This window comes from Virgisporangium aurantiacum, from assembly GCF_016863635.1.
Classification (GTDB): domain Bacteria; phylum Actinomycetota; class Actinomycetes; order Mycobacteriales; family Micromonosporaceae; genus Virgisporangium; species Virgisporangium aurantiacum.
Map to the genome: position 1 here is coordinate 343,132 of NZ_BOPG01000033.1, position 54,998 is coordinate 398,129.

The window sequence follows — 54,998 nt, forward strand, 5'->3', positions numbered from 1 at the left end:
CGTCACCGGTGACGACGCGGCGTGGCGGCAGGTCCTCGCCACCCGGCTGGGCGAGCACCGGTCGGCGGTCAAGGACCTGTTCGCCGACGACCTCGACGCGTTGGTCGAGCGGTGCGGCGCCGACCCGCTGCGGCTGCCCGAGGCGCTCGACACCGAACTGCACGCGTTGTCGCTGCGCGCGTCCGCCTGCCTCGACATGGCCGCCCGCGACCTCGTGGCCGCCGTGTTCTCGGCGGTGGTCGAGGGCCGGCTGCGCGAGTCCGACCTGGTGCGCGTCACCACGGCGCTGTGGCGCCGGGTCGAACCCGACGACCGCACGCTGCTGGTCACGGCGACGGCGGGAGTGGCGGCGGTGTCCGGCGCGGCCGACGCGGTCTCGGCCACCGGGCTGTTCTCGCCCAGCCTGCTCCCGCCCGTCAACCTGGCCGTCTCCGGCAACTGCCACCTCATGTGGCACTACCGCGGCGTGCCCGACCAGGTGGCCGCGCGGGAGTGGCTGCACCACGCGGCGGAGTCCGTGCACCGCGCGGTCGACACGGCGCTCGACGCCCGGTTCGCCGAGTTGGCCGAGGCCGTGGGCGCCCTGGCCGGCGACGCGGTCGACCACGGGGTGCTGCTCGCCTGAGCGGTCCGGGATTACAGTGGAGGTCATGGCCGCGCCGATGACCAGTCCGGTCGAAACTCCCGACATCGACGAGGTGGCCGACGCCGACCGGCCGTGGATGACGATCGTGCACAACGACCCGGTGAACCTGATGAACTACGTCACCTGGGTGTTCCAGAAGCTCTTCGGCTACAGCAAGGAGAAGGCCGAACAGCTCATGCTCGACGTGCACCACAAGGGCCGGGCCATCGTGTCGAGCGGTGCCCGCGAGCGGATGGAGCACGACGCGTCACGGCTGCACGCGTACGGGCTGTGGGCGACGGTGTCGCAATCTTGACGGGCTTCCACCGGCGCAGGTCGGCCTGCGTGGCGAGCTTCGACGCCATCGAGTCCGAGGTGCTGCGCGACGTGCTCAGCCAGGTCATGGAGCTGGTCACCGACGACCTCGACCGGGCCGACCCGGTGGTCGCCCGCCTGTTCCCGGACTTCTACCCCGACGACGCGGAAGCCTCGACCGACCTGCACCGCTACACCGACGACGACCTGAAGGCGGCCAAGCTCGACCAGGCCGGCACGGTGCTCGACCTGCTCCCGCGCGGCGGCGGCACGGTGCGGCTCGACGAGGAGCAGGCGGCCACCTGGCTGCGGGCGCTCACCGACGCCCGGCTCGCGCTCGGCCTGCGGATCGATGTGCGCGACGACACAGATCTCGAAGCGGAGATCGACGACGCGGTGCTCGCCGATCCCACTTCCCCGCGTGTGCAGCAGTTATCCGTGTACGCGTTCCTGACCCTGCTGCAGGCGTCACTGGTCGAAGCGCTGGCCGGTTACTAGATCCGCCGCCGGCGCAAGGTAATCTGAATGACGTGCTGACCATCGACGCCGAGATTCTCGAGGCGATCGTCGCGCACGCCCGCCGGGACCACCCCGACGAGGCGTGCGGTGTCGTGGCCGGCAAGATCGGTAGCGACCGCCCGGAGCGGCTGGTCGAAATGGACAACGTCGAGCGTTCCAGCACGTTCTACCGGTTCGACTCGATGGAGCAGTTGCGCGTATGGCGCGAGATGGACGACCGTGACGAGGAGCCGGTGGTGATCTACCACTCGCACACGGCCACCGAGGCCTACCCGTCGCGTACCGACATCTCCTACGCCGGCGAGCCGGGTGCCCACTACCTGCTCGTGTCGACGCGCGACCCCGAGGTCGTCGAGGTGCGGTCGTACTCGATCGTCGACGGAACGGTCACCGAGGAGCCCGTGAAGGTCCTCAACGCCGCGGTCGATCCGCACGCTGTGCAGAAGTACCTATTCGGGCAGAGCCCGACAACTGTTGACTACGAGTGTCCGGCCTAGCTGTCGAACACGTCCGGTTGTCAATTGCTTCGTTCCGAAAGGCTTGAGAGAAATGTCTGTCGACGTCCGCGTCCCCACCATCCTGCGCTCCTTCACGGGCGGCCAGAAGGCCGTCAAGGGCACCGGCGACACCCTCGCCGACCTGCTCACCGACCTCGACGCCCAGTACCCCGGCATCAAGGGCCGGCTGCTGACCGACGACGGCTCGCTGCACCGGTTCGTCAACATCTACATCAACGACGAAGACGTGCGGTTCCAGGGTGGGCTCGACGCCAAGCTGAACAGCGGTGACGAGGTCACCATCCTGCCGGCGGTCGCCGGTGGCGCGTTCGCGTTCGCGGCCGCGCATGCCCTCCGGGGGTAGTAGATGACCCGCTACGACTCGCTGCTCGACGCCTGCGGCAACACGCCGCTGGTGGGGTTGCCCCGCCTGTCGCCCTCGCCCGACGTGCGGCTGTGGGCGAAGCTGGAGGACCGCAACCCCACCGGCAGCGTGAAGGACCGGGTGGCCCTGCACATGGTGCGGGCCGCCGAGGAGGAGGGCCGGCTCAAGTCGGGCGACACCATCCTCGAGCCCACGAGCGGCAACACCGGCATCGGCCTCGCGATGGTGGCCAAGCTGCGCGGGTATCGCGTCGTGTGCGTCATGCCGGAGAACGTGTCGTCCGAGCGGGTGCAGTTGCTGCGCATGTACGGTGCCGAGATCATCTTCTCGCCGGCCGAGGGCGGGTCGAACCGCGCGGTGGCGGTGGCGAAGGAGATCGCGGCCGAGCACCCGGACTGGGTGATGATGTACCAGTACGGCAACCCGGCGAACGCGCGTGCGCACTACGAGGGAACCGGCCCGGAGATCCTGCGTGATCTGCCCACGATCACGCACTTCGTGGCCGGCCTCGGCACCACCGGCACGCTCATGGGCGTCGGGCGGTACCTGCGCGAGAAGGTCGAGGGGGTGCAGATCGTCGCCGCCGAGCCCCGCTACGGCGAACTGGTCTACGGTCTGCGCAACCTCGACGAGGGCTACGTACCCGAGTTGTACGACGGCTCGGTGCTCACCCGGCGGTTCTCGGTCGGCACCCGCGACGCGGTGCTGCGAACGCGGCAGATGATCGAGGTCGAGGGCCTGTTCGCCGGGTTCTCGACCGGCGCCGTGCTGCACGCGGCGCTGGCCGTGGCCCACGAGGCGGTCAAGGCGGGCAAGCCGGCGGATGTCGCGTTCGTGGTGGCCGACGGCGGGTGGAAGTACCTGTCGACGGGCGCCTACGGCAGCACCCTGTCCGACGCCGAGCAGGCCCTGGAGGGCCAGCTCTGGGCGTAGTTCGTCAGCGGCTGGCCGTCAACACGATGGCCAGCGCCAGCGCCAGCGTGCCGATCGAGAGGCCGATCCACGGGGCGCGGCGGCGGTGGATGCTCGCGAACGCGCCGGCCGTGGCGCCCACGCCGACGAGACCGATCAGCATCATCGTCAGCGTGTACGAGCTCGCGCCCGGGCGGAACAGGCTGGCCAGCACCGGCAGCAGCACGAGCACGCCGGCCATGCCGAGCGCGCCGGCCCAGGCCGCCACCAGGGCCAGCCGGCGTGGTTCGGGCGCCGGGTCGCCGTCCAGTGGAAGCCGGAACCGCACGCGGACCGCATGTTTGGTGCGGCCGTGGAACTCGCTGTCCCGGTACTGCTGGACGAGCATGCCGGGCCGGGTCTGCCGCCACGACCGGTTCGCGGCCGACAGGCTGCGACCGGCCGCGCGCAGCCGCTGCTGGATCCGGGCGTGCGCCTCCGCCCGTAGCCGCTCGGTGTCCGTCCGCATGGCGATCTCCTCATTGGTGCCTACACACCGCAACGACGGAGTCGACCATGAGTGACTGATACACCCCTGACCATGTCGATTTGGCGACTTACCTGCGCAGATGGACCCCGCGAAAAGGAGTTGACGGCGTAGGCTCCGCGTCGTGATGGACGCGCCGATCGGGATCTTCGACTCCGGGGTCGGCGGGCTGACCGTGGCGCGGGCCATCCTCGACCAGTTGCCCGGCGAGCAGGTGATCTACGTCGGCGACACGGCACACGTCCCCTACGGTCCGAAGCCGATCGCCGACGTGCGCCGCTACGCCCTCGACTGCCTCGACCACCTGGCCGAGGAGGGCGTCAAGCTGATCGTGATCGCGTGCAACAGCGCCGCCGCGGCGTGCCTGCACGACGCCCGTGAGCGCTATCCGGTGCCGGTGGTCGAGGTGATCCGGCCGGCCGTGCGGCGGGCGGTCGCCGCCACCCGCAACGGGCGCATCGGCGTCATCGGCACCAGCGCGACGATCAACAGCCGGGCGTACGAGGACGCGTTCGCGGCCGCGCCGCACGTCCGGGTGACGAGCGCCGCGTGTCCGCAGTTCGTGGAGTTCGTGGAGCGGGGCATCACGTCCGGGCGGGCACTGCTCGGGCTGGCCCAGTCGTACCTGGAACCGTTGCAGCGGGCCGAGGTCGACACGTTGGTGCTGGGCTGCACCCACTACCCGTTGCTGGCCGGCATGCTCGGCCTGGCGATGGGCGACGAGGTGACCCTGGTGTCCAGCGCCGACGAGACGGCGCGCGACGTGTACCGGGTCCTGGTCGAGCGCGACATGTTGCGCCCCGACGGGGCGGAAGTACAGCACCGCTTCCTGGCCACCGGCGACGTGGAGCCGTTCGCGCGGCTCGCCTCCCGGTTCCTCGGGCCGGTGGCGGCTAACGTGGGCTCCCTGGCGAGATCCGCCGGGGTTGGGGCGAATTAGGGGTGTCTGTGAGCGCGAGGGGCGGGATGTCGTGAGGCTCACCGTGCTGGGCTGCGCGGGCAGTTTCCCGGGGCCGGACTCCGGGTGTTCGTGTTATCTGGTCGACGCCGACGGCTTCCGGATGCTGATCGACTTCGGAACCGGGTCGATGACGGCGGTGCAGCGGTTCTGCGGGTTGTACTCGATCGACGCGATCGTGCTGACACACCTGCATCCCGACCACATATTCGACGCGTGCTCCTACGTGGTGGCCCGGCGGTACTCGCCGGACGGCCCGCTGCCGCGGATCCCGATGTTCGCACCGGTCGGCGCGGAGCAGCGGCTCGCCCTGGCCTACGCCGGCAACGACAGCGAGAAGCTCGACGACGTGTACGAGTTCCACGAGCTGTCCGCCGGCACCACCCAGATCGGGCCGTTCAGCGTGTTCGCCGAGCGGGTCAACCACCCGGTGGAGACGTACGGGCTGCGCATCGAGCACGAGGGCCGGACGCTCGCGTACTCGTCCGACTCGGCGCCGTGCGACGCGCTGATCCGGCTCGCGTTGAACGCCGACGTGTTCCTCTGCGAGGCGAGCTACCTCGACGACATGGACAACCCGCCCGACCTGCACCTCACCGGCCGGGAGGCGGGCGAGCACGCCAGCAAGGCCGGTGTCGGCCGGTTGCTGCTGACCCACCTGGTCGCGGCCTGGGGGAGCGAGTTCATGACGCAGGACGCGGCGGCGAGCGCCTACGGCGGTCCGATCGACATCGTGCGGCCGGGAACGCGGTACATGATTTAGCCTCCGGCGTTTGGCTGGGCGTCGATCCCTGGTTCACCTGCGACCCCGATGGTGAACCCATGCGCGTCGCGATCGTCACCGAGTCGTTCCCGCCGGACGTGAACGGGGTTGCGAACTCCGTCGTCCGGGTGGCCGACCACCTGCGTGCCCGCGGCCACGAGCCGCTCGTCGTCGCTCCCGCCCCCGCCGCCGGCTGCCGGTCCGTCGCCGGACCGCTGCCGTACCCGGTGGTGCGGGTGCCGTCGGTACCCATGCCGGGTTACCCGGCCTTCCGGCTCGGCCTGCCCAGCCGTCGCATCGCCGCGGCGCTCCGGGCCCACCACACCGACGTGGTGCACCTGGCGAGTCCGTTCTTCCTCGGCGGCACCGGGTCCCGGGTCACCACCCGGCTGGGCCTGCCGTCGGTGGCCGTCTACCAGACCGACGTGGCGGCCTACGCCCGCCTGTACCGGTTCGGCTGGGGCGAGCGCACCGCGTGGCGTTGGCTGCGCCAGATCCACAACAGCGCCGGACGCACGCTGGCGCCGTCGACGGCGGCGGCCACCGCCCTGCTGGCCAACGGGATCCGGCGGGTGTGGCTGTGGCGGCGCGGCGTCGACGCGGTCCGCTTCGACGCTTCCCACCGGAGCGCGGCCCTGCGCCGGGCGCTGGCCCCGAACGGCGAGGTGATCGTCGGGTACGTCGGGCGGGTCGCGGCGGAGAAGCGGCTCGACCTGCTGGCTCCGATCGCGCGACAGAAGGGCGTGCGGCTGGTGATCGTCGGTGCGGGCCCGGCGGAGGAGCAGGCGCGCGCGGCGCTGCCCGGCGCGGTGTTCCTCGGCGCCCGGCACGGCGGCCAACTCGCCCGGCTCTACGCCAGTTTCGACGTCTTCGCCCACGCCGGGCCGTTCGAGACGTTCGGCCAGACCATCCAGGAGGCGATGGCGAGCGGGCTTCCGGTGGTCGCGCCGGCGGCGGGCGGTCCGGTGGATCTGGTGACGCACGACCGCACCGGCTTCCTGGTACCCGCGTTCGACGCGGCCGCGCTGGGTGCGGCGGTGGCCAAACTGGTCGAGGACCCGGAGCTGCGGGCTTCGTTCGGCGCCGCCGCCCGGGCCGAGGTAGCCGCGCGCACGTGGGCCGCGATCGGCGACGAACTGATCGACCACTACGTGGCCGTCCACAGTGGAGGCTTGCCGGCGGCGCCCCGTGTCTCGCTGCTCGGGGGCGGCGCTTAGGGTGGGACGTATGTCACGTCCCGATGACCGCGCAGCCGATCAGCTCCGCCCGGTGACCCTCACCCGCAACTGGACCGTCCACGCGGAAGGATCGGTGCTGGTCGAGTTCGGCCAGACCCGGGTGCTGTGCACCGCCAGCGTCAACGAAGGCGTGCCGCGCTGGCGCAAGGGTTCGGGGCTGGGGTGGCTCACGGCCGAGTACGCGATGCTGCCCCGGGCCACCACCACCCGCAACGACCGGGAGAGCGTCCGGGGGAAGGTGGGCGGCCGTACCCACGAGATCTCACGGCTCATCGGACGCGCGCTGCGGGCGTCCTGTGACCTGAAGTACCTCGGCGAGAACTCCATCATGATCGACTGCGATGTGCTGCAGGCCGACGGCGGCACCCGCACGGCGGCGATCACGGGTGCGTACGTCGCCCTGCACGACGCCGTCCACTGGCTGGCCGGCCGCCGCAAGCTCGGCGGCTCGCCCGACGACGTGCTCAAGCGCTCGGTGTCGGCGGTGAGCGTCGGCATCATCGGCGGCGAGCCGCGCCTCGACCTCTGCTACGAGGAGGACGTGGTCGCCGACGTCGACATGAACATCGTCTGCACCGGCGCCGGCGACTTCGTCGAGGTGCAGGGCACCGGCGAGCAGGGCGTGTTCAGCCGCGACCAGTTGACCGCGCTGCTCGACCTCGGCGTGGCCGGTTGCCTGGAACTCACCGAGCTGCAGAAGAAGGCCGTGGCGTGAAGTACCTGTTGGCCACCCGCAACAAGAAGAAACTCGAGGAGCTGCGCCGGATCCTCGTCGGCCTGGACGTCGACATCGTCGATCTCGACGACGTACCGTCCTATGTGGAGGTTCCCGAGACGGGCCTGACGTTCGCCGACAACGCGTTGCTGAAGGCCCGCGAGGGCGTCAAGCACACCGGCCTGCCGACGATCGCCGACGACTCCGGCATCGCCGTCGACGCCCTGAACGGCATGCCCGGCGTGTTCAGCGCCCGGTGGGCCGGCAAACACGGCGACGACCGCGCCAACCTGGAACTGCTGCTCGCCCAGGTGGGCGACGTCCCCGACGAGCACCGCGGCGCCGCGTTCGTGTGCGCGGCAGCATTGGTGATGCCCGACGGCCGCGAGACCGTGATCCACGGCGAGCACCGCGGCCGCCTGGTGCGGGCACCCCGCGGCACCAACGGTTTCGGCTACGACCCGATCTTCCAGTCCGACGGCGAAGGCCGCACCAACGCCGAGATGACCCCGGCGGAGAAGGACGCCGTCTCCCACCGCGGCAAGGCCTTCCGCGAACTCGCCGCCCACCTCGCCGCCATCTAGATGTCGGTGCTAGCTCAGGGCGCCGGCGGCGTCTTCGACGGCGGTGCGTAGGTCGGGGCCGGCCACCAGGTCGCGGCAGGCTTCGACGACCGGGGCGAGGAAGACGTCGGGGCCGGGTTCGCCGGCGACCTTGCCCACCACGGCCATTGCCGCCTGGCCGGCGGGTGACGGGCGCATCGGGCGGCGCAACTGCAGGCCCCGCACGGCGGCCAGCAGTTCGACCGCGAGCAGGCTCTGGAGGTTGTCGAGCACTCGGCGCAGCTTCACCGTGGCCGCCCAGCCCATCGACACGTGGTCCTCCTGCATGCCCGATGTCGGCAGGGAGTCCACCGACGCGGGTGCGGCAAGGCGACGGTTCTCGGCGACGATGCCGGCGGCCGTGTACTGGGCGATCATCAGGCCGGAGTTGACGCCCGGGTCGGGGGAGAGGAACGCGGGCAGGTTGCGGTTGCGGGTGACGTCGAGGAGGCGGTCGACGCGGCGCTCGGAGATCGAGCCGACCTCGGCGGCGGCGATCGCGAGGAAGTCGGCGGCGAAGCCGAGCGGGGCGCCGTGGAAGTTGCCGGTGCTCTCGACCCGCCCGTCCAGCAGGACCACCGGGTTGTCCACAATGGACATCAGTTCGCGGGCGGCCACGTCGTCGACGAACGAGAGCGTGTCGCGGGCGGCGCCGGCGACCTGGGGTGCGCAGCGCATCGCGTACGCGTCCTGCACGGCGTGCTCGAAGTCGTCGCGGTGCGAGGCCATCACCTCGGAATTCTGCAGCAGGCGGTGGATGTTCGCCGCCGACGCGGCCTGGCCGGGATGCGGCCGGATCTCGTGCAGTTCCGGCTGGAACGGCCGGTCGGAGCCCAGCATCGCCTCGATCGCCAGCGCGCACGTCACGTCGGCCATCGTGAACAGGTGACGCGCGTCGGCGGCGGCGAGCAGCAGCATCCCGAGCATGCCGTCGGTGCCGTTGATGAGCGCGAGCCCCTCCTTGGCGGCGAGGGTCAGCGGCATCAGTCCCGCCGCGCGCAACGCGTCCGGCGCCGGCACCCGGGCGCCCGACAGGTCGAGCACCCAGCCCTCGCCGGTCAGCACGAGCGCGCAGTGCGCCAGCGGCGCCAGGTCGCCGGACGCGCCGAGCGACCCGTGTTCGGGGACCCACGGCACGATGCCGGCGTTCAACAGCTCGACCAACGACGATGCCACAACGGGACGCACACCGGAGCGGCCCATCGCCAGCGACCGCACGCGCAGCAGCATCATCGCCCGCACCACCTCGGCGGGCATCGGCGCGCCCAGCCCGGCGGCGTGCGAGCGGATCAGCGCGTGCTGCAGTTCCACCCGCCGCGCCGGTTCGATCGAGGTCTGCGCCAGCGCGCCGAAGCCGGTCGACACGCCGTAGACCGGCCGGCCGGCCCGCTCGATGTCGTCGACGATCGCCCGGCTGCGTTCCATGGCGGCCATGGCGTCCGCGCCCAGTTCCACCCGGGTCGAGGTGCGCGCGACCGCGATCACGTCGGCCGCCGTGACCCCGTCCGCGGTGACCGTCACCGTTGCCATTGCAGTTCTCCGTTCCGTACGACCGCCCGCACGAGCGGGACTCCGGGGCGGTAGGCCAGGTACACCGCGGACGGCGCGTCGAGCACCACGAGATCGGCCCGCGCGCCGACGCCGAGGTGGCCGATGTCCGTCCGCCGCAGGGCTTTGGCGCCGCCGGCCGTCGCCGCCCACAGCGCCTCGGCCGGGGTCATCCGCATCTCGCGGACGGCGAGCGCCACGCAGAACGGCATCGACGACGTGTACGACGAGCCGGGGTTGCAGTCGGTGGCCAGCGCGACCGTCGCGCCGGCGTCGAGCAGCGCACGCGCGTCGGGGTACGGCGAGCGGGTGGCGAACTCGGCGCCGGGCAGCAGCGTCGCGACGGTGTCCGACGTGGACAGTGCCGCGACGTCCGCCGTCGACAGGTGGGTGCAGTGGTCGGCGCTCGCCGCGCCCAGCGCGACCGCGAGTCGCACGCCCGGCCCGGGGCCGAGCTGGTTGGCGTGGATCCGGGCGCCCAGCCCGGCGGCGATACCGGCCCGCAGCACGGCCTCCGACTGTTCGGGGGAGAAGGCGCCGCTCTCGCAGAACACGTCGACCCACCGGGCGTGCGGCGCGGCCGCCCGGAGCATCTCGCCGCACACGAGCGCGGTGTATTCGTCGGGGTCGGCGCCGGCCGGCACCACGTGCGCGCCGAGGAACGTGGTCTCGCCGGTGAACTCGCGGGCGACCCGCAGCGAGCGCTCCTCGTCGGCCACCGACAACCCGTACCCGGACTTGATCTCGATGGTCGTGGTGCCCTGCCGCAGCGCCTCGGTGACCAGCCGCCCGACGTTGGCGCGCAGGTCGTCGTCGGTGGCCGCCCGGGTGGCCGCGACCGTGGTGCGGATGCCGCCGCCGGTGTACGGTTCGCCGGCCATCCGCGCGGCGAACTCGGCCGACCGGTCACCGGCGAACACCAGGTGCGCGTGCGAGTCGACGAACCCGGGGATGACCGCCGCGCCGTCCACGTCGACGGCCCGGTCGGCGGCGGGCGCCGCGGACGACGGCCCGACCCACGCGACCCGGCCGCCGTCGAGCACCAGAGCGGCGTCGGCCAGGGTGCCGAGCGACTGATCGAGCGTCGTCAGTTCGCCGACGCCGGTCACCAGAAGAGACGTCATGGGAGCACCGCCGCGATCGCGTCGCCCAGCGCGCGGGCCACGTCGGGAACCAGTTGATGCACGCCGTCGCGGACCACGGGACGACCGTCGACCAGCACGTGCCGCACGTCGGCCGCCGTCGCCGCGAACACCGCCTCCGGCGGCCGGCAGCCCGTGGTGCGCACCGAGTCCAGGGCCACAGTGACCAGGTCGGCGCGGGCACCCGGCGCGATCGTGCCGGCGTCGGACCAGCCGAGCGCGGCGTGCCCGCCGATCGTGGCCGCACGCACCAGCGCCGCCGCCGGGAACAGCCCGCGATGTCCGGTCCGCAGCCGCTCGTGCAGTTCCATCCCGCGGGCCTCCTCGAACAGGTCGATCACCGCGTGCGAGTCGGAGCCGAGGCACAGCGGGCTGCCGGCGTCGGCGAGCGCGGCGGCCGGCCCCAGCCCGTCGGCGAGGTCGCGTTCGGTGGTGGGGCACAGGCACACGGCGGTGCCGGAGTCGCCGAGCGCGGCCCGGTCGGCGTCGGTCAGGTGGGTGGCGTGTACCGCAGTGGTGGTCGGGCCGAGCACGCCGGCGTCGGCCAGCACCGCGGTCGGGGTCCGTCCATAGTGGACGAGGGACGCCTTGTTCTCGGCCGGCTGCTCGGACACGTGCACGTGCACCGGCTTACCCGCGGCCCACTCCATGACCACCGGCAGCTCGGCGTCCGGCACCGCCCGCACGCTGTGGACGGCCGCACCGATCAGTGCCCCCGGCCCGGCGGGCCGCACCGCGGAGACCCGTTCCGCCCAGCCGGCCGCCGACCCGTCGCCGAACCGGCGCTGCGGGCCCCGCAACGGCTGACCGTCCACAGTGGACGTCAGGTAGCACGTGTCGAGCAGCGTGATCCGGATACCGGCCTCGGCGGCCGCCGACATCAGCGCGGCGCCCATGGCGTTCGGGTCGTCGTACGGCGTCCCGCCGGGGCCGTGGTGCAGGTAGTGGAACTCGCCCACGCACGTCACCCCGGCCAGTGCCATCTCCGCGTAGACCGCGCGCGCCAGCGCGAAGTACGTGTCGGGGTCCAGCGAATCGGCGACGCCGTACATCGCGTCCCGCCATGTCCAGAACGAACCGGATTCGTGACCCGGCTCGACGCGCCCGCGCAGCGCGCGGTGGAACGCGTGCGAGTGCGCGTTCGCCAGGCCGGGCAGGGTCAGCCCGTAGAGCCGGATCCCGTCGGGTGCCGCGTCGAGCGTCACCTCGGTGAACCGGCCGCCGTCGACGGTCAGCCACACGTCGGCCCGGACCTGGCCGTCGATCCAGGCGAACTCGCACCAGTAGCGCTGACTCACGGGTATGCGAGTTCCGCGAGGACGTCGGCGAGCGCCCGGACGCCGGCCGCGCAGTCCGCGTCGGACGCCCACTCGGCGGGCGCGTGTGACACCCCGGTGGGGTTGCGCACGAACAGCATCGCGGTGGGCACGTGCGCGGCCAGCACCCCGGCGTCGTGGCCGGCACCGGTCGGCAGCACGGGCGCGTCGCCGAGCAGGGCGGCGAGCCGGTCGCGCAGGCCGCCGTCGAAGTCGACCACCGGCGACAGCGATTCGGCCGTCCACTCGACGCTCGTGCCGTCGCGGGCCGCACGCTCCGCGACGCGCCGCACCACGGCGTCGACCAGAGCGTCCACTATGGACTGGTCCGGTGCCCGGGCGTCGAGCCAGGCCGTCACGGACGCGGCGATCGCGTTGGTGGCGCCCGGTTTCACCGCGACCCGCCCCACGGTGGCCAGTGCGTCGGCGAGCCGCGCCTCCTTGTTCGCCGCGAGCACCAGGTAGGCGAACGTGAGCATCGGGTCATGGCGGTCGGCCATCGCGGTGGTGCCGGCGTGGTTGCCCTCGCCGGTGAGCGTGAAGCGCCACCGGCCGTGCGGCCAGATCGCGCTGGCGACGCCCACCGGCCGGTCGAGGTCGGCGAGCGCGCGCCCCTGCTCGACGTGCAGTTCCACGAAGGTGCCGATCCGCGCCAAGCGGGACGGGTCGGCGCCCAGGTTGTCGGAGGACGCGCCGGCGGCCTCCATCGCTTCGGCCAACGAGACGCCGTCGCGGTCGCGCAGCCGCCGGGCCTTGGCCGGATCGAGCGCGCCGGTGAGGAGCCGGGAACCGAGGCAGGGGACGCCGAACCGGCCGCCCTCCTCCTCGGTGAACACGGCGACGGCGATCGGGCGAAGCGGCTCGCCGTGCCCGCGCTCGCGCAGCAGGTCGATCGCGAGCAGGCCGCTCACCACGCCGAGCGGTCCGTCGTACCCGCCGCCGTGCGGGACCGAGTCGAGGTGGCTGCCGGTCACCACGGCGTCGCCGGCGTCCGACGAACCCCACCAGGCCCACAGGTTTCCGTTGCCGTCGGTCTCCACGTCGAGGTCGCGGTCGAGCGCCTCCTCGACGAACCACTCGCGCGTGGCGAGGTCGGCCCGCGACCACGAGTAGCGCACGTAACCGCCGGTGCCCGGCTCACGCCCGATGGGTTCCAGCGACCGCCACAGGGCCGAAAACCGGTCAGGCGTCACGACTCTCCTCCATGGGAACCCGCACACCGTGGTCGTGGGCCACGTCGGAGGCCAGGTCGTACCCGGCGTCGACGTGCCGGATCACGCCCATCTCCGGGTCGTTCGTGAGCACCCGCTCGATCTTCTGCGCCGCGAGCGGCGTGCCGTCGGCGACCGTCACCTGCCCGGCGTGGATCGACCGGCCGATGCCCACCCCACCGCCGTGGTGGATCGACACCCACGAGGCGCCGGACGCCGTGTTCACCAGGGCGTTCAGCAACGGCCAGTCGGCGATCGCGTCGGATCCGTCGCGCATGCTCTCAGTTTCCCGGTACGGCGACGCCACCGAGCCGCAATCGAGGTGATCGCGTCCGATCACGATCGGCGCCTGCACCGCGCCGCTGGCAACGAGTTCGTTGAACGCCAACCCCGCCTTGTCGCGCTCGCCGTGCCCGAGCCAGCAGATGCGCGCCGGCAACCCCTGGAACGCGACGCGTTCACCGGCCATCCGGATCCACCGGGCCAGCGGCTCGTTGTCGCCGAACAGGTCGAGCACCGCGCGGTCGGTGGCCGCGATGTCGGCCGGATCGCCGCTCAGCGCCACCCACCGGAACGGGCCCTTGCCCTCGCAGAACAGCGGCCGGATGTACGCCGGCACGAACCCGGGGAACGCGAACGCGCGCTCGTAGCCGCCGAGCTTCGCCTCGCCGCGGATGGAGTTGCCGTAGTCGAAAACCTCGGCACCCGCGTCCAGGAAACCGACCATCGCCTCGACGTGGCGCGCCATCGCGACGCGGGCCCGGTCGGTGAACTCCTCGGGCTTCTTCGCGGCGTAGTCGGGCGCGTCGGCCGGGTCGATGCCGTCGGGGACGTACGACAGCGGGTCGTGCGCGCTCGTCTGGTCGGTGACGATGTCGGCCGGCACCCCGCGCGCCAGCAGGTCGGGCAGCACGGTGGCGGCGTTGCCGACCACGCCCACCGACAGCGCCCGCCGTTCGCGCTTCGCTTCGAGGACGAGGTGCAGCGCCTCGTCCAGGCTTTCCGCCACCCTGTCGAGGTACCGGGTGTCGACTCGCCGTTGCAGGCGCGCCGGGTCGACGTCGATGATCAGGCACACGCCGCCGTTCATCGTCACCGCCAGCGGCTGCGCGCCGCCCATGCCGCCGCACCCGGCCGTGATCGTGAGCGTGCCGGCGAGGCTGCCGCCGAAGCGCTTCTCGGCCACCGCGGCGAACGTCTCGTAGGTGCCCTGGAGGATGCCCTGGGTGCCGATGTAGATCCACGAGCCGGCGGTCATCTGCCCGTACATGGTGAGGCCGAGCGCTTCGAGGCGGCGGAACTCCGGCCAGGTGGCCCAGTCGCCGACCAGGTTGGAGTTGGCGATCAGCACCCGCGGCGCCCACTCGTGCGTGCGCATCACCCCGACCGGCCGGCCCGACGCGACCAGCATCGTCTCGTCGTCCCGGAGCGTTTCGAGCGTTCGGATGAGCGCGTGGAACGACGGCCAGTCGCGGGCCGCCTTACCCGTTCCGCCGTAGACGACGAGGTCATCGGGGCGCTCGGCGACCTCGGGGTCGAGGTTGTTCCGCAGCATCCGCAGCGCGGCCTCCTGCGGCCAGCCTCGGGTGGTGAGCGTGCTGCCTCTCGGCGCGCGGATGATCGGCACGGCGGCTCCTCGAACGTCGTTGTTCTCCGTCCGACCGTAGTTGACGTCGGGACCCCTCCGCGCGGCCTCCCTGTGGCGTTATAGAGGGGCGAGGAGGTCGTGTGAGCCGTTACGAGGGGTTTGCCGAGTTTGTTCACGCGCGCAGCGGTGTGCTTGCCCGCGTGGCGTACCTGCTGACCGGCGACCACCAGCATGCCGAGGACCTGGTGCAGACCGCCCTGGCCAGGACGGCCGTGCACTGGCCCTCGGTGCGGGCGGGCGATCCCGTCGCCTACGTGCGGCGGGTGCTCTACCACGAGCACATCTCGCGGTGGCGCCGCCGCCGGCTGCGCGAGACGTTGTTCCCCCGGATGCCGGATGTGAGTCAGGCGGATCCCGCAGACGCCACCATCGACCAGATCGTGGTGCGCCGCGCCCTGGCTCGGCTGTCCCGCCGCCAACGCGCGGTGCTCGTCCTGCGCTACTTCGAGGACATGACCGAGGCCGAGACCGCCGAGCTGCTCGGGATCGGGGTGGGCACGGTGAAGAGCCACACCCGCGACGCGCTGGCGCGGCTACGTCAGGTCGAACCGGATCTGGTGGCGTTGTACGACCGTTCGGCCCGTCCGGCCGTGAGAGGGGTTGCCCGGTGAACGAGACGATCGTTCGGACGGCGCTGCATCAGGCGGCCGAAGGCATCGAGCCGTTTCCGGTGCTCGACGCGGCGATGCGGCAGGCGCGGCGGCGCCGGTTCGGGCGGCTGGTGGCGGTTCCCGCCGCGGTCGCCCTTCTCGCCGCGGTCGCCGTCGCCGGCTGGACAGGGGTGTCCCGGGAGCGGGCAGAGCGGCCGGCGGGGCCCACGCAGCCCCTGCCCGGGTTGCCCGTCCGCCTGCACGATCCCCGAACCGGCGTACCGACGGTGCACGACCAGCCACCGGGTGCCATGGCGGTCGCCTACACCGGTACGAACTTTGGCGCCTTGGCAGAGAGCCTCTACGTGGTCCTGTCCGGGCCGGCCGGGTATCGCGTGACCGACCGTTGGCCGAGCGACGAGGTGCACGTGGGCGAGGAGGTACTGCTGTCACCGGCCGGCGACCGGCTCGCGTCGCACGAGTCGGCGGACGGAACGACTGCCGTGCTCGATCTGCGTACCGGCCGGCAGCGGCTCCTGCGCCGGCCCTGGGGCGGCGACATGGAGCCGTTGGCGTGGGCACCCGACAACCGGACGATGGCGGTCGTGGTGAGTCCCAAAAACCGCGGCGGCTGGTCCGATATCTGGAACGAACTCGGCCTGTTCGACACCGAGACCGGTACGTACCGGCGCATCGGCCGGCCGGGCGGCAAATATTCGCCGGGGTTCGCGGTCGCGTTCAGCCGGGACGGGCAGCGGCTGGCGTACCAGTCCGATGACCGGATAGACGTCGTCGACCTCAACGGGTCTGCGGTGGCCGACTTCCTGGTGTCGCCGAACAGCCGGCTCGCCGGCAAGGGCGCCTTCACCCCCGACGGAGCGGCCATCGCGGTCAGCGTCACGGAGGGCTGCTGCACCCACCGCTTCGCGTTCCATGACATCGCCACCGGCGTCGAGCAACCCGAGCGGCGCTCCGTCGCGGTTCCCGACACCGGTGCGCTGCGGCTGCTGGGCTGGTCGCCGCGGGGGGAGGCGGTGGCCGTCGCCTTCCGGCACGACCCGGGAGCGGAGCCGGCCTCGGATGCCGGCCGCACGTGGTTCGAGGTGGTTCGTCGGGTCGAGGTGGTGACCGTCGGCTCCGGAGCCGTCATCATCAACGCGTCGTCCAATGTGCAAGCGGTGGACCTGGCCGACCAGGCGATTGCCACCGGGCAGATGGTGACCGCACCGCCGAAGCCGACCGGTTTCGATCCGCCGTTCCCGTTGGCCTTCGAGGATCTCCCGGTTGTCGCGATCCTGCTGCTGCCCGTGAGCGTCCCGGTCGTTGCGGTCATTTCCCTGGTGTGGCTGGTTCGGTGGCGGCGTCGTGCCCGCAGACGGGCGTAGCGGTGGTCATCCAACAGCGCGGAGCGGCGGCAGCACCTCCTTCGCGAGGTGTTCGATCCGGTCGGCCCGGTCGGGTCCGGCGGCCACCTTGAAGTTCAGCGTGGTGAAGCCCTGGCCGATGAGGTCCGGGAGCATGTTGCCGGCGACGTCGTCGAGGTCCACGTTCAGGGCGGTGGTGATGGTGGACGGGTCGCGCCCGGCCCGCTCGGCCGCGTCGAGAACGGCGCGGCGCATCAGCGGCAGCCGCTCCGCCGGCGCGTACCCGAGCGACGGGATCCACCCGTCGGCGATCCGGCCGGTCAGTTCCAGGGCGCGGGGGCCGAACGTGCCGAACCAGATGGGGATGTGGCGCGCCGGCTTCGGTTCGAGGTCGGCGTCCTCCGTGCGGTACAGCGTCCCCTCGAAACTGAACGACGGCCGCGACCACAGCCCCCGGATGACCTCGACCGCCTCGCGGAGGCCGGCGACCTTCTCGGCCGGCGCGGGGACGCGCAGGCCGAACTGGCGGAATTCGCTGTCGGAGGCGCCGCCGCCGAGGCCGAGGATCAGCCGGCCGCCGGACAGCCGGTCGAGCGTCTCGGCCATCTTGGCGACCATCGCCGGCGGCCGGTAGGGGACGCCGAGCACCCGCGTGGCGATCCCGATGCGGCCGGTGCCGGCGGCGACGAACGCCAGCATCGTCCAGGTTTCGTAGGACGGATCGGTGCCGGCCGGGTGGTCGGACGCCGAGACGAAGTCGAAGCCGAGGTCCTCGGCCGTGCGGGCCAGCGCCACCGGCCCCTCGGGGGTCAGGCCGGCGGGCAGGTCGAGGCCGAACGAGATAGGTGACATGTCATCTAAGTTAGGTGGCGCATTGGTGACGTGTCAACTAAATTGATCGGGTGACCCGCTGGCTGACCCCCACCGAAGACCGCGCCTGGCGCGGCTACCGCCGCATGCGCGGCCTGCTCGACCTGCGGCTCGCCCGCGATCTGGCCGGTGACAGCGGCCTGTCCGAACCCGACTACGACGTGCTGTCGACGCTGGGCGAGACCGCGGGCAACCGGATGCGGCTGACCGAACTGGCCGCGCACATGCTCTGGTCGAACAGCCGGCTCTCGCACCACATCGCGCGGATGGAGCAACGCGGCCTGGTGTCGAAGGACCCGTGCGCCGACGACGGCCGCGGTTCGCTGGTGACGCTGACGCCGGCCGGCCTGGCCGCCATCGGTGCGGCCGCGCCCCGGCACGTCGCCTCGGTGCGCGAACACTTCATCGACCTGCTGAGCGAGGACGACCTGGCCACCCTCGCCGCCATCACCGAACGCGTGGTGGCGAAGCTCCGGGCGCCCTAGGCCGACTTCTCGGTGGCGCCCAGCCGCGGGAACGGCGCGAGCGAGAACAGCACCTCCACCGGCACCTCGAAGTGCTGCGCGATGCGCAACGCCAGGTGCAGGCTCGGGCTGTACTCGCCGCGCTCCAGGTAGCCGACCGTCTGGTAGTGGACACCGAGCGCGTCGGCCAGTTGCCGGCGGGAGATGCCCCGCTCCGCGCGCAGCATCGCGATCCGGTTGTAGACCTGGTCGTTCATGCCGTCAGTAGCCCCGCGACATGATCCGCTGCTTGCTGGCCTGCATCGACGAGCCGGACTCGCGCCGCGCCATCCGTCGCAGCACCGCCGGTGCCACCAGCAGGCCCAGCACCGCCCAGACACCGATCACCCCGGCAGCCTCCCACAACCGCCACTCGCCACCGGGTTCGGCCGCCGCCGCCGCGTCGGGCAGCAGCGCCGCCCGCGTGCCGTGGCCCAGCCAGTACATCGGGAACACCTGCGCCACACCCTGCAGCCAGCCCGGCATGGCGGTGACCGGGTAGAAGATCCCGGAGATGCCCACCAGCCCGCCGAGGATGAGGAACGTGAGCCCGGTGCTCGACGCCGACGATTTGGTGCGCGCTCCGATGATCGCGCCCCACGGCAGCACGGACGCCAGCCCCAGCGGGATCAGCCAGGCGAGGGTGAGCCAGTCGGGCGAGAGCTCGTCGACGATGATCCGGCCGGCCACCAGCATGATCACCAGCGTGATCAACGCGGTGGCGGCGGTGTAGACGATCCGCGACACCAGGTACCCGACGATGCCGTTCGGGGTGGCCTTCGCCCGCAGCAGCGTGCCGTCCTCCCGGTCGTAGGCCAGCGCGCTGGACATGGCCAGGAACCCGCCGTACGCGATCATCATCCCGGCGAGGCTGGGCAGCGTGAGCGCGGCCAGGGGCAGCGTGGTGCCGTCGACCGTGGTGTTCCGCTGGAAGAACAGCACCAGTACCAGCACGGCGATCACCAGGATGTTGAACGCCCACTCCTGGAAGTCGGCCAGGCCGTGCCGCAGCTCGATGAAGCCACGGGAGAGGCCGGCCCGCAGCGCGGCCTTCACGCGGCTTCCTGTTCCCGCACCATCTTCATGTACGTGTCCTCCAGGCTCGCGCGGCGTACCTCCAGGTCGCCGATGCGGTCGCCGTGCTGGGCGAAGAGTTCCCGCACGAAGCGGGTGGCGTCGTCGGTGGGGTGCACGAACCGTTCACCGGCGCGCGTCCAGCGGACCTCGGCCCGCGTCGACACCTTCCGGGCCAGTTCGTCGGCGCTGCCGTCGGCCACGATGCGGCCGCCGGCCAGGATCATGATGCGGTCGGCCAGCTTCTCGGCCTCGTCGAGGTCGTGCGTGGTGAGCAGGACGGTGGTGCCGTTCATGTCGGAGAGCCGGTGGACGAGGTCGTGGAAGTCGCGGCGCGCCTGCGGGTCGAGGCCCGCCGTCGGTTCGTCGAGGAAGAGCAGTTCGGGACGACCGACGATGCCGATCGCGACGTCGACCCGGCGCCGCTGCCCGCCCGACAGCGTGCCGATCTTCCGATCCTTCAGGTCGGTGAGGCCGACGGTCGCGATCAGCTCGTCGACGTCGTACGGCTCCGCGAACGGGACGTAGTAGCGGGCCAGGTGGCTCAGCAACTGGCCGACCCGCCAGCGCCGGTGGTCGCGCCACGACTGGAGCACGATCCCGAGGCCGGCGCGCCAGCGCTCGTCACCCCGGGCCGGATCGACCCCGGTCACCGTGACCGAACCCGCGGACCGCAACCGGAAGCCCTCCAGGATCTCGATCGTGGTGGTCTTGCCGGCGCCGTTGGGCCCGAGCAGCGTGACCACCTCGCCCTTGGCCACCGTGAAGTCGACTCCCGCCAGGACGTCGACCTCCCCGTAGCGCATCCGCAGATCGCGCACCTCGATCACGCTCATGCTCACTTTTGTAGCACACCTACTATAAAATGCAAGAGACCTCTGAGGATGCGAGACTGATCTCTGTGAGCAAGCCGGTCTCGGCGTGGGCGCCGCTGAAGGTGGCCGCGTTCCGCAGCCTGTGGATCGCCCTGCTCGCGAGCAACATCGGCACCTGGATGCAACTGGTCGGCGCCCAGTGGTTGCTGATCGACGAGCCGAACGCGTCGACGCTCGTCGCCGTGGTACAGACGTCGCTGATGCTGCCCGCGCTGCTGCTGGCGCTGCCGGCCGGCGCGGTCGCCGACTCGTTCGACCGCCGCCAACTGCTCATCGTGGTGCAGGCGTACCTGCTGCTCGTCGCCGTCCTCATGACGGTGCTCACCGCGGCCGGCCAGATGCCGCCGGCGCTGCTGCTGACGCTCACGTTCGGCCTCGGCGTCGGGCAGGCGCTCACGCTGCCGGCGTGGCAGGCGCTGGTGCCCGAACTGGTCCCGCGCGACACGCTGCCGGCCGCCTCGGCGCTCGGCGGGATCAGCGTCAACGCCGCCCGCGCGATCGGCCCGGCCATCGCCGGCCTGCTGATCTCGCACGTCGGCGTCGCCGCCGTCTTCGGCTTCAATGCCGCGTCCTGCCTGATCTTCGCCCTGGTCCTGGCCCTGTGGCGCCCCGACCGCAAGCGGCGCGACCAGGCCCCGGAGCGCTTCACCTCGGCCCTGCGCGCCGGCGACCGGTACGCCCGCCACTCGCCGGTGGTGCGGCGGATCCTGCTGCGGGCGGCGCTGTTCCTGATTCCCGGCACCACCCTGTGGGCGCTGCTGCCGCTGGTCGCCGCCCGCCGCCTCGGCATGGGCTCCAGCGGCTACGGCCTGCTGCTCGCCGCGCTCGGCATCGGCGCGATCGGCGGCGCGCTGGTCACCTCGTGGGCGCGGTCGAAGTGGCGCGGCAACTTCCTGCTGATGATCTCGACGATGGGGTACGCGGCCTGCCTGGTGGTCGTGGGGCTGGTGCAGAACCCGGTGGTGGTGCTGATCGCGCTGCTGCCGGCCGGCGCGATCTGGACCGCGGTGCTGTCGAGCATCAACGCCGAGATCCAGATGTTCCTGCCGAGCTGGGTGCGGGCCCGCGGCATCGCCGTCTACCAGGTGGTGTTCGCCGGCAGCCAGGCGCTCGGCGCGCTGGCGTGGGGCGTGGTCGCCGACATCCTCGACCTGCCGGCGACGCACCTGATCGCCGCCGGGCTCATGGTGGCGGGCGGGCTCACGGTCCGCCTCTGGCCGTTGCGGGACGTGCGTGGGCTCGGCCGCGAACCCGCGATCTTCTGGCAGGAGCCGGAACTGGTGGTGGAGCCCGCCCCGCACGACGGGCCGATCCTGGTGACCGCCAAGTACCTGGTGCTGCCGGAGAACCAGGAGCCGTTCCAGGAGGCCATGGACAACGTCCGGCTGGCCCGCCTGCGTACGGGTGCCACGAGGTGGGGCCTGTTCCGGTCGGGCGAGGAGAACGACACGTTCGTCGAGGTGTACCTGGTACCCACGTGGGACGTGCACCTGCGCCAGCACCACGGCCGCCTGACCGAGAACGACCGCGTCAACGAGGAACGCGCCCACTCGTACGTCGAAGGCGACGCCGAGGTCACCCACCTCCTCCCGACCGACGCGGAGTAGTTCAGGCGGTCTCCTGGATCAGTTTCCACGTCGCGTCGATGTGGTCGGTCCGTGTCGAGGGGGCGCCCACCGCCAATCGGAGCACGTATTGGCCGCGCACCTTCGTATGGGTGAGCAGGCAGCGGCCGGTCTCGTTGATCCGGCGCAGCAGCGTCTCGTTGGCCGCGTCGTCCTCGCCCCGGAGGCGGAAGCAGACCAGGCCGAACGGGTGGGGTGCCACCACCTCGAAGCGGTCGTCGGCGCGTACCGCGGCCGCGAACCGCTGGGCCAGCGCCACGCCGTCGCGGATGTGGGCCCGGATGCCCTCGACGCCGTACCAGCGCAGCACGAACCACAGCTTCAGCGCCCGGAACCGCCGTCCCAGCGGCACCTGCCAGTCGCGGTAGTCGACGACGGTGCCGGACTCGCTCGCGGCGTTGCGCAGGAACTCCGGCAGCACCGACAGGGCGCGGGTGAGGTCGGCCGGATCGGCGACCCAGAGCGCGTCGCAGTCGAAGCCGGTGAGGAGCCACTTGTGCGGGTCGAAGCAGTAGGAGTCGGCCAGGTCGAGGCCGTCGTTGATCCAGCGGAACTCGGGGCAGGCGGCCGCCGCACCGGCGTAGGCCGCGTCGACGTGCAGCCAGACGCCGAACTCCCGGCAGATCGCGCCGATCGCGGGCAGCGGGTCGACGGCGGTGGTCGACGTCGTGCCGATCGTGGCCACGACCAGCGCCGGCACCACCCCGGCCGCCCGGTCGGCCTCGATCGCGGCGCGCAACGCTTCCGGACGCATCGCGAGAGACGACGGGTCGACCTCGATCGAGCGCACCGCCTTGTCGCCGAGGCCGGCGACCCGGGCCGCCTTCTCGATCGACGAGTGCCCCTGCGAGGAGGTGTAGACGGCGAAGGAACCCCGAACCCCGTCGGTGCGCCAGGCCCCGCCGCTCGCGCGATGGAGCGCGGCCAGCGTCGCGATGAACGTGGCCGACGACGCCGAGTCCTGGATGACGCCCTTGCCGCCGCGGAAGCGCTCGGGCAACCCGAGCAGGTCGGCCAGCCAGTCGAGCATCACGGTCTCGACCTCGGTGCACGCCGGCCCGGTCGCCCACATCATGCCCTGCGTGCCGAGGCCGGCGCCGATCAGATCGCCGAGTACCGACGGCCCCGACGTGTTCGCCGGGAAGTAGGCGAAGTGCGCGGGGTGCTGCCAGTGCGTGGTGCCCGGCACCACGACGTCGTCGAGGTCGGTGAAAATGCCTTCGAGCCGGTCGCCCTTGTCGGGCGGGGCGCCGGGTAGTTCCGCGGCAACGTCTCCGGGACGCACGGAGCCGGCGACGGGCAGCTCGGGCAGGCGCTCCCAGTAGCGGGCGACCCACTCGACGGCGGCATGGCCCAGTTCACGGAACTCGTCGGGCGTCATGTGCGTGCTCACGAACCGACGATAGTGGGGCCGGTGAGAGTCGAACTCACACTGTCACGGACCTAAACCGTGTGCCTCCTGCCGTTGGGCTACGGCCCCGTCCGGAAAACCTTACGTCACGCGCGTGATCTCGACCGAGACGCCCAGGTGGCTCGACGGCGGCCCGTGGTAGACGCCCTTCAGCGGCGCCACGTCGTCGTAGTCGCGGCCCCGCGCCACCACCACGTGACGGGGACCGACGGGCACGCCGTTCGTCGGGTCGTAGCCGACCCAGTCGCCGCACCACCACTCGACCCAGGCGTGGCTCTGGCCCTCGACGGTCTGGCCGACCTCGGCCTCGCGCGCCGGGTGCAGGTAGCCCGACACGTACCGGGCCGGAATGCCGCGCTGGCGCAGCAGGGCGACGGTCAACTGGGCGATGTCCTGGCAGACGCCCTTCCGCTGCGTCCACGCCTCCTGCGCGGAGGTCTGCACGCCGGTCGAGCCCGGCACGTACTCGACCTCGGCGCGCACGAACTCGGCGATCGCCGGCGCCACCTCGGACGGCAGGCCCGCGAAGGCCGGAAGGACCGACGGATCGACCGTCGTGCGCGGGGTCGCGGCGAGCAGTTCGGCGAAACGGTCGGCTTCGGAAGAAAGAACGGGCCAGTCGACCGGTGGGACCGGCGCCGGCGTGTCGGTCTCGACCAGGCTCGACGCCACCACCTTCAGCTCGCCGTGCGACCGTTGCAGGTCGAACGCGGTCACCAGCGTGCCCCAGTAGTCGTAGTACCGGTACGTCGAGGCGGCCGGGTGCACCTCGACCTGGCTGAACAGCGTCACCTGCCAGGGCAGGGTCATCGGCGTCACCCGGGCCTCGTTGTACGACGCGTGGGCCTGCCCCTCGTACGTGAACCCGGTGACGTGCCGGATCCGCAAGCGCCAGGACATCAGAAGACCTCCTCGTGCGCCCACGACACCGGCGCGGACTCCGGGAAGTACCGGTCGGTGACGGCCGCCGACGCCGCGGCGCACGCGTCCTTCAACCGCCCCAGATGGCTCGGCAGGTCGGCCAGCAACCGGTCCGACTCGGTGTACTCCAGCCGGGTGCGGACCTGGCCGATCGGCCGCCGCGCCGCGTCGGTCACACCGGCCCGCTCGATCGCCGGGTCGAGTTCGAGCAGGCACTGCTCGGCGGTGGTCAGCGCGTGCAGGGCCGACCGCGGGAACAGCCGGTCGTGCAGCAGGAACTCCACCACCCGCTCGGCGTGCACGGTGCCGCCGTGCGTGCGCAGGAACGACTCGTCGGCGCCGCACGCCCGCAGCACCGTGCGCCACGCCGGGTGGTCGGGCCGCGCCTCGACCTGGATCGACAGCATCCGGGCGGTCATGTCGACCCGCTCCAGCGAACGGCCCAGGACGAGGAACCGCCAGCCGTCGTCGCGGCTCATCGTCGACTCGGCGAGCCCGGCCAGCACCGCGGCCCGCTCGCGCACGAACGCCAGGTACACCGCCGGGCCCAGCCGGTCGGCGGCGAGGCGCCGGGCCGGCAGCGAGTGCCAGGTGACGTTCAGGCACTCCCACATCTCGCTGGAGATGGTCTCCCGGGCGCCGCGCGCGTTGTCGCGCGCCGCCGCGAGCGCGCCGGCGATCGCGGACGGGTTGGCGCCGTCGAACGCGAGCACGTCGAGCACCGCCGCGGCGGTCATCCGGACGTCGCCCGGGGCCGGCGCGCCGAGGATCGACAGCATCGCCCGGCCGCCGCGGTCCTCGTCGGACCACGGGTCCTCCAGCAGGCGGGCGAGCCAGGCGTCGAGGATGCGGGCGGTGTCGTCGGCGCGTTCGACGTACCGGCCGATCCAGAACAGGGACTCGGCGATCCGGCTCAACATGCTCAGCGGGTCCCCTCTACTGCTGTTGCTGTTGCGCGGCGATCGCCGCGCCGGCCGGACCCACGTCGCGGAAGTCGGGCGCCGGGGCCACGGCCGGCACCGTTTCCACGAAAGCCGGAACCACCGCGGGCGCCACCGGTTCCGGTGCGAGCACCCACGTGTCCTTGGAGCCGCCGCCCTGGCTGGAGTTGACGACCAGCGCGCCCTCCGGGAGCGCGACCCGGGTGAGGCCGCCGGGCAGCAGCCAGACGTCGTCGCCGTCGTTGACCGCGAACGGCCGCAGGTCGATGTGCCGCGGCGCGACCCGGTCGCCGACGAGCGTCGGCGAGGTCGACAGCAGCACGGGCCGCTGCGCGATCCAGCCCCGCGGGTCCATTTCGACCGCGGCGCGAAGCGTGGCCAGGGTCTGCGAATCGGCCTTCGGGCCGATGACGATGCCCTTGCCGCCGGAGCCCTCCACCGGTTTCAGCACCAGTTCGTCGAGGCGGTCCAGGACGTCGTGCAGCACCTCGGGATCGTCGAGCCGGTACGTCTCGACGTTGTCGATCAGCGGCTCTTCGTGCAGGTAGTAGCGGATCAGGTCGGGGACGTAGGTGTAGATGAGCTTGTCGTCGGCGACGCCGTTGCCGATCGCGTTGGCCAGCGTCACGTTCCCCGCCCGCGCCGCGTTGACGATGCCCGGCGCGCCGATCACCGAGTCGGGCCGGAAGTGCAGCGGATCGATGAACTCGTCGTCGACCCGGCGGTAGACCACGTGCACCGGCTGCTCGCCCTGCGTGGTGCGCATGAACACCTTGTTGCCGTGGCAGCGCAGGTCGCGCCCCTCCACGAGTTCGACGCCCATCAGCCGGGCCAGCAACGCGTGCTCGAAGTACGCCGCGTTGTAGATGCCCGGCGTGAGCACCACCACGCACGGATCGGTGACGCCGTCGGGCGCCGCCCTGCGCAGCGCCGCCAGCAGCCGCGCGGGGTAGTCGTCGACCGGGTACACCGGCGCCTCGGTGAACAGCACCGGCATCGTCTGCGCCATCGCCCGCCGGTTCTCGATGACGTAGCTGACGCCCGACGGGATGCGCAGGTTGTCTTCGAGCACCCGGAACCGGCCCAGCTCGTCACGCACCAGGTCGACGCCGCTGACCTGCACCCGCACGCCGTTCGGCGGGTTGATCCCGTACGCCTCGCGCCGGTAGTGCGCGGAGGTGTAGATGACCTTTTTCGGAACCAGGCCGTCCGTCAGGACCTGGGCCGTCCCGTAGAGGTCCGCGAGAAAGGCCTCCAACGCCTTGACCCGCTGGCACACCGCGCGGGTGAGCAGGTCCCACTCGTGGGCATCGATGATCCGGGGGATCAGGTCGAGCGGGAACGGCCGTTCCTCACCCGCGTACGCGAACGTGACGCCCCGGTCGGTGAACACGCGGGCCAACTGGTCGGCGCGGTAGCGGAGATCGGACGTGGCGAGCGGCTGGATCGTGGCGAACACCGACTCGTACGGCGGCCGGGGCACCCCGGGCCGGGCGAACATCTCGTCCCACGCCGCGGACATCGGGTACGCGTCGAAGATGTCCGCCATGGCCGAAGCGTAATGAGGTTCTGTTACGAATCAAGGCCGAGGTCACGGCGCAGTTTCGCGACGTGGCCGGTGGCTTTCACGTTGTACATCGCCCGCTCGATCTTGCCGTCGGCGTCGATGACGAACGTGGACCTTTTCACGCCCACGACCGTCTTGCCGTAGAGCTTCTTCTCGCCGTAGGCGCCGTACTCCTTGAGGACAGCTTTGTCCGGATCCGACACCAGGGGGAACGTCAGTTGATCGCGCTCGCGGAACTTCGCCAGCTTCGCCGGCTTGTCGGGGGAGATGCCGACCACCTCGAAGCCCTGCGCGTGCAGCGACTGCAGCGAGTCGCGGAAGTCGCACGCCTGCGTGGTGCAGCCGGGCGTCATCGCGGCCGGGTACACGTACAGGATCACCCGCTTGCCGCGCAGGTCACCGAGGCTGAGCTGCTCCTCGGTGTCGGTGGTGAGGGTGAAGTCGGGCGCGGCGTCCCCGGGCTCAAGCGTCATGCCGGCAATCTACTCGCTGCCCAGGTGCGAATAGGGTGGTGTGGTGACACTCAAGGTCGATGCGGTGACCTTCGCCTACCCCGACGGGCGGGAAGCGCTGCGGGGCATCAACCTCTCGCTGGCGGCCGGCGAACGGGTCGCCCTGCTCGGGCCGAACGGCGCCGGCAAGACCACGCTCGTTCTCCACCTCAACGGCGTGCTGCACGGCGGCGCCGGCACGGTGACCGTCGACGGGCAGCGGGTCGATCCGCGCAACCGGTCCGGGCTCGCCGAGATCCGGCGGCGGGTCGGCATCGTCTTCCAGGACCCCGACGACCAGCTGTTCCTGCCGACGGTCGAGGAGGATGTCGCGTTCGGTCCGTCGAACCTCGGCCTCCGCGGCGATGCCCTGGCCGCGCGGGTCACCGAGGCACTGGACGCGGTGGGCATGGCCGGGCACCGCGAGCGCACCCCGCACCACCTGTCGTTCGGCCAGCGGCGGCGGGTGGCCGTCGCCACCGTGCTGGCGATGCACCCGTCGATCCTGGTGCTCGACGAGCCCAGCTCGAACCTCGACCCGGCCAGCCGCCGCGAACTCGCGACGATTCTGGAGTCGCTGCCGGTGACCATGCTGATGGTCACCCACGACCTGCCGTACGCCCTGCAGCTCTGCCCGCGCGCGGTGATCCTCGACGACGGCCGCGTGGTCGCCGACGGCCGCACGGAAGATCTTCTAGCGGACGCCGAGCTGCTCGCCCGGCACCGCCTGGAGCTCCCGTACGGCTTCGCGGTGCGTTAGGCCGCTGAAACGGCCGCGTTGATCGCGTCGGGGGTCGCGTCGACCTTCTTGCCGTTGACCAGCACCGTCGGCGTGCCGTTGACGCCGGCCTTCGTGGCCGCCTCGGTGACGCCGTCGACCCACGACGTGTGCTTCCCGTCCTTGACGCACTGACCGAAGGCGGTGGTGTCGATGCCGGCGGTTCCGGCCAGCTCGATCAGCTTGTTGTCGTCGAGGCCGGGCGAGTTCTCCGGCGGCTGGTTGGCGTAGAGCACCTTGGCGTACTCGACGAACTTGCCGGCGTCGGACGCGCAGCCGGACGCCGCGGCGGACCGGGTCGAGTAGTTCGTGGTGGAGAACCGGTCGAGGAACGCCAGCGGGTGGTACACCACCGTCGCCGCGTTCGAGCTCACCAGCGTGTCGAGCGTCGTGGCGGCACCGTCCTCGAACTCCTTGCAGTGCGGGCACATGAAGTCGAGGTACACGTCGACGGTCACCGGGCCGGTGCCCACCTTGACGCCGGCGGCGTCGGCGCTGGCCGGCGGGGGAGCGGTCGACGGCTCGGGCCGCTGCTCCTGGTAGACGTACCAGCCCGCGACGCCGGCGATCAGGAGCAGGGCGAGCGCCACCGCGCCGACCGCGAACGCCCGCTGGCGCATCTTCTCCCGTTGCCGCTGGCGGGCGACGACGGACCGCGGCCGCTTACCGGCTTTCTTCGCCGGCGTGCTCCCGGGCGTCTTCGCCGGCTTCTTCTTCGTCGCCATCGTCTTCTTCTTCCATCGCGAACAGATTGTCGACCGCGAGCCGGCTGGTCGGTCGCCACACCAGGTAGACCGCGACGGCGAGCAGGGCCACGTCGCGCGCGATCTCCCAGAAGTAGGTGGGTGACCGGCCGGCCGCGAGCTCGCCGCCGCCGCCGAAGCAGCCGCAGTCGATGCGCAGCCCGCGGGCCCAGGCCGACGCGATGCCGCCGATGAACACCATCAGCAGCGTCGAGCTCGCGACCGCCGCGATCCGGGTGGCGAACCCGGCCACCAGGAGCACCCCGATCGTGATCTCGACGAACGGCAGCGCCGCGCCCACCACCTTGGAGACCTCGTAGGGCAGCAGGTCGTACGCGTGCACCGCCCGCACCGACCCCTGGAGGTCGCTCACCTTGGTGGCACCGGCGACCAGCCACACCCCGGCCAGCAGCAACCGCGCCGCCGACCGAATCCACAAGCTCACAAAGGCTTGGTCGTAACGGACGCCGGTTCGGTTCCCGCCTGGGTGTTCTCACAGAGTTCCGGCGCGCTGCCCAGCGCGTCCACGAGCTCTGCCCTGGCCCGGGCGACGCGCGACCGGATGGTGCCGACCGGGACGCCCTCGACGGCGGCCGCCTCGACGTAGGAGAGGCCGGCGACCTGGGTGAGCACGAACGCGGCCCGGCGCAGCGGGTCGAGCCGCCGGAGCAGGTCGAGCGCGTCGACCAGGCCGGTGTCGTCGGGGCCGGGGTCCGCGGGGGCGGCGAGGAGTCGGTCGCCGAGCCGCCGCCGGCGCACGGTGGCGCGGAGGTGGTCGGCGCACGTGCGGCGGGCGATCGACAGCAGCCAGGTGCGCACCCCGGCCCGGCCCTCGAACGTGGGCAGCGCCTTCAGCGCCCGCAGGAACGTCTCCTGGGTGAGGTCGTCGGCGGCGTCGCGGTCGACCAGCGCGGCGGCGAGCCGCCACACCTCGGCCTGGGTGGCCCGCACGAACGCGCCCTGTGCGATCGGATCGCCCGTCGCGGCAGCGACGGCGACGGCCTCGAGGTCGTCGCGCTGGGCAGGGATCACGCACCGAGCGTACGACGCCCGGGGTGGGAACTTTCCGTCCGGTCTGGTCGACTTGGTTTCCATGACGTGCTCGCAGGTCCGCCTCGCGCTCTCCGCCCGCCTCGACGGTGAGGACCCCGGCTTCGACCCGGACGACCACCTCCGTGGGTGCGCCGGCTGCCGGCAGTGGCTGGCGCAGGCCGAAGCGCTGGGCCTGATGCTGCGGGTGCCGACGCGGGCGACGCCCGACGTCACCGAGGCGGTGCTGGCCCGGCTCGCCGCCGAGAAGTCGGCCGCCCGGTCGGCCGCCGCGGCGAAGGCGGCGCGCTGGACCGACGCGCTGCGCCTCGGCCTCGGCGGGATCGCCGCCGTGCAGTTGCTGCTGGCGTTGCCGGGCGTGCTGGGGCTGGAGGGGTCGCACGCGCACCACGAGGTGGCCGCGGTGGCCGTCGCGTTCCTGCTGGCCGCGTTCCGCCCGGCGCTGGCGAAGCCGTACGCGCCGGTGGCCGTCGTGCTGGCCGGGTGCCTGGTGCTCTCCGCGGTCCTGGACCTGTCACAGGGGGTGACCACCGTCGGTCACGAGGCGGGTCACCTGATGACGGTCATTCCGGCCGCTATGCTCGTTGCGCTGGCGTACCGGCCCGGCACCCCGCCTCCCATGCAGCCGGCGCACGGCCGGCGGGAGGAAGTGGCGGTGCGGTGATCGGGCGCGGTTCGCGCAAGTTCAGCCTGGCGGTACTCGTCGGGATCGCGTTTGTCCTGCTGGCGTCGTCGCCCGCGGCCGCGCACGCGGCGCTGAGCAGCACCGACCCGCCGCCGAACGCGATCCTCGCGAGCCCACCCGGCGCGATCACGCTCACGTTCACCGAGGGCGTCCGGGCCGTCTCCCAGCGGATCAAGGTGATCGGGCCAGATCGATCGGTGGTGAGTTCGGGCAACCCCACCACCACCGGCTCGAAGTTGACGATCCCGGTCCGCACCGACGCCGGCAAGGGCACCTACCTGGTGACGTACCGGGTGATCTCGGCCGACAGCCACCCGATCGGCGGGAGTTTCGTCTACCACGTCGGCGCGCCGTCGGCCGATCCGCCGCAGGAGGGGCAGGCCGCGATCACCAAGGTCGACCCGGTGGTCGCCTGGACGCTCGGCGCCGCCCGGTACCTCGGCTACGTCGGCCTGGTGCTGCTGATCGGCCCGATGCTGTTCCTGGCCCGGCTGTGGCCGGCCCGGCTGTCGCGCCGGGTGCCGGCGCAGCTGGTCGCCACCGGGCTCGGGCTGCTGGCGTTCAGCACGGTCGCGGAGATGTACCTGCAAGGGCCGTACACGGCGGGCACCGGCCTGTTCGGCGCCGACGCCGACGCGGTCCTGAACGCGCTGGGCGGCTCGTACGGGACCACGCACACGGTGCGCCTCGGCGTCCTGGCGGCGATCGCGGTGCTGCTGCGGCCGTTCGTGCGACCGCAGGGACCGTCGACCGTCGACCTGGCGGTGGTGTCGTTCTTCGCGGTGGTCGGGCTCGGCACGTGGCCGCTCAGCGGGCACGCGGGCGTGTCGCCGGCGCCGGCCGTGTCGCTGGTCGCCGACGCGGCGCACCTGGCGTCGATGGGCGTGTGGCTGGGCGGGCTGGTGATGCTCGTCGGGGTCCTGTTACGTCACGCCAACGCCCGGGAACTGAACGCGATCCTGCCGGTGTGGTCGAACTGGGCGATGATGGCCGTCATCGTGCTCTCGCTCACCGGCGTCGCGCAGGCGATCATCGAGGTCGAGTCGTTCGGGCCGCTGTTCGACACCCGGTACGGGCGGTTGGTGCTGGTGAAGGCCGGGCTGCTGGCCGTGGTGCTGCTGGTGGCGTGGTACTCGCGGCGGCTGGTCCTGGCGCCGGCGCCGAAGGCGCTGGTCGGTGTCGGCGGTGGCCCGGCCGAAGATCCCGAAGATCTTGATGAGGACCTCGATGAGGACGGGGAGCCGCCCGCCGATCCGCCGGTGCGCTCGCTGCGCCGGTCGATCCTGGCCGAGCTGGCGATCACGGGCGTGGTGCTCGCCGTCGCGGCCGCCCTGGTGCAGACGCCGCCGGCGCGCAGCGTCGCCGACGCGCCCCCGGAGCCCTACGCGGTGACCCTGACGACCGACCTGTTCCGGGTGCGGATGGAGCTCGACCCGGCCCGGGAGGGCGGCAACTCGCTGCACCTGTACGCGTACAACCCCGCCGGCGAACCGCAGGCCGTGGTCGAGTGGACGGTCACCGCGACCCCCGCCGACGGCAGCATCGACGCGCTCGACGTGCCGCTGCTGCCCGTCACCGCCGATCACGCGGTGGGCGAGCCGACGTTCCCGACGCCGGGTGAGTGGGACATCAAGATCACGATCCGGCTGTCGGAGACCGACCAGGCGACGGTGAGCCAGCGGGTGAAGATCAGCGAATGACCGCTGTATCGACCCGGCGGCCCCGCACGGGGGGAACGAGGCCGCCGGGTCACCGGGGGGTAACCACGCCACGGGGGAAGTGGCGGCGGGGCCACCGGACCAGAGTCAGCGGTAACCCGACGTTTCGACTGTAGGACTGTCCCCTGGTGGGCCGTAAGCACCCGATCGGGCGATCACCCGAGGTGGGGTGACGCGCCGGTGCCGGCCATCGCGGGCTCGTCCACGGGTCTCGGGGGGACGGCCGGGGTCGCCCGTTCGGCGAATGCCGGCACGGCCCGGCCGCGCACCGGCAGGGCGACGATGAGCACGGCCGCCAGCAGCACGTACCAGTTCTCGATCAGGAACCCGGGCAGCCCGTGGGCGAACAGGCGCTTGCTGAGCCCGAGTTCGAACAGCGAGATGACGCTCACCGTCACGCTCGCCCAGCACAGGCCGGCCAGCACGAACAGCCCCGGGCGCCGGGCCGCGGCTCTGCCGTCTCCGCCGGCCACATCCACCAGCACCAGCAGTGCCGGCACGAACCAGAACAGGTGGTGCGGCCAGGTGATCGGGCTGGCCAGGCCGCCCACGAACCCGGTGACGGTCAGGCCCACCACCTCGTCGCCCGCGAGCGCCGCCCGCCGGGCCCGCCAGAGCCCGTACCCGGCCGTGACCACCACCAGGCACACCCACACCAGCCGACCGGGCTCGGCCGGATCGCTGAGGCGGGCCAGCATGCCCAGGATCGACTGGTTCGCGACGCGGTCGGTGTGGCCGACCCGGCCGGTTTCCCAGAGCGCGGCGGTCCAGAAGTGCCACGAGTCGGTCCACGCGACGGCGGCGGCCAGCAGGGTGGCGCCGGCGGCGGTGGCCGTCGCCGTGAGCGCGGCCCGCCACCGGCGGGTGATCAGCAGGTAGACGATGAAGATCGCGGGCGTCAGCTTGATCGCGGCCGCGATGCCGATGCCGATCCCGGCGAGCCGCGGCCAGCGCGGCGCCACGATGAGCAGGTCGGTGAGCACCAGCAACACGAGCAACATGTTGATCTGGCCGAAGTTCACCGTCTCGCGGATCGGTTCGAGCGTGCTCACCAGCGGCACCGCCAGCAGCGTCGCGAACCACAGCGGCACGTGGTGCCGGCGCGCGATGGGCCGCACCAGCCAGATCGTGGTGACGATCACGGCCGCGGCCGAACCGGCCCAGAACAGGAAGACGCTCGCCCGGAAGCCGATGACGCCCAGCGGCGCCAGGACCAGTGCCGCGAACGGGGGATAGGTGAACCCCAGGCGGCCCTGGATAGGGTCGTCGTGGGCGAACGAGTACAGCGGATGACCGTCGTGCCACCACCGCATCGCGTTGACGTAGATTCGCAGATCCAGGAAGTGGTGCCGGTTGCCGTACCAGACCTGTGCCGCCACCACGGCGGCCGTAACCACGATCAGCAGCAGCAACCTGCGCCGGAGCGCCCGGCGCGGGACGGTGGTGCTTGTCATGCGGCGCTGTTCCTGTTCCATGGTTGAGCTAGCGGCAACCTTAACCAAACGTTGCCCGTTGTGTGGGAGAGGTATGCGGTACGCGTCGCACGCGATGCGTTCGTCACACTAGGCTGATGGCGTGAGTGATCTTCTGGTCTGGATCGATTGCGAGATGACCGGTCTCGATCTGCGGCGTGATGCCCTCATCGAGGTGGCGGTGGTGATCACCGGTGCCGATCTGGTGCCGCTCGACGCGGGGCTCGACATCGTCGTCAAGGTGCCCGACCAGGTGCTCGACGGCATGGTCGACGTGGTGCGCGACATGCACGACAAGTCCGGGCTCACGGCCGCGGTGCGCACCGCCACCACCACCCTGGAGCAGGCCGAGGAGCAGGTGCTCGAGTACGTGAAGAAGCACGTGCCCGAGCCGCGCACGGCGCCGCTGTGCGGCAACTCCATCGCCACCGACCGGGGTTTCATCGCCCGCGACATGCCCCGCCTCGACGCCCATCTGCACTATCGGATGATCGACGTGTCGTCGGTGAAGGAGCTGTGCCGCCGCTGGTACCCGCGGGCGTACTTCGGCCAGCCCGCCAAGGGTCTCGCGCACCGCGCGCTGGTCGACATCCTGGAGAGCATCCGCGAGTTGGAGTACTACCGGCGGGCGATCTTCGTCCCGCCGCCGGGGCCCGACGTGGAGTCCGGGAAGGCGATCGCGGCCGCGCTGCTGGCCGAGGAACGCCAGGCGTAATCCCACTCGACGGCGGGCCTCCCCATGCCGCTATCATTGGTCGTCGCTCGCCGTACGGCGAGCGCGCGGTGGCTGTAGCTCAGCTGGTAGAGCACCGGGTTGTGGTCCCGGGGGCCGCGGGTTCAAGTCCCGTCAGCCACCCCAGCAGAAAGGCCCCCTCCGAACCGGAGGGGGCCTTTCGCGTGCCCTATCAGGCGAGCGGGAACATCCCGAGGCGGCCGTGGTACTCGCGGCCGAGCTGTTCGGTGTCCGAGCCGACGATGAGGCCGGCCGGCGTGGCCAGCATCGCCCGCACGCCGACGCCGCGCAGGCGGGTCGGGTCCCACGGGGTGGCCAGGCCGGTCACCGGGTCGACGGCGGCGATGCCCTTGCGCGACACGGCGCCCTTGCCGGCGCTCTCCTTGCCGTACGGGTTGTTCATCCACCGCTGGTGGCCGCCGACGTACACGGCCGGCCCCGTCACCGAGACGGTGTACAGCGAGTCGCCGCCGGTGTGGTTCACCCAGGCGGGTTGCTGCCCGGCGGCGCCGGCGGTCGGGAACCGGGCGACCGTGTCGCACATCCGCTTCGGACCCGAGGCCCGGCCGGTCGTCACGACGGCGAACCAGGAGCCGTCCGGGGCGAAGTCGACGCCGCGCAGGTAGGTCTCGAAGCCGGCCCGGCAGGGGCCGGTGTAGGCGTCGGTGTTCCAGGGCGCCAGCGCGCCGGTCGTCAGGTCGAACATCGCGATCTGGCTGCGGCGCTGCCCGCCGGCCTGCTGGATGGCGCCGATCGCCACCAGGCGGGTGCCGTTCGGGCTGATCGCGAAGTCCTCGACCCGGGCGCGGGTGAGTCCGGGTGCGGCGATCTTCGCGTCGAACGCGGGATCGGCGGCGCCGGTCGCGAGGTTCACCCGGGCGAGTGCCGTGCGGGGCAGCCCGCCGATCGCGCTGAACGAGCCGCCCGCGTACAGCCAGCCGCCGGAGACGACCAGTTCCCGGGCGTCGCCCCAGTTGAGCTGGCCGGTGAACGCCGCGTCCCGCGCGCCGGTGGCGATCGCGATGCGGGCCAGGCCGCGCTGCGCGGCGCCGTTGACCTTCTTGAACGCGCCGCCCGCGTAGACCGCGGCGCCGTCGGGGCTGCCGGCGACCGAGTACACCGCCCCGTCGGTGTCGGCCCGGAACGGCAGCACCGCGCCGGTGTACAGGTCGTAGGCGAACAGGTTGTGCCGGTCGTAGAACGTCTTGCCGGTCGAGTCGCTGACCTCGGAGAAGTCGCCGGCGGCCACGACGGTCCGGGGCCCGACCAGGGCGACGTCCCAGACCGTGCCGTCGAGCACGTGCGGCGTGAAGTCGACGGGGTTGGCGGAGACGGGCCGCGGGTGGGCAAGGTCCGCGGCCGCCGGCGCGGCCGCTGCCACGTTCATCGCGAGGACGGCCGCCAGACCGGCGGCGGCAGCGGCCAGGGCTTGTCCGGTGGATCTTTGCCGACCTGCGGCGGACTCAGACGACGCCCGGCGGCGTTGCGGCTTCGCCCCGATACAACACCGGTATCGGGACAAAGCCGCGCCTTGCCGGATCGCCGCCTGAGCCTCGCCTCGGCTCGACAAGATCCACCGGACAAGCCCTAGGGGACGACGACGCATGCGGTGAGCTCCTCTGGTGCGAATATACCTTTTGGTACGTTCGCACCAACGAAGAGAAGTTCGTCCTAGACGCGCCAATGTGGCGCGTTAATCACTCTTCGAGGGTGTTGACCATGAAGTGCGCCGCCCGCTCCAGGTACTCCCACAACTGCTGCTCCTGCTCGGCCGGCAACCCAAGGCTGTCGATGGCCCGGCGCATGTTGCGCAGCCACGCGTCCCGCTCGGCCGGCCCGACCCGGAACGGGGCGTGCCGCATCCGCAGCCTCGGGTGGCCGCGCTGGTCGGAGTACGTGGTCGGCCCGCCCCAGTACTGGATGAGGAACAGCCGGAACCGTTCGTTGGCCGGGCCCAGATCCTCCTCCGGGTACAGGGGCCGCAGTAGCGGGTCGGTGGCCACTCCCGCGTAGAACTCGTCGACGAGCTTGCGGAACGTCGGCTCACCACCGACGGCGTCGTAGAACGTGACCTCGGCCCGCGGCCGCCCGAGAGGAAGTGGATTACTCACCGATCCATCGTGCCACCCCCGCCGCCCACCCCCTCCGGACGCCTCGCGGAAGTCGATCTTGCAGTTGTGGTGCCACCTAAAGCCGACCGAATCAGGGCGATCCTGGCACCACAACTGCAAGATCGCCGCGGGTCAGCGGGCGGGGGGCGGCGGCGGACACGGCCCTACGGGCGTTGTTCGCCGTGTTCGGCGCGTTGTTGCTGGTGGGCGGCGTGCTGCTGGACGGCGCGGCGGTGGGCCAACTCGGCGCGGCTTTCGTGGTCCCACGCCGACTGGCTCGGTGCCGGCCAGGGCTCGTCGCCGAGGTCCGGGGGCTCGGCGAGCGGGTACCACTGCGGGTCGGTGCTGGCCGGCTCGCCGAGGAGACCCGCGGCGGCAGCGGCGCCCATCAGGTCGGAGCCCGGCGGGCCCAGCGGCTCGATCGGGTCCTCGCCGGTGTTCCACCCGGGCGGCCGGAGGCGGGTGGGCCGTGGCGGCTGGGTGCTGGCCTGGCCGGTGCCCTCGGCGGTGGTCCGGTCGCGGGCGGCTCCGGTGGAGTAGATCCGCCCGACCGGACGGGAGATGCGCCGACGGTTCTCACGGGCCGTCTCGGGCCCGTGCCGCAATGGAGCGCTCTCGGGATGGTCGGGCCGGGGCACCACGCGCGCACGGCCGATCGCGGGGCCGAGCCGGCTGCCGGCCGGGAGGCCCCAGATGTCGCGATCGGGCTCGGGCCGGTCGGACGGGGTGGTGGCCTCGTCGGACTCCGCCTGGGCCGCGTCGGAGGCGGCGTTCAGTTCCTTCGCCCGCGCGATCTCGGCGCCGATCTGCTCCGCGTTCGGCCAGGTGAGGACGGCGAGGGCGACCAGCGCCATGCCGAGCAGGCCCCACGCGCCCACCACCGTGTGCAGCGCGAACCGGTCGGCGAGCCAGCCGGTGACGAACACCCCGAGGCCCTGCAGCACCTGGATGCCGCTCTTCATGACGCCGAACGCCCGGGCCCGGTATGTGTTCGGGAGCGCCTGCACGAACAGCCCGTTGGTGGCGGGGATGACCGACGCCGTGGCGGCGCCGCACAGGAAACAGAGGATGAGCACGCCGAAGATCGGCAACCCGAACAGGGCGGGCGCCAGTGACGCGGGCACCGCGATCGCGAACAGGCGGGCCAGCCGCTGCCGGCGCTTCGGCCCGAGGATCCGGCCGACCACCAGCCCGCCGACGATGAACCCGATCGGGTTGGAGATCATGATCGCGCCCTGGATCCAGCCCCGGGCGGCCTGGTTGTCGCCGGCCAGGTCGGCGGCCCACGCGGCGGCCAGGCCCTCCGGCACCACGGCGAACAGCGCGGTGAGGAACACCAGGAACGCCACGCCGCGCAGCAGCGGGGCGGTGAACACGAGACGCAGCCCCTCGGCCGTCTCGCGGAGCAGGTGCGTGCGGTCCTTCTTGGCCAGGGCCGGCGGCCGGTGCTGCACCTGGAAGAGGATCAGCAAGGCCGAGGCGCCGAACGTGGCGGCATTCAGCAGCAGTGCGACCTGCGCGTTGACGGCGGCCAGGCCGGCGCCGCTCAGATACCCGGCCACCTGCGCGGCCTGGTGCGACGTGCTCTGCAGGGTCATGCCGACGACGTACCGGTCGCCGGTGAGGATCTTCGCCAGCAGCGCCGACCGGGCGGCGTCGAACGGCGGGTTACCGAGCGAGGTGAGGAACAGCAGCCCGATCATTGCCCAAACGGGCATGTCCGGTATGGCCACCAACGCGATGAGCACCATCCGGACCAGGTCGGCCGCGACCATCGTGTGCCGGTACGGCAGGCGCTCGGCCAGGGCGGCCAGGACCGGGCCGAACCCTAGCCACGGAACGTAACTGATCGCGAAAGTGGCGGCCGAGGCCGCCACCGATTCGGTCTGCTGGTAGACGAGGGCGGTGACGGCGGCCCGGGCCACATAGTCGCCGAACCAGGACAGCGCGCTGGCGAGATACAACGCGCGGTACTCGCCGCTGGCCAGAACCTCTCGGAAGGTCGCTGGGCGGTCGGCGAAGTCCTGGTCGGACACCGGCGGGCCTCGCTGTTCACTGTGTTACCGGTTGCGCTGGCCGAGGGTACGACAACCCATTGACCAAACGGCTCATCAACGCACCTAACCGAACGGACCATATCTGAACGCACGGTCAGTGCGCGACCCCGGGCAGCAGAGTGATCATCGTCAGAGTGGAAAATCCGACAAAGTTGCCCCTTCTTCGTGATCAGGCCCCGGGGTTCGGGTCGATGTGCCTCTGGATCGCGGAGGAGATCGCGGTCTGAACCGCGTTCGGGTTCGCCGGTGGCGCGGCGGCCGGTGCGGGTGCGGCCGGTGCGGGCTGATCGGTGGGCTCGGACCCGTCGGTGGTCGGTTGGACGTGCACCCCGGCGCTCGTGATCCGCTCGGCGAGCCCGGCCGCGGCCAGCGCCTCCGTGAGCCGGCGCCGGAGCTCGCGGCCGGCCCGCCACTGCGCCTCGGCCGGCGTCTTGACGGTGGTGCGCACGACCGCGCCCTCGGTGGTGACCTCCTCGACGCCGACCACCTCCGGCGGCTCGATCACGTCGGCCCGCCACTCCTCCGACTCGGCCCAGTCGACGGCCGTGCGCCGCAGCACCTCGACCACCTCGTCGACCTCGCCGAAACCGACCGGGATGTCGACCATCACCAGCGCCCAGCCCTGGCTCTTGTTGGCCAGCTTCTGGATCTCGCCGTTGCGGATGTACCAGACCGTCCCGCTCGGGTCGCGCACGGTGGTGATCCGCAGGCCGACCGCCTCGACGTTGCCCTCGACCTCGCCGATGGCCACCAGGTCGCCCACGCCGTACTGGTCCTCGAACAGCATGAACAGCCCGGACAGGAAGTCGCGGACCAGGTTCTGCGCGCCGAACCCGATGGCCAGGCCGAGGATGCCGGCCCCGGCCAGTATCGGTGCCAGGTTCACGCCCAGCTCGTCCAGGACGAGCATGAACGCGACGCCGAACACCACCGCCGACGCGATGCTGCGGAGGATCGACCCGAGCGCCTCGGCCCGGGCCCCGCGCCGCTCCGAGACGCCGTTGGTGGGTGCCGTCGGCATTCGGGTGCGCAGCGGGCGCAGCGCGGCGATGCCGGGGCCGGGCGTGGCCGCCGACCGGGCCAGCCGGGAGATCAACCGGTGGACCAGGAACCGGATCACGACCGCGATCAGGATGATCAGCAGGATGCGTAGCGGCTTGATCAACAGGTAGTAGCTGCCGGACGCGAGCCAGTCCCAACCCGTCCAGTCGTAGATCCGTTCGCACAGGTCACGGGCGTCGGTGCAGTCCGCCGACGGTGACGGCTGCCGGGGGACCAGAACCAGGGCTGAGGACAACGTGCTCTTCACCTTCCGGTTGACGGGGATGGACCGGGTGACGAGGTGCAGGTCAACGGCCGGATGACGGGTTGGATTCGGCCGCAAATAGTACGTGCATTATCGCGATCCATCGGGGACGATTGGCGCACGGCCGCACGCGTTCCGCGAGCGTCCGTTACCCGAACGACCCCACCCTGGGAGACCGCAAGCACCAGTTCAGCTCGACCTAGGAGGACGGCGCGATGCCTGACATACGACGGCGCATGATCGCGAGCACGGCGTTGGTGCTCAATGCCACGTACGAGCCCTTGTGTGTCGTTTCTGTCAGACGAGCCACGATCCTGATCCTGTCGGCCAAAGCGGTCTGCGTCGCCGATGGCGAGGGCATTCTGCACAGCGCCCGGTCGAGCCTACCCACCCCGTCGGTCGTCCGGCTCACTCGGTACGTCCGGGTGCCCTACCGAACACACGTCGGCATGTCCCGCCGGGCGATCTTCGCCCGCGACGGCTGGCGCTGCGCCTACTGCCACGGTTCCGCCGAGACCATCGACCACGTGATGCCACGCAGCCGGGGTGGGCGGCACGCATGGGACAATGTGGTGGCCGCCTGCGCCCGGTGCAATCACACGAAGGGTGACAAGACGCCAGCCGAGATCGGCTGGCGTTTGCGTACGACACCCATGGCGCCGAAGGGGCTGGCGTGGCGGGTCCTCGGTCACCGCGCGCCCGACCCGCGCTGGGCCGACTGGCTCGACCTCCCCGACACCACGGTCGCGGCGTAGAAGTCGCGGCGTAGCGGCGGTCAGGTCACCCGCGAGCGCTCCGCCGGGAACGAGGAGTACGCCCGCGTCTCCATGATCCGCCGCAGCCGGGCGAAGCCCTCGTACACGTCCACGAACCGGGTGTACAGCGGCGCCAGCCCGATCCGCAGCCGGTCGGGCGTGCGGAAGTCGGGCACCACGGCCGCGGCCAGCAGCGCCTGCGTCACCTGCCAGGCCCGCGGGTGGTGCAGGGTCACGTGGGCGCCCCGGCGGGCCGGGTCGCGTGGCGTCGCCACCGCGAAGCCGTGTCCGGCCAGCCACGCGTCGGTGAGGTCGAGCGCGAAGCCGGTGAGGGCCGCGCCCTTCGCCGCGATCGCCGCCATGCCGGCCTCGGCCGTGATGCGGGCGCCCTCCAGCGCGGCGTAGCCGCCCAGCACCGGCGGCGTGCCGACCACGAAGCGCTCGATCCCGTCGACCGGCTCGTACGAGGAACCCATCGCGAACTGGTCGCGCTGGCCGAACCAGCCCCAGATCGGCTGCCGCAGTTCCGCCTGCAGCCCGGCCCGCACGTACAGGAACGCCGGCGCGCCCGGCCCACCGTTGAGGTACTTGTACGTGCACCCCACCGCCAGGTCGGCGCCGGCCTCGCGCAGCGGCGTCGGCACCGAGCCGGCCGCGTGCGAGAGGTCCCACAGCGTCAGCGCGCCGGCGTCGTGGGCCCGCGCGGTGATCGCGCGGAGATCGGTCCGCGCTCCGGAGCGATAAGCGATATGTGACGCGCACAGCAGCGCGACGTCGTCGTCGAGCACACCGTCGAGGTCGGCCACGGTCAGCCCGTCGTCGATGCCGACCGGCACCACGCGCAGGTCCAGCCCGCGCGCCGCCGCGAGGCCCTGGAGCACGTACAGGTCGGTGGGGAAGTTGTCGCTCTCCACCACGATCGCCCGCCGGCCCGGCCGGGCGTCCAGCGCGGCGGCGGCGAGCTTGTACAGGTTGACGCTGGTGGAGTCGGCGAGCACCACCTCGCCCGGGTCGACGCCGAGCACGCCGGTGGCCAGCACGTCGCCGGCCTGCCGGGCCAGTTCGATCCAGCGGGACCAGCCGCGCACCAGCCCGGCGCCCCACTCCTCGTCGACCGCCGTGCGCAGCCGGTCGCGGGTGGCGTGCGGCAGTCGGCCGAGCGAGTTGCCGTCGAAGTAGACCGTCTCCTCGTCGGCATGCATGAACCGGTCGCGGAAACCGGCGATCGGGTCGTCGCGGTCGAGCTCGTGCGCGCGGGCAAGCGGATCATCCGGCATCAGGCAACGATAAGGGCGTGCCCGATCTCCACGACCTCACTGCGCTGGAACAGGCGGCCGCCATCCGTCGCGGCGACCTCGACCCGGCCGACCTCACCGCGCACTACCTGGCCCGCATCGAGGCGTTGAACGACCGCGTCGGCGCGTTCGCCAGGGTGTTCGACGCCCCGCCCCCGGCCGCGGCACCGCGCGACGGTCAGCTGGACGCCCTGGCCGGCGTGCCGACGGCGATCAAGGACCTCACGCCGCTCGCCGGGGTGCCCACCACGCTCGGGTCGGCCGCCTTCGCCGACTGGGTACCCGACGTCGACGGGCACGTCGTCACGGCCGTGCGGGAGGCCGGGATGCCCGTCCTCGGCAAGACGGCGACCTCCGAGTTCGGCGCCGCGCTCTACACCGAGACCGCGATCGGCCCGCCGGCCCGCAACCCGTGGCGGTTCACCGACACCGCGGGCGGCTCCAGCGGCGGCGCCGCCGCGGCGGTCGCGGCCGGCCTGCTCCCGGTGGCGCACGGCAGCGACGGCGGCGGCTCGCTGCGGATACCGGCGGCGCTGTGCGGGGTGGTCGGCTACAAGTCCAGCCGGGGTTCCGTCGCCTCTCTCGGCGACAAATCAGCCGCTTGCGGTGCCGCTGGGACCGGGCAACTTCGGCGCGTTCGGGCTGCCGGTGCAGGGCGGGATCGCGCGCACGGTGACGTGGCCGCCTTCACGGCCGTCCTCGCGAAGCCGCGCCGCGACGAGCACTACCCCTCGCCGGTGCCCGACCCCGCGACCCTCCTCGAAATCGAACGGCCCGGACCGCTGCGGATCGGCCGGTTCACCCGCCCGATGCTCACCGAGGCCGACGTCGACCCGGCCTGCGTCGCCGCCGTCGACACCGCGACGACCGTGCTCAGCGACCTCGGCCACGAGGTGGTCGACATCGAGCCGCCGTTCGACCCGGACGTCATGCCCCTGTTCGGGACGGTGTGGGCGGTGCTCGCGGCGCTGCCGCCACCCCGGGGCGGGTCCGAGGAGGCCTTCACGCCCCTGGTCCGCTGGCTGCGGGAGCGCGCGCACCGCGTCCGGCGATCTCGCTTCCGCTCGGCGCGACCGCCGACGGCCGGCCGGTCGGCGCGATGCTGGGTGGCCGTCCCGGGTCAGATCGGACACTTCTCGGGGTAGCCGCCGCGGTTGAACGGGAGCGGCCATGGTTGCATAACCACCCCGAGATATGGCGGGCCCGGCCACACAGCTAACGTGAGCTTGGCATTCTGTGGGTAGTTCGTTGTCGAGTGTCCTGGCGAGGCCTTGGGGGCATGGGGTTGTCCATCATCGAGACGCTGGTTGTCTTCGCCGGCATACCGCTGGCGGTCGTCGCTGTGATCTTCGGGCTGGTGTACGCCGGCAGCGCGCGATCCAACGACCGGCGCTACCGCCCCGGGCGGCCGTTCGATTTCCAGCCGGTCTGGTTCCTGTCGGCGCCGGAACAGCAGGTCGCCGCCGCCAACGGGCACGCGCCTACGGCGCCCGCGGTCAGCGGCGCCAACCGGCTGGCGCTGGCCAAGGCCGAGGAGAGCACCGCGGGCGGTCCCGTGGGCGACACGACCGGAGGCGCAAGTGACCGCTGGTGAAATGTCGAAGCAGAACGTGCCGCTGCCCGAGCAGCCCAGCGGGTTCGAGGGGCCGTTCACGACCCGCCAGTTGCTCCGCCTCGACGAGGCGATGCGGCTCGCCGACCGGTCCACCGGCCTGGTGTTCAGCATCTACGTCGGCGGGCTCGACGAGCCGTCCCGCGATCACGCGAAGAAGTTGCACGCCGAACTGGCCGACCCGGGCCGGTCGGTGCTGATCGCGGTGTCGCCGAACGACCGGGTGCTGGAGATCGTCACCGGCGCCACCGCGCGCAAGCGCCTGCCCGACCGCACCTGCAAGCTGGCCGCCCTGTCGATGGTCGCGAGCTTCGGCGGTGGAGACCTGGCCGGCGGCCTGGTGATCGGCCTGGCTCAGCTGGCCGAACACGCCGGCAAGTCGTAGCCCTGGCATGACATATCCCCCCGGCGGTCCCGGCCAGCAACCCTGGCCCGGCCAGCAGCCCGTCCAACAGCCCTGGCCGGCGCCCGGCCAGCCGCCCGCTCAACAGGCGTGGCCGGTGCCCGGCCAGCAGTCGTGGCCGGACCAGCAGCAGCAGTCCTGGCCGAGCCCGGCGCCGGGCGAGCAGTCGTGGCAGGTGCCGGGGGGCCAGCAGCCCTGGCAGAACCCGATGCCGGGCGGCGCCCAGACGGCCGGTTCGGCCATCGCCAGTCTCATCGCCGGCCTGGCGGCCATGTTCACCCTCTGCGCCGGCACGGGGCTGTCCGTCGTGGGCCTCGGCTTCGCGCTGGCGGCCCTCGTCGGTGGCGTGTTCGCCCTGGGCCTCGGCATCGCGGCGGTGATCACCGGGTCTATCGCCCGCCGGAAGATCCGGACGGGTGCGGCGACCGGCAACGGAATGGCGATCACCGGGCTGGTGCTGGGGATCCTCGCGATCGTGATCGTCCTGATCCTGGTCGCCGTGACGATCTTCCTGGTCGTCAAGTACGGCTGAACGCCGTGACCCCCGCCGGGGGCCACGGCGTCCTGAGCCGGTGCTACTGGCCGGCGGCGATGTCCTTCGCGCGGGCCCGCAGGGCACGGGAGATGCCGTCGCGTCCCTCGGCGATCAGCCGCCGCAGCGGAGCCGGCTCGCCGGGGTTGTCGGCCAGCCAGGCGTCGGTGCGGCGGACCGTGTCGTCGTTGACCTGCTGGCTCGGGTAGGCCATCAGCGCGAACTCCTGGGCCGGGTCGCCGTCGCGGCTGGCCCACACCTCGCCGATCACCGCGAAGAACTCGGCCGCGTACGGCGCGGTGAGCTCGGTCTGCGCGGAGTGCTGGAAGCCCTGCAGCATCGAGCGCTGCAGCCAGTTCGGCAGGGCGTGGTCGCTGACCAGCCGGCGCCAGGTCTCCGCCTTCGACGCGGCCGTCGGCGTCAACGATCGGGCCAGCGCCGCTTCCCGCTCGCCGGTGGCGGTGCGGTCGGTGTCGAGCTCGGCGTCGATCTCGTCGGGGCCGGCGGCGCCGAGCGCCACCAGCGACTGCAGGATCTCCCAGCGCAGGTCGGCCTCGACCCGCAGGCCGTCGGGCACGTCGACGCCGTCGAGCCAGCCGCGCAGCGTGGCGAGCTCGTTCGGGCCGCGGCCGGAGACCGCGAACGCGCGCGCCCAGGCGAGCTGGAACCCGCTGCCCGGCTCGGCCGCCATCAGCGCGGTGACCGCCGCGTCGGCGAGCTGCCGCCAGCCGATGGGCGCCCACTCCGGGTCGGCGTACATGACCAGTGCCGCCTGCGCCTGCCGCAGCGTCGCCGTCACGAGGTTGATGTCCTTCTCGGCGGGCAGGCCCGAGCACGCCAGCGTGACGTAGTCGCGGGCCGCCAGTTCGGCGTCGCGCGCCATGTCCCACGCCGCGTTCCAGCACAGGGCGCGGGCCAGCGAGTTGTCGAAGCCGCCGATGTGGCGCACCACGGTGGCCATCGAGCGCTCGTCGAGGCGGAGCTTGGCGTAGGTGAGGTCGTCGTCGTTGAGCAGCAGGACGTCAGCGGCCCGCCGGCCGGCGAGCTGCGCGATCTCGGTGCGGCCGCCCTCGATGTCGACCTCGATGCGCTCGCGGCGGACCAGCCGGTCGCCGTCGAGGTCGTACAGGCCGATGCCGATGCGGTGGGTGCGCAGCGTCGGGTACTCGGCCGGCGCCTCCTGCAATACGGTGACCGACCCGTACCGGCCGTCGCGGATCGCGATCTCCGGACGCAGCGTGTTGACCTGTGCCGTCTCCAGCCACTGGGCGGAGAACTTGCGCAGCTCGCGGCCGGAGGCCGCCTCCAGGGCGGAGAGCAGGTCGTCGAACGTCGCGTTGCCCCACGCGTGCTTGCCGAAGTACGCCCGCAGCCCGGCGAGGAACGGGTCGATGCCGACGTACGCGACGAGCTGCTTGATGACGCTGGCGCCCTTGGCGTAGGTGATGCCGTCGAAGTTGACCTCGACGGCGGCCACGTCGGGCGTCTCGGTGTAGACGGGGTGGGTGGAGCTCAGCTGGTCCTGCCGGTAGCCCCAGTTCTTGCGCACCGACAGGAACGTGGTCCACGCGTCGGTGAAGCGGGTGGCGCCGGTGTTGCACCAGTGGCTGGCCCACTCGGCGAACGACTCGTTCAGCCACAGGTCGTCCCACCAGCGCATGGTGACGAGGTCACCGAACCACATGTGGGCCATCTCGTGCAGGATCGTGTTGGCCCGCTGCTCGTACTCGAAGTCGGTGACCGGCGAGCGGAAGATGTAGTACTGCTCGGCGTGCACGATGCAGCCGAAGTTCTCCATCGCGCCGGCGTTGAACTCGGGCGAGTACACCTGGTCGTACTTCGACAGCGGGTACCGGATGCCGAAGTGCTCGTGGAAGAAGTCGAAGCCCTGCCGGGTGACCAGGAAGATGTCGTCGGCGTCGAGGTAGCGGGCCATCGAGCGGCGGCAGAAGACGCCGAGGTCGATGCCGTCGTGCGTCTCGCGGACCTCGTGGTACGGCCCGGCGCACAGCGCGGTGACGTACGTGCTCATCGTCACCGAACGCTCGAAGACGACCGTTTTGGCGGTGTCGTCGGTATCGGCCGACGCCACGGTCATGTTGGAGATCACGTTCCAGTGCTTCGGAACGACGGCCCGCCAGGTGAACTCGGCCTTCAGATCGGGCTGGTCGAAGCAGGCGTAGACGCGCTGCGCGTCGGCCGTCTCGAACTGGCTGTAGAGGTAGACCTCCTTGTCGACCGGGTCGAGCGAGCGGTGCAGACCCTGGCCGGTGCTGGAGTACAGGAAGTCGGCGTCGACCACGAGCACGTTCTCGGCAGCCAGCGCGGGCAGGTCCAGCCCGCCCTCGGCGCTCCAGGACGACGTGTCGACGGCGTCGCCGTTCAGCGTCGCCGACCGGATCGATTCGGCGGCCACCTCGATGAACGTCGTGACACCGGGTTCGCTGCAGGTGAACCGCACCTCGGTGGTCGACCGGAACACGCGGTCGCCGGGGTAGCCGGCGCCGTCGGTCAGATCGAGATTGATGTCATAGTGCGAAACGTCGAGCAGACGGGCCCGTTCGGCCGCCTCCGCCTGCTTGAGGTTGCGAACTCCCGCCACCTGGTTCTCCCCACACACTTGATCACCTGGGCGTCGTCGCCCAGGTTTACGAAGCAAGTGTTCCACGTTGGTCGTGGAACCGCTGAGCCGGTACTGATTACTCCATGACCTTTGCAGACATGTGGTTCGACCCGCGGTGCCCCTGGGCGTGGATCACGTCCCGGTGGCTCCTCGAAGTCGAGAAGGTGCGCGACGTCACCGTCCGCTTCCACGTGATGAGCCTCTCGGTGCTCAACGAGAACCGCGACGACATCCCGGAGAACTACCGGAAGTTCAACGCCAACGGGTGGGGTCCGGTACGGGTGTGCATCGCGGCCGAGCAGGCGCACGGCGCCGAGGTGCTGCGCGACCTCTACACCGCGCTCGGCACCCGCCGGCACATCGAGAAGCAGGACCTCGACGACGCCACCCTGCGCGACGCTTTGACGTCGGTGGGCCTGCCCGAAAGCTTGGCCGCGGCGGCCGACAGCACCGAGTACGACGAGGCGCTGCGGGCCAGCCACAACGCCGGCATGGAGCCGGTCGGCCTCGATGTCGGAACCCCGACAATCCACGTGCCGGGCTCGAACGGCGAGAACATCGCGTTCTTCGGGCCGGTGGTCACCCCCGCGCCGAAGGGCGAGGCCGCCGGGCGGCTGTGGGACGGATGCCTGCTGGTCGCGGGCACGCCGGGCTTCTACGAGATCAAGCGGACGCGGGACGCGCAACCGGACTTCAGCTGAGTCGCACCCGTTGTGCGAACGATCAGGCGGCAATCTTCGTAACTCAGGGTAGAAGTTTCCCGAGGAGGCGAAGTGTCCACGATCACTGTTCCCGTCCTGCCGCATGAGGACGACGTCGTCGAGAGTGCTCCGGCCGCCCTGTGGGCCGTCGAGACGCACGCGTGGACGGAGCTTCCCGACGACGTCATCGCGCTGGTCGCCACACCTTTGGTGGTGTGTGCGGAGTCACGCTGACGCGCTGGGTAACGTCCCGCGCATGACGGTTGCGCATCCCATCGCTCACGGATGGTTCTCCACCGGTGGTACCGGAGCCCAGAACTACGACGAGTTCGCGTCCGACGCCGAGATAACGGAGATCATCGCCGCCAACCCGGCGAGTGCGCTGGCGGTGGAGATGCCGCACCGGGTGCCCGGCAGTACCGGCCGGGCGTTCCGGGACTGCCTGCCCGAGGCGGTCGCCCGGTTCCAGGACGCCACCCGGCACGGCCGGTACGCACCGGCCGACGACGTGGTGGCCCTGTACCGGGTCAGTTCGCCCGACGGCACCGCCGCCGGCTACGGCCTGTGGTGCCTGATCGACACCGACCAGATCTCCACCAGCGCCGACGAGCCGGGCCTGGTCATCCGCAACGAAGACGTCTTCATCGAGAAGGTGCACGAGCGGGTGGCGCTGGTGACGGCGCTGGGCGCCATGCTGTCGCCCGTCCTCTTGCTTCAGACCACGCACGGCCCGGACCTGCACGAGGCGCTCGCGCGCGCGACGGCGGCCGCCGGCGCACCGGCGGTGACCGACCGCGACCAGGCCGGGCGCACCCACGAGATCTGGGGGCTCGGGCCCGGTGCGGTCCGGGACGAACTTCTCACGCTGGCCGGCAGCGGCGAACTCGTCGTCGCCGACGGCAACCACCGCAGCCTGGCCTCGCAGGAGGCTCATTTGAAGCGGTTCCTCGCCGTGGTGACGACGCCCGAGTCGGTGGCTATCCAGCCGTACAACCGCCTGGTGATCGACGTCGACGTGCCGTCGCTGGTCGCTGCGCTGCCCGGCGCGGTGCGGGTCGGCCCGGACGACACCGTGGCCAGCGGCACCGTCCACCTGTACACCCGCGAGGGGACGTGGGCCGTGTCGCTGCCGCGCGACCCGACCGTGCCGGTGGTGGCGAACCTCGACCACACGCTTGTGGAGCGGATCCTGTTCGGCGAGACGCTCGGCCTCGAACCCGGTGACAAGCGCATCACGTACGTCGGCGGCGACTACCCGTCGGCGTGGCTCCGCGCCGAGGTCGACGCCGAGCGGGCCGACCTCGCGGTGCTGATCGCGCCGGTCGGCGTCGACGAGTTCGTGGCCGTCAACCTGGCCCGCGACAAGATGCCGCGCAAGAGCACCTGGTTCACGCCGAAGGCTCGGGCGGGTCTGGTCGTGGCGGCGGTCGAGTCCTGACAGACTGCCTCCTATGCGCGTCTACCTGGGTTCCGATCACGCCGGCTACGAGCTGAAGGTGCATCTGGCCAGCTACCTGCCCACGCAGGGGTTCGAGGTGGTCGACGTCGGTCCGCACGCCTTCGACCCCGACGACGACTACCCGGTGTTCTGCTTCCACGTCGGCACCCGGGTGGTGGCCGACCCGGGCAGCCTGGGCGTCGTGATCGGCGGCTCCGGCAACGGCGAGCAGATCGCCGCGAACAAGATCGCCGGGGTGCGCGCCGCGCTCGCCTGGAACCCGGAGACCGCCCGCCTCTGCCGCGAACACAACGACGCGAACGTGGTGGGAATCGGCGCTCGCCAGCACCCCCTCGACGACGCGGCGAAAATCGTCGTCTCGTTCCTGGCGACGCCGTTCTCGGGCAACGTCCGCCACGCGCGGCGCATCGCCCAGGTCGCCGAGTACGAGCAGACCCACAAGCTGCCCGACCTCCCCGCGTAACGCTCAGTGGGTCCGGGGGAGGTCCTCCCTCGGAACCCAGCCCCGGCGGACGATCGGCAGTTCGGCCTCGGCCGTGGCAAGGTCGTCGTCCGTCGGGCGGGAGGCGTCCCGGGCGCGCATCGCGGCCACCACGTTGACCTGTGACGATCCGCCGCCGACCAGCCCGCGGAGGCCGCGTTCGCCGGCCGGGTCGTCGAAGCGGTGGTCGTGGTGGTGGTCGGCCGGTGCGGCCGGCGGGGGATCGGGGTCCTGAACGCCGGCCGTCAGGGCGAACGGGCCGCTGAGGTCGGCCAGGTCGGCGGGGCTCGGCCGGTGCTGCGGTGGGCCGGGGCGCGGACCTCGGCCGGAGTTGCCGTTCGGACGGGGCGGCCGCGGACGCCGGTCCACATCGGCTGAGCGGTCCTCGGCGACCGGGAGCTCCCGAGTGTCGTCGGCGGCATCAGGAACGGCGGCGGCATCCGGAACGGGCGGGGTGGTGTCGTGCTCGGCCTCCGGAAGCTCCGGGTCGGCCTCGGGCACCCGCGCCTGGACGGCGTCGAACGGGGTTCGGCCTGTGCGCCGGAGCCGCCTCCGGCGGCGTTCCCCACCCATGCCGGCACCCTATCCGAGCAGAGCGACGTCAGAAGACCTCTGTCGCCGACGGGGACCGCGGCGCGAGGAACGCGATGCTCGCCGGCACCAGCGTGCCCGGCACCAGCTCGCGCACCCGGCCGGCGGCGGCCAGCGCCGTCAACGCCGTTCCGCCCAGGTACGCGGCACCCAGGTCGGCCACGTCGCAGGCCAGGTCGGCGGGATCGCCGGTCGGTACGCACGTGACGGAGTCGCCGTCGGCGGTCAGGCGCCAGCGGCCGGCGTTCGCGGTCAGCAGCGGGTCGTCGACCTGGAGCACCACGTTCAGCGGCGTCGCGTACCGGCGGGCGGCCAGGGCGGCGGGGACGTCGGCGATCCGGACCCACAGGCTGTCGGCCACCCGGGCGCCCAACCGGCGGGGCTCGGTGACCATGTGCAGCAGTGGCTCGTCCATCGCCGCGCACCAGTAGACGACCGTGCGGGTCAGGTCGACGGAGAACAGGAACCGCCACAGCTCGGTGTACGCCTCCGGCGTCACCGCCACCAGTTCCCGCACGTTGACCTCGCCCTGCGGGCCGTTGTCCCACTCCTCCTTGGACCGCCAGATCGCGTAGCCCTCCAGCCCGGACGGGCCCTCGTACAGCAGGGCGTGGCGGGCCGTCGCGCCGTCGCGGTGCTCCGGTTTGTCGCGCAGAACGTAGTTCCACCAGGCCTCGGACCGGTCGGACCAGCCGACCCGCTCGGGCCGGACGTGCTCGTACAACGCCATCAGGTCCTTGCGGGCGTCCTCCAGGGAGGCCTCCCGGAGCCGCCCGCCGGCCACGGCGAACCGGGGCAGCAACGCGAGCTCGCGGCGGTCGGCGCTGAACATCAGCCGCTGCGCCGCGTGGCCGTAGCCGAAGCGCTGGTAGATCGTCCCCTCGCTGGCCCACAGCAGGGCGATCGGCTCGCTGATGTCGCGCAGCTGCTGGTGCATCATCCGGGTGAGGTACCCGCGCCGGCGGTGGGTCGGGTGCACCCCGACGGCCGTGACGTGCGCGGCCGGCACGAGCGCACCGGGCACCGTGAGCACGCGCCCGAAGGAGCCGGTGTGCGCGACGAGCTGGTCACCGTCGGCGACCACGAGGCTGCGGTCGGCCTCGAACAGGGCCGCGTTGACCCCGTCGTCGGGCTCGTACGGCTCGCCGAAGGCGCGGGAGACCACCCGGTGGACGGCCTCGAACTCGTCGGGAAGAGCGGTGCGGAGCAGCGGCGTCGTCACCCTGCCTGTCTACGCGCCATGTGCGTCTGCCGCGACCCGGTTTCCACCAGTGGATAGGCTGGTGCGATGGACCTCGTGTGCGGACCGGCCAGCCCTCTGCCGGAAACGCACCAGCGCTACCGCCTGGTCGCCCACATCGGGTCGGGTGGCCAGGCCGAGGTGTACCGGGCGGTGCGCGTCACCGGCGGTGTCAGCAGCGCGCCGATGACCGTCAAGGTCTTCCGCGTCGACCCCCGCAGGCCCCTCGCCGACGAGCTGCGGTCGTGGGACAAGGGCGACGCCGTCCTCATGGACCTGAACAACCGCGGCGTCACCGGCATCTGTAGGCGATCCGACGGGTTCTACGGCCCGCCGCCGCACCGGCCGGGCGAGCGCCCGCACGGCGACGCGGTGCCGTACCAGGTCTACGAGTACCTGCACGGGCTCAACCTGCGCGAGTACGTGGCGGCGAAGGGCCAGTGGTCGGGGCCGCGGGTCAACGCGCTCACCGTGCTGCGCACGCTGGCCGGCGTGCTGCGTGAACTGCACTTCCCGCAGCTCGGCGGCGCCACCCCCGTGCTGCACATGGACATCAAGCCGTCCAACGTCATGGTGCTGCAGAGCAGCGGCGAGGTGCGGGTCATCGACTTCACCGGCGCCCGCTACTGGCGCGAGTCGGAGATCACCCAGGTCTCGTACACGCCGGAGGCGGGCGGGCCGGAGGCGTTCGGCGGTGCCCGCGCGGTGAGCCCCGCCTACGACGTGCACGGGTTCGGCGCGGTCGCGTACTTCCTGGTCACCGGCGCCTACCCGCGGGTCGAGTCGGCACCCGGCCCGTACGGCGAGTCGTCGGCGCCGCCGTGGTCGACGCTGCGGCGGCACCCGATGCTGGAGAAGACCACCCGCCTGCGCGACCACCTGCACGCACCGGTGGCCGACCGGCCGGGCGAGCGGCCCGACACCCGCGAGCTCATCACGTGGACCGAGAAGTTGGCCGACCTGGTGCGCGCTTACGGCGTCTCCGATACGGGTGTCGATTGGCATCAGCCCGGCGAGGCCCAGACCTCGCCGCGGCGCGAAGGCGCCGCGGCGTCCGCGCGGGTCACGGCCACGGCGGCGCTGTCGGCCACGCGGGTGGAGAATCTGAGACGCGATGAGCCCGCTCCGGTGAACCTCCAGCGCTCGGAGAGCAGCTCCCCCAACGGCGCCCATCCGAACAGCACGACGCCGATCCGCGGCCGGGCCTCGGTGCCGCCGCCGCGCCCACCGCGCGCCGACACCGGGGTGATCCCGGTCGATCCGACGCGTCCACCCGAGCCGCCTCCGCCGTCGCCGTGGGAGCGCGTCGGCGAAGACCCGCGCACGCTGAAGCTCGGCTGGGAGTACTCCGGCGTCGGCGGGGCGTTCGCGTTCGTGTGCTGGGGCATCTGGGCGGCGTCGAGCGGCGGCGACCTGGTGAGCCAGTTGATCGCGTTCATCGTGGTGCTGGTGGTGGCGGCGGGCGTGTTCGGGCTGTCGCGGCTGATCGGCCGGCTGGTGCTGGTGCAGCGGATGGGCCGCGTGCGACGCACGGCTCGCGGTGCGCACGCCGCGGCCGGTGTGTTCCTCGCCATCGCGGGCGTCGCGTATCTGAACCAGACTCCATGGGTGGTCGATCTGTTCACCTGGATAAAGGGTCTGTTCTGACGCTGTGGCTGAAAATGTGTTCGAGAACCTGCTGAACTTCCGTGACCTCGGTGGGCGGGTGACGGCCGACGGCGAGCGGATCCGCCCCGGCCTGCTCTTCCGCAGCGAATCCGTGGCCTACCTGTCCGCCGCCGACACGTCCCGCCTGGTCGACGATTTCGGCCTGGCCACGGTCGTCGATCTCCGCGGCGCGAAGGAGGTGACCCGCAACGGCCGCGGCCCGCTGGAGCACCAGCCCGTGCGGTACGTGTCGGTGCCGATCACCGACGTCACCCGCGGCCTCGACAACATCGCGACGTTCTACGTGGAGATGCTCACCCGGCGCGGCCCCGAGGTGGCCGGCCTGCTGCGGGCCCTCCTCGAACCGGGTGCGCTGCCGGCCGTGGTGCACTGCGAGGCGGGCTGCGACCGCACCGGCGTGGTGGCCGCGCTGATCCTGGGCCTGCTCGGCGTCCCCGACGGCGACATCGTCGCCGACTACGACCTCACCCAGGAGGCCTTCCCGGCGATGAACGCCCGCTGGAAGGACCTGTTCCTGGCCCGCGGGTACCCGGCGGAGCGGTTCGTCGAGGAGTCGTGGATCGAGCGGGAACGCGCGATGGAGTCGACCATCGAGGCGGTGCGCGAGCGCTGGGGCGGCTGGGCGGGCTGGGCCGAGGCGCACGGCCTCGACGCCGACGACCTGTCCCGGTTGCGCAAACTTCTGCTCGAAGCGTGACCGCCCCGTCGCGCGGCCGGGCGGTGGCCGCGCTGCTGGCGCTGACCCTGGGCTCGTTCGCGTTCGTCACCACCGAGAACCTGCCGATCGGCCTGCTCACGCTGATGGCCGACGACCTCGACCGGTCGCTGTCGTCGATCGGCTTCCTGGTCACCGGGTACGCAGCCGTCGTGGTGGTCGCCTCGGTGCCGCTGACCCGGATGACCCGCGGCGTGTCGCGACGGGGACTGCTCGCCGGCCTGCTGGCGCTGTTCAGCGCCGCGACGCTGGTGTCGGCCGTGGCACCGAACTACGGGACGCTGTTCGGCACCCGCCTGGTGACCGCGCTGTGCCAGGGGCTGTTCTGGTCGGTGGTGAACCCGACCGCGGCGGCGATGTTCCCGCGGGAGGTGCGCGGCCGGGCGCTGGCGGTGCTGAGCGCCGGCGGCACCCTCGGTCCGGTGCTCGGCGTTCCGGCCGGCACCTGGCTGGGCCAGCAGACCAACTGGCGGGCCGCGTTCTGGGCGATGACGGCGGTCGCGGTGATCACCTGCCTCGTGGTGATCGCGCTGGTGCCGGGTGACGCGGGGCTGTCGGCCGACGCGGCCCGCGGCGCCGATCCCGACCGGCGGCGGTTCTGGTTGGTGGTCGGTGCCACCGCGGTGGTCGTCACCGCGTACTTCACGACGTTCACCTACATCACCGCGTTCATGCTCGACGTGAGCGGGTGGTCGTCGGCGGCGCTCGGGCCGCTGCTGTTCGCGTCCGGGTCGGCCGGGCTGTTGGGCGTGTTCGCCGTGAGCGCGTTCATCGACCGGAAGCCGCAACTGACGCCCGTGCTGGCGGCGGCGGTGATCGCGGTCGCGCTGCTCGGCCTGGCGCTGGCCGGGCAGTCCCGGTGGGCGGCGGTGGGGTTCGCCGCGCTGGGCGGTGCGGGCCTGAGCGCGTTCGCGCCGGCGGTGGCGCACCGGATCATGCAGGTCGCACCGGGCGGCACCGACGTCGCCGGCGCGGTGCTGTCGAGCGGGTTCAACGTCGGCATCGCGGCCGGATCGTTCATCGGCGGCGCGCTCGTGGCGACGTCCGGCGTAAGGAGCGTGGCCCTCGCCGGCGGTCTCATCGCTCTTCTGGCTTTGTTGATCTTGTCCATCGAGCCG

58 protein-coding genes and 2 tRNA genes (2 of these 60 only partly in view) are annotated in these 54,998 nt (G+C 72.0%); 32 read left to right on the plus strand and 28 right to left on the minus strand.

All coding sequences use genetic code 11. The features are described from left to right. The 6 genes in view from Vau01_RS27190 to Vau01_RS27215 are tightly spaced (at most 52 nt apart) and all read left to right on the plus strand, a layout consistent with a single transcriptional unit that may run on beyond the window. A protein-coding gene (locus tag Vau01_RS27190; protein ID WP_203997920.1) for a hypothetical protein crosses the window boundary here: on the plus strand, positions 1–625 show its final stretch. 686 nt of this gene lie to the left of the window's left edge; 625 of the gene's 1,311 nt are visible here — the last part of the coding sequence; its start codon lies off the left edge, out of view; it ends in the stop codon at positions 623–625. Positions 626–650: 25 nt separating this feature from the next. Next, on the plus strand, positions 651–941 hold the full coding sequence (gene clpS, locus Vau01_RS27195; protein WP_203997923.1) for an ATP-dependent Clp protease adapter ClpS: 291 nt from the start codon (positions 651–653) through the stop codon (positions 939–941). After that, positions 917–1,438, plus strand: coding sequence for a DUF2017 domain-containing protein (locus Vau01_RS27200; protein WP_203997926.1), 522 nt, complete (start codon positions 917–919; stop codon positions 1,436–1,438). Before clpS ends, Vau01_RS27200 begins: the two co-directional genes overlap by 25 nt. A gap of 32 nt (positions 1,439–1,470) precedes the next feature. Next, positions 1,471–1,956: a M67 family metallopeptidase gene (locus tag Vau01_RS27205; RefSeq protein WP_203997929.1), complete on the plus strand. Its 486-nt coding sequence runs from the start codon at positions 1,471–1,473 to the stop codon at positions 1,954–1,956. 52 nt (positions 1,957–2,008) lie between these two features. Then, on the plus strand, positions 2,009–2,320 hold the full coding sequence (locus tag Vau01_RS27210; RefSeq protein WP_203997932.1) for a ubiquitin-like small modifier protein 1: 312 nt from the start codon (positions 2,009–2,011) through the stop codon (positions 2,318–2,320). Between the two features lie 3 nt (positions 2,321–2,323). Next, entirely contained in the window at positions 2,324–3,274 is a 951-nt protein-coding gene (locus Vau01_RS27215; protein WP_203997935.1) for a PLP-dependent cysteine synthase family protein, read from the plus strand. Between the two features lie 4 nt (positions 3,275–3,278). Here the strand turns inward: Vau01_RS27215 and Vau01_RS27220 are convergent, their stop codons facing one another. Next, positions 3,279–3,761 (minus strand): hypothetical protein, encoded by a 483-nt coding sequence (locus Vau01_RS27220; RefSeq protein ID WP_203997938.1) that lies wholly within the window; start codon positions 3,759–3,761, stop codon positions 3,279–3,281. Between the two features lie 145 nt (positions 3,762–3,906). Between Vau01_RS27220 and murI the strand changes: the two genes are divergently transcribed. Genes murI through rdgB form a run of 5 tightly spaced genes read left to right on the plus strand, consistent with a single transcriptional unit; the run spans position 3,907 to position 8,037 of the window. Continuing rightward, positions 3,907–4,719 carry a glutamate racemase gene (gene murI / locus Vau01_RS27225; RefSeq protein ID WP_239151904.1) on the plus strand — a complete coding sequence of 271 codons (813 nt, stop codon included), beginning with the start codon at positions 3,907–3,909 and terminating at the stop codon, positions 4,717–4,719. Positions 4,720–4,750: 31 nt separating this feature from the next. Continuing rightward, positions 4,751–5,500, plus strand: a complete 750-nt coding sequence (locus tag Vau01_RS27230) for an MBL fold metallo-hydrolase (RefSeq protein WP_203997943.1) — start codon at positions 4,751–4,753, stop codon at positions 5,498–5,500. A 59-nt stretch (positions 5,501–5,559) separates the two neighbouring features. Continuing rightward, positions 5,560–6,717: a glycosyltransferase family 4 protein gene (locus Vau01_RS27235; protein WP_203997946.1), complete on the plus strand. Its 1,158-nt coding sequence runs from the start codon at positions 5,560–5,562 to the stop codon at positions 6,715–6,717. A gap of 10 nt (positions 6,718–6,727) precedes the next feature. Continuing rightward, positions 6,728–7,453: a ribonuclease PH gene (gene rph, locus Vau01_RS27240; protein WP_203997949.1), complete on the plus strand. Its 726-nt coding sequence runs from the start codon at positions 6,728–6,730 to the stop codon at positions 7,451–7,453. After that, a complete protein-coding gene (gene rdgB / locus Vau01_RS27245) occupies positions 7,450–8,037 on the plus strand; it encodes an RdgB/HAM1 family non-canonical purine NTP pyrophosphatase (RefSeq protein WP_203997952.1) in 588 nt (195 codons plus the stop codon). The genes rph and rdgB overlap by 4 nt, the downstream gene beginning before the upstream one ends. A 9-nt stretch (positions 8,038–8,046) precedes the next feature. Here rdgB and hutH read toward each other — a convergent pair whose 3' ends face one another. The 5 genes from hutH to hutU are packed head-to-tail and all read right to left on the minus strand — an operon-like array spanning position 8,047 to position 14,899. Then, positions 8,047–9,585, minus strand: coding sequence for a histidine ammonia-lyase (gene hutH / locus Vau01_RS27250; RefSeq protein WP_203997955.1), 1,539 nt, complete (start codon positions 9,583–9,585; stop codon positions 8,047–8,049). Next, on the minus strand, positions 9,573–10,727 hold the full coding sequence (gene hutI, locus Vau01_RS27255; RefSeq protein ID WP_203997958.1) for an imidazolonepropionase: 1,155 nt from the start codon (positions 10,725–10,727) through the stop codon (positions 9,573–9,575). Before hutI ends, hutH begins: the two co-directional genes overlap by 13 nt. Then, entirely contained in the window at positions 10,724–12,049 is a 1,326-nt protein-coding gene (locus Vau01_RS27260; RefSeq protein WP_203998286.1) for a formimidoylglutamate deiminase, read from the minus strand. Before Vau01_RS27260 ends, hutI begins: the two co-directional genes overlap by 4 nt. Continuing rightward, positions 12,040–13,254, minus strand: a complete 1,215-nt coding sequence (locus Vau01_RS27265) for an allantoate amidohydrolase (RefSeq protein ID WP_203997961.1) — start codon at positions 13,252–13,254, stop codon at positions 12,040–12,042. The genes Vau01_RS27260 and Vau01_RS27265 overlap by 10 nt, the downstream gene beginning before the upstream one ends. Further along, positions 13,244–14,899 carry a urocanate hydratase gene (gene hutU, locus Vau01_RS27270; RefSeq protein WP_203997964.1) on the minus strand — a complete coding sequence of 552 codons (1,656 nt, stop codon included), beginning with the start codon at positions 14,897–14,899 and terminating at the stop codon, positions 13,244–13,246. The genes Vau01_RS27265 and hutU overlap by 11 nt, the downstream gene beginning before the upstream one ends. A 101-nt stretch (positions 14,900–15,000) precedes the next feature. On the opposite strand from hutU, the gene Vau01_RS27275 reads away from it, so the two are divergent. Together Vau01_RS27275 and Vau01_RS27280 are read left to right on the plus strand one after the other, a co-directional pair. Continuing rightward, positions 15,001–15,531 carry a SigE family RNA polymerase sigma factor gene (locus Vau01_RS27275; protein WP_203997967.1) on the plus strand — a complete coding sequence of 177 codons (531 nt, stop codon included), beginning with the start codon at positions 15,001–15,003 and terminating at the stop codon, positions 15,529–15,531. After that, entirely contained in the window at positions 15,528–16,895 is a 1,368-nt protein-coding gene (locus Vau01_RS27280) for a WD40 repeat domain-containing protein (RefSeq protein ID WP_203997969.1), read from the plus strand. The genes Vau01_RS27275 and Vau01_RS27280 overlap by 4 nt, the downstream gene beginning before the upstream one ends. Before the next feature lie 6 nt (positions 16,896–16,901). On the opposite strand, the gene Vau01_RS27285 is transcribed toward Vau01_RS27280, so the two are convergent. Continuing rightward, entirely contained in the window at positions 16,902–17,726 is an 825-nt protein-coding gene (locus Vau01_RS27285) for an LLM class flavin-dependent oxidoreductase (RefSeq protein WP_203997972.1), read from the minus strand. A 104-nt stretch (positions 17,727–17,830) separates the two neighbouring features. On the opposite strand from Vau01_RS27285, the gene Vau01_RS27290 reads away from it, so the two are divergent. Then, entirely contained in the window at positions 17,831–18,229 is a 399-nt protein-coding gene (locus Vau01_RS27290; protein ID WP_203998289.1) for a MarR family winged helix-turn-helix transcriptional regulator, read from the plus strand. Here the strand turns inward: Vau01_RS27290 and Vau01_RS27295 are convergent. The 3 genes from Vau01_RS27295 to Vau01_RS27305 are packed head-to-tail and all read right to left on the minus strand — an operon-like array spanning position 18,226 to position 20,157. Beyond that, complete coding sequence (locus Vau01_RS27295) at positions 18,226–18,465, minus strand: helix-turn-helix transcriptional regulator (protein WP_203997975.1); 240 nt, start codon at positions 18,463–18,465, stop codon at positions 18,226–18,228. The genes Vau01_RS27290 and Vau01_RS27295 overlap by 4 nt on opposite strands. Positions 18,466–18,469: 4 nt before the next feature. Further along, a complete protein-coding gene (locus tag Vau01_RS27300; RefSeq protein ID WP_203997978.1) occupies positions 18,470–19,303 on the minus strand; it encodes an ABC transporter permease in 834 nt (277 codons plus the stop codon). Next, complete coding sequence (locus Vau01_RS27305; RefSeq protein ID WP_239151874.1) at positions 19,300–20,157, minus strand: ABC transporter ATP-binding protein; 858 nt, start codon at positions 20,155–20,157, stop codon at positions 19,300–19,302. The genes Vau01_RS27300 and Vau01_RS27305 overlap by 4 nt, the downstream gene beginning before the upstream one ends. Before the next feature lie 65 nt (positions 20,158–20,222). Here Vau01_RS27305 and Vau01_RS27310 point away from each other — a divergent pair, with 65 nt between their 5' ends. Then, the gene (locus tag Vau01_RS27310; protein ID WP_308440484.1) at positions 20,223–21,803 is read left to right on the plus strand and encodes an MFS transporter; all 1,581 of its coding nucleotides are present in this window, start codon (positions 20,223–20,225) and stop codon (positions 21,801–21,803) included. Between the two features lies 1 nt (position 21,804). Here the strand turns inward: Vau01_RS27310 and Vau01_RS27315 are convergent, their stop codons facing one another. The 6 genes from Vau01_RS27315 to bcp form a co-directional block, all read right to left on the minus strand. Further along, a complete protein-coding gene (locus Vau01_RS27315) occupies positions 21,805–23,214 on the minus strand; it encodes a pyridoxal phosphate-dependent decarboxylase family protein (protein ID WP_239151875.1) in 1,410 nt (469 codons plus the stop codon). Between the two features lie 13 nt (positions 23,215–23,227). Beyond that, positions 23,228–23,301 (minus strand) — tRNA-Leu (locus Vau01_RS27320). 12 nt (positions 23,302–23,313) lie between these two features. Further along, positions 23,314–24,132, minus strand: coding sequence for a transglutaminase family protein (locus tag Vau01_RS27325; RefSeq protein ID WP_203997984.1), 819 nt, complete (start codon positions 24,130–24,132; stop codon positions 23,314–23,316). Then, on the minus strand, positions 24,132–25,073 hold the full coding sequence (locus Vau01_RS27330) for an alpha-E domain-containing protein (protein ID WP_203997987.1): 942 nt from the start codon (positions 25,071–25,073) through the stop codon (positions 24,132–24,134). The genes Vau01_RS27325 and Vau01_RS27330 overlap by 1 nt, the downstream gene beginning before the upstream one ends. 16 nt (positions 25,074–25,089) lie before the next feature. Continuing rightward, positions 25,090–26,643 carry a circularly permuted type 2 ATP-grasp protein gene (locus Vau01_RS27335; protein ID WP_239151876.1) on the minus strand — a complete coding sequence of 518 codons (1,554 nt, stop codon included), beginning with the start codon at positions 26,641–26,643 and terminating at the stop codon, positions 25,090–25,092. Between the two features lie 23 nt (positions 26,644–26,666). Then, positions 26,667–27,134 (minus strand): thioredoxin-dependent thiol peroxidase, encoded by a 468-nt coding sequence (bcp, locus tag Vau01_RS27340; protein ID WP_203997989.1) that lies wholly within the window; start codon positions 27,132–27,134, stop codon positions 26,667–26,669. A 43-nt stretch (positions 27,135–27,177) separates the two neighbouring features. Between bcp and Vau01_RS27345 the strand changes: the two genes are divergently transcribed. Next, a complete protein-coding gene (locus Vau01_RS27345) occupies positions 27,178–27,912 on the plus strand; it encodes an energy-coupling factor ABC transporter ATP-binding protein (protein ID WP_203997991.1) in 735 nt (244 codons plus the stop codon). Here the strand turns inward: Vau01_RS27345 and Vau01_RS27350 are convergent. From Vau01_RS27350 to Vau01_RS27360, 3 genes are read right to left on the minus strand one after another with little or no spacing between them, the layout of a single operon-like run. Continuing rightward, positions 27,909–28,655, minus strand: a complete 747-nt coding sequence (locus Vau01_RS27350; RefSeq protein ID WP_203997995.1) for a DsbA family protein — start codon at positions 28,653–28,655, stop codon at positions 27,909–27,911. The two genes, Vau01_RS27345 and Vau01_RS27350, sit on opposite strands and share 4 nt — an antisense overlap. After that, the gene (locus Vau01_RS27355; RefSeq protein WP_203997998.1) at positions 28,594–29,118 is read right to left on the minus strand and encodes a MauE/DoxX family redox-associated membrane protein; all 525 of its coding nucleotides are present in this window, start codon (positions 29,116–29,118) and stop codon (positions 28,594–28,596) included. The genes Vau01_RS27350 and Vau01_RS27355 overlap by 62 nt, the downstream gene beginning before the upstream one ends. After that, positions 29,115–29,705 carry a sigma-70 family RNA polymerase sigma factor gene (locus Vau01_RS27360; RefSeq protein ID WP_239151878.1) on the minus strand — a complete coding sequence of 197 codons (591 nt, stop codon included), beginning with the start codon at positions 29,703–29,705 and terminating at the stop codon, positions 29,115–29,117. The genes Vau01_RS27355 and Vau01_RS27360 overlap by 4 nt, the downstream gene beginning before the upstream one ends. A gap of 61 nt (positions 29,706–29,766) precedes the next feature. Between Vau01_RS27360 and Vau01_RS27365 the strand changes: the two genes are divergently transcribed. Together Vau01_RS27365 and Vau01_RS27370 are read left to right on the plus strand one after the other, a co-directional pair. Continuing rightward, positions 29,767–30,387, plus strand: a complete 621-nt coding sequence (locus Vau01_RS27365; RefSeq protein WP_203998003.1) for a hypothetical protein — start codon at positions 29,767–29,769, stop codon at positions 30,385–30,387. Beyond that, positions 30,384–32,108, plus strand: coding sequence for a copper resistance CopC/CopD family protein (locus Vau01_RS27370; RefSeq protein ID WP_203998006.1), 1,725 nt, complete (start codon positions 30,384–30,386; stop codon positions 32,106–32,108). The genes Vau01_RS27365 and Vau01_RS27370 overlap by 4 nt, the downstream gene beginning before the upstream one ends. 173 nt (positions 32,109–32,281) lie before the next feature. On the opposite strand, the gene Vau01_RS27375 is transcribed toward Vau01_RS27370, so the two are convergent. Beyond that, a complete protein-coding gene (locus Vau01_RS27375; protein ID WP_239151879.1) occupies positions 32,282–33,580 on the minus strand; it encodes a glycosyltransferase 87 family protein in 1,299 nt (432 codons plus the stop codon). 154 nt (positions 33,581–33,734) lie between these two features. On the opposite strand from Vau01_RS27375, the gene orn reads away from it, so the two are divergent. After that, the gene (orn, locus tag Vau01_RS27380; protein ID WP_239151905.1) at positions 33,735–34,313 is read left to right on the plus strand and encodes an oligoribonuclease; all 579 of its coding nucleotides are present in this window, start codon (positions 33,735–33,737) and stop codon (positions 34,311–34,313) included. 68 nt (positions 34,314–34,381) lie between these two features. Beyond that, positions 34,382–34,457 (plus strand) — tRNA-His (locus tag Vau01_RS27385). A 46-nt stretch (positions 34,458–34,503) separates the two neighbouring features. Here the strand turns inward: Vau01_RS27385 and Vau01_RS27390 are convergent. The 4 genes from Vau01_RS27390 to Vau01_RS27405 form a co-directional block, all read right to left on the minus strand. Beyond that, a complete protein-coding gene (locus tag Vau01_RS27390) occupies positions 34,504–35,718 on the minus strand; it encodes a PKD domain containing protein (protein ID WP_203998015.1) in 1,215 nt (404 codons plus the stop codon). Positions 35,719–36,028: 310 nt separating this feature from the next. Next, the gene (locus tag Vau01_RS27395; protein WP_203998018.1) at positions 36,029–36,442 is read right to left on the minus strand and encodes a globin; all 414 of its coding nucleotides are present in this window, start codon (positions 36,440–36,442) and stop codon (positions 36,029–36,031) included. Between the two features lie 164 nt (positions 36,443–36,606). Beyond that, positions 36,607–38,478, minus strand: coding sequence for an MFS transporter (locus tag Vau01_RS27400; protein ID WP_203998021.1), 1,872 nt, complete (start codon positions 38,476–38,478; stop codon positions 36,607–36,609). Between the two features lie 190 nt (positions 38,479–38,668). Next, the gene (locus tag Vau01_RS27405; protein ID WP_239151880.1) at positions 38,669–39,796 is read right to left on the minus strand and encodes a mechanosensitive ion channel family protein; all 1,128 of its coding nucleotides are present in this window, start codon (positions 39,794–39,796) and stop codon (positions 38,669–38,671) included. Between the two features lie 224 nt (positions 39,797–40,020). On the opposite strand from Vau01_RS27405, the gene Vau01_RS27410 reads away from it, so the two are divergent. After that, positions 40,021–40,560, plus strand: coding sequence for an HNH endonuclease (locus Vau01_RS27410; protein WP_203998027.1), 540 nt, complete (start codon positions 40,021–40,023; stop codon positions 40,558–40,560). 20 nt (positions 40,561–40,580) lie between these two features. On the opposite strand, the gene kynU is transcribed toward Vau01_RS27410, so the two are convergent. Beyond that, a complete protein-coding gene (kynU, locus tag Vau01_RS27415) occupies positions 40,581–41,837 on the minus strand; it encodes a kynureninase (protein WP_203998031.1) in 1,257 nt (418 codons plus the stop codon). 17 nt (positions 41,838–41,854) lie between these two features. Between kynU and Vau01_RS27420 the strand changes: the two genes are divergently transcribed. From Vau01_RS27420 to Vau01_RS27435, 4 genes are all read left to right on the plus strand, one after another. Continuing rightward, positions 41,855–43,000, plus strand: coding sequence for an amidase (locus Vau01_RS27420; protein WP_203998034.1), 1,146 nt, complete (start codon positions 41,855–41,857; stop codon positions 42,998–43,000). A 134-nt stretch (positions 43,001–43,134) separates the two neighbouring features. Next, on the plus strand, positions 43,135–43,449 hold the full coding sequence (gene ctaJ, locus Vau01_RS27425; RefSeq protein ID WP_444546043.1) for an aa3-type cytochrome oxidase subunit CtaJ: 315 nt from the start codon (positions 43,135–43,137) through the stop codon (positions 43,447–43,449). Then, a complete protein-coding gene (locus tag Vau01_RS27430; RefSeq protein ID WP_373320320.1) occupies positions 43,436–43,852 on the plus strand; it encodes a DUF5130 family protein in 417 nt (138 codons plus the stop codon). The genes ctaJ and Vau01_RS27430 overlap by 14 nt, the downstream gene beginning before the upstream one ends. Positions 43,853–43,859: 7 nt before the next feature. After that, the gene (locus Vau01_RS27435) at positions 43,860–44,402 is read left to right on the plus strand and encodes a DUF4190 domain-containing protein (RefSeq protein WP_203998037.1); all 543 of its coding nucleotides are present in this window, start codon (positions 43,860–43,862) and stop codon (positions 44,400–44,402) included. A gap of 43 nt (positions 44,403–44,445) precedes the next feature. Here Vau01_RS27435 and pepN read toward each other — a convergent pair whose 3' ends face one another. After that, on the minus strand, positions 44,446–47,004 hold the full coding sequence (gene pepN / locus Vau01_RS27440) for an aminopeptidase N (RefSeq protein ID WP_203998040.1): 2,559 nt from the start codon (positions 47,002–47,004) through the stop codon (positions 44,446–44,448). Between the two features lie 104 nt (positions 47,005–47,108). Between pepN and Vau01_RS27445 the strand changes: the two genes are divergently transcribed. The 4 genes from Vau01_RS27445 (at position 47,109) to Vau01_RS27460 (ending at position 49,648) form a co-directional block, all read left to right on the plus strand. Continuing rightward, positions 47,109–47,726 (plus strand): mycothiol-dependent nitroreductase Rv2466c family protein, encoded by a 618-nt coding sequence (locus tag Vau01_RS27445; RefSeq protein ID WP_239151882.1) that lies wholly within the window; start codon positions 47,109–47,111, stop codon positions 47,724–47,726. Between the two features lie 72 nt (positions 47,727–47,798). Continuing rightward, positions 47,799–47,960, plus strand: a complete 162-nt coding sequence (locus Vau01_RS27450; protein ID WP_203998043.1) for a hypothetical protein — start codon at positions 47,799–47,801, stop codon at positions 47,958–47,960. A 22-nt stretch (positions 47,961–47,982) separates the two neighbouring features. Further along, positions 47,983–49,164, plus strand: a complete 1,182-nt coding sequence (locus Vau01_RS27455) for a DUF1015 family protein (RefSeq protein WP_203998046.1) — start codon at positions 47,983–47,985, stop codon at positions 49,162–49,164. A gap of 13 nt (positions 49,165–49,177) precedes the next feature. Continuing rightward, the gene (locus Vau01_RS27460; RefSeq protein ID WP_203998048.1) at positions 49,178–49,648 is read left to right on the plus strand and encodes a ribose-5-phosphate isomerase; all 471 of its coding nucleotides are present in this window, start codon (positions 49,178–49,180) and stop codon (positions 49,646–49,648) included. A 3-nt stretch (positions 49,649–49,651) separates the two neighbouring features. On the opposite strand, the gene Vau01_RS65315 is transcribed toward Vau01_RS27460, so the two are convergent. Both Vau01_RS65315 and Vau01_RS27470 read right to left on the minus strand, forming a co-directional pair. After that, positions 49,652–50,239, minus strand: a complete 588-nt coding sequence (locus Vau01_RS65315; RefSeq protein ID WP_203998340.1) for a hypothetical protein — start codon at positions 50,237–50,239, stop codon at positions 49,652–49,654. Between the two features lie 28 nt (positions 50,240–50,267). Beyond that, positions 50,268–51,479 (minus strand): GNAT family N-acetyltransferase, encoded by a 1,212-nt coding sequence (locus Vau01_RS27470; RefSeq protein ID WP_203998051.1) that lies wholly within the window; start codon positions 51,477–51,479, stop codon positions 50,268–50,270. Positions 51,480–51,545: 66 nt separating this feature from the next. Here Vau01_RS27470 and Vau01_RS27475 point away from each other — a divergent pair, with 66 nt between their 5' ends. The 3 genes in view from Vau01_RS27475 to Vau01_RS27485 are tightly spaced (at most 4 nt apart) and all read left to right on the plus strand, a layout consistent with a single transcriptional unit that may run on beyond the window. Then, positions 51,546–53,144 carry a serine/threonine protein kinase gene (locus Vau01_RS27475; RefSeq protein WP_203998054.1) on the plus strand — a complete coding sequence of 533 codons (1,599 nt, stop codon included), beginning with the start codon at positions 51,546–51,548 and terminating at the stop codon, positions 53,142–53,144. Positions 53,145–53,148: 4 nt separating this feature from the next. Further along, positions 53,149–53,862, plus strand: a complete 714-nt coding sequence (locus Vau01_RS27480) for a tyrosine-protein phosphatase (RefSeq protein ID WP_203998057.1) — start codon at positions 53,149–53,151, stop codon at positions 53,860–53,862. Then, positions 53,859–54,998: the 5' portion of an MFS transporter gene (locus Vau01_RS27485; protein ID WP_203998060.1), read on the plus strand. It continues 63 nt past the right edge of the window; the window shows 1,140 of its 1,203 coding nt (coding positions 1–1,140); its start codon is at positions 53,859–53,861; the stop codon falls past the right edge of the window. The genes Vau01_RS27480 and Vau01_RS27485 overlap by 4 nt, the downstream gene beginning before the upstream one ends.

What these genes read in the sequence shown, in the direction of transcription:
- clpS (WP_203997923.1), top strand. Translation starts at nt 651, where the DNA reads ATGGCCGCGCCGATGACCAGTCCGGTCGAAACTCCCGACATCGACGAG.
- Vau01_RS27210 (WP_203997932.1), top strand. Translation starts at nt 2,009, where the DNA reads ATGTCTGTCGACGTCCGCGTCCCCACCATCCTGCGCTCCTTCACGGGC.
- Vau01_RS27215 (WP_203997935.1), top strand. Translation starts at nt 2,324, where the DNA reads ATGACCCGCTACGACTCGCTGCTCGACGCCTGCGGCAACACGCCGCTG.
- Vau01_RS27220 (WP_203997938.1), bottom strand. Translation starts at nt 3,761, where the DNA reads ATGCGGACGGACACCGAGCGGCTACGGGCGGAGGCGCACGCCCGGATC.
- murI (WP_239151904.1), top strand. Translation starts at nt 3,907, where the DNA reads ATGGACGCGCCGATCGGGATCTTCGACTCCGGGGTCGGCGGGCTGACC.
- Vau01_RS27235 (WP_203997946.1), top strand. Translation starts at nt 5,560, where the DNA reads ATGCGCGTCGCGATCGTCACCGAGTCGTTCCCGCCGGACGTGAACGGG.
- rph (WP_203997949.1), top strand. Translation starts at nt 6,728, where the DNA reads ATGTCACGTCCCGATGACCGCGCAGCCGATCAGCTCCGCCCGGTGACC.
- hutH (WP_203997955.1), bottom strand. Translation starts at nt 9,585, where the DNA reads ATGGCAACGGTGACGGTCACCGCGGACGGGGTCACGGCGGCCGACGTG.
- hutI (WP_203997958.1), bottom strand. Translation starts at nt 10,727, where the DNA reads ATGACGTCTCTTCTGGTGACCGGCGTCGGCGAACTGACGACGCTCGAT.
- Vau01_RS27285 (WP_203997972.1), bottom strand. Translation starts at nt 17,726, where the DNA reads ATGTCACCTATCTCGTTCGGCCTCGACCTGCCCGCCGGCCTGACCCCC.
- Vau01_RS27290 (WP_203998289.1), top strand. Translation starts at nt 17,831, where the DNA reads ATGCGCGGCCTGCTCGACCTGCGGCTCGCCCGCGATCTGGCCGGTGAC.
- Vau01_RS27295 (WP_203997975.1), bottom strand. Translation starts at nt 18,465, where the DNA reads ATGAACGACCAGGTCTACAACCGGATCGCGATGCTGCGCGCGGAGCGG.
- Vau01_RS27305 (WP_239151874.1), bottom strand. Translation starts at nt 20,157, where the DNA reads ATGAGCGTGATCGAGGTGCGCGATCTGCGGATGCGCTACGGGGAGGTC.
- Vau01_RS27325 (WP_203997984.1), bottom strand. Translation starts at nt 24,132, where the DNA reads ATGTCCTGGCGCTTGCGGATCCGGCACGTCACCGGGTTCACGTACGAG.
- Vau01_RS27330 (WP_203997987.1), bottom strand. Translation starts at nt 25,073, where the DNA reads ATGTTGAGCCGGATCGCCGAGTCCCTGTTCTGGATCGGCCGGTACGTC.
- Vau01_RS27335 (WP_239151876.1), bottom strand. Translation starts at nt 26,643, where the DNA reads ATGGCGGACATCTTCGACGCGTACCCGATGTCCGCGGCGTGGGACGAG.
- bcp (WP_203997989.1), bottom strand. Translation starts at nt 27,134, where the DNA reads ATGACGCTTGAGCCCGGGGACGCCGCGCCCGACTTCACCCTCACCACC.
- Vau01_RS27350 (WP_203997995.1), bottom strand. Translation starts at nt 28,655, where the DNA reads ATGGCGACGAAGAAGAAGCCGGCGAAGACGCCCGGGAGCACGCCGGCG.
- Vau01_RS27365 (WP_203998003.1), top strand. Translation starts at nt 29,767, where the DNA reads ATGACGTGCTCGCAGGTCCGCCTCGCGCTCTCCGCCCGCCTCGACGGT.
- Vau01_RS27375 (WP_239151879.1), bottom strand. Translation starts at nt 33,580, where the DNA reads ATGACAAGCACCACCGTCCCGCGCCGGGCGCTCCGGCGCAGGTTGCTG.
- orn (WP_239151905.1), top strand. Translation starts at nt 33,735, where the DNA reads ATGACCGGTCTCGATCTGCGGCGTGATGCCCTCATCGAGGTGGCGGTG.
- Vau01_RS27390 (WP_203998015.1), bottom strand. Translation starts at nt 35,718, where the DNA reads ATGAACGTGGCAGCGGCCGCGCCGGCGGCCGCGGACCTTGCCCACCCG.
- Vau01_RS27410 (WP_203998027.1), top strand. Translation starts at nt 40,021, where the DNA reads ATGCCTGACATACGACGGCGCATGATCGCGAGCACGGCGTTGGTGCTC.
- kynU (WP_203998031.1), bottom strand. Translation starts at nt 41,837, where the DNA reads ATGCCGGATGATCCGCTTGCCCGCGCGCACGAGCTCGACCGCGACGAC.
- ctaJ (WP_444546043.1), top strand. Translation starts at nt 43,135, where the DNA reads ATGGGGTTGTCCATCATCGAGACGCTGGTTGTCTTCGCCGGCATACCG.
- Vau01_RS27435 (WP_203998037.1), top strand. Translation starts at nt 43,860, where the DNA reads ATGACATATCCCCCCGGCGGTCCCGGCCAGCAACCCTGGCCCGGCCAG.
- Vau01_RS27445 (WP_239151882.1), top strand. Translation starts at nt 47,109, where the DNA reads ATGACCTTTGCAGACATGTGGTTCGACCCGCGGTGCCCCTGGGCGTGG.
- Vau01_RS27455 (WP_203998046.1), top strand. Translation starts at nt 47,983, where the DNA reads ATGACGGTTGCGCATCCCATCGCTCACGGATGGTTCTCCACCGGTGGT.
- Vau01_RS27460 (WP_203998048.1), top strand. Translation starts at nt 49,178, where the DNA reads ATGCGCGTCTACCTGGGTTCCGATCACGCCGGCTACGAGCTGAAGGTG.
- Vau01_RS65315 (WP_203998340.1), bottom strand. Translation starts at nt 50,239, where the DNA reads ATGGGTGGGGAACGCCGCCGGAGGCGGCTCCGGCGCACAGGCCGAACC.
- Vau01_RS27475 (WP_203998054.1), top strand. Translation starts at nt 51,546, where the DNA reads ATGGACCTCGTGTGCGGACCGGCCAGCCCTCTGCCGGAAACGCACCAG.